The organism is uncultured Pseudosulfitobacter sp. (genome assembly GCF_963976325.1).
GTDB lineage: Bacteria > Pseudomonadota > Alphaproteobacteria > Rhodobacterales > Rhodobacteraceae > Pseudosulfitobacter.
This window is the reverse complement of sequence record NZ_CAXBJW010000012.1, coordinates 1-57671: the sequence shown is the minus strand read 5'-3', so window position 1 is coordinate 57671 and position 57671 is coordinate 1. Positions and strand designations below refer to the sequence as shown.

The window sequence follows — 57671 nt, the reverse complement described above, 5'->3', positions numbered from 1 at the left end:
TCGGACATGGACCGCGACACATTCGTGCAGGCGTTCGGCGGCATCTTTGAACACAGCCCCTGGATCGCCGAAGGCGCCCATGCGCTGGAACTGGGCCGCACCCACGACACCGCGCAGGGCATCCATCAGGCGCTGGCGCGGGTGTTCCGCACCGCATCGGACGAACAACGTCTGGCCGTGCTGACCGCCCACCCCGATTTGGCCGGCAAGCTGGCGACGGCGAAACGTCTGACCGCCGAGTCGACGGCCGAGCAAGCCTCGGTCGGTCTGGACGCGCTGACCGACGACGAACGCGCGAAATTCACCGAACTGAACGACGCCTATACCGCCAAGTTCGGCTTTCCCTTCATCATCGCCGTGCGCGACAACACCAAGGCGTCGATCATGGACGCCTTCGCCCGCCGCATCGACAACGACCGCGACACCGAATTTGCCGAGGCCTGCGCACAGGTTGAGCGCATCGCGGAACTGCGCCTGATCGAGAAGTTCGGCCAATGACCCAGACGCTGACACTCAGCACCCTGACGGCGCAGGCGTTTGCCCCCTTTGGCGATGTTCTGGATGTTTCGGGCACGCCGGACAAGATCATCAACCAGGGCCTGTGCGGCCGCCACCACGACCGCGCCACGCTGGACTTTTCGGACGGGCGCGCGGGCATCAGCCTGTTCAACGCCGAACCGCGCCAGTTTCCGATCACGCTGGACATGGTCGAACGTCATCCCGAGGGCTCTCAGGCCTTTATCCCGATGAGCCTGCACCCTTTCGTCGTGGTGGTCGCCCCCGACGAGAACGGCAAACCCGGCACCCCCCGCGCCTTCGTGACGACGGCGGGACAAGCGATCAACCTGCACCGCGGCACATGGCACGGCGTCCTGACCCCGATCCACGCGCCCGGCCTGTTCGCCGTGGTCGACCGCATCGGCGAGGGCGTGAACCTTGAGGAACATTGGTTCGAGACGGCTTACGAGATTGTGGAGGGGTAAGGGGCAAATCATATCTCCCGCCCGTCCATATATATACTAAAGTATGTTATTGACATTAATAAGTAGGTATACTTTTCTGTTGCGGCTCTCACCTGATCGAGGCCTCGATGCGAAAATCAGCCGCCACACCCCATGCGTTGAAGATGGCCAAAGGTCGGAAACTCCGCCAGCAAAAGGCTTTTCTGGACGCCGCCGCGGCCTATGACGACGCCAGCAAAATGCTGCCCCGATCAAGGGCAGGTCTGTTCGTTGCCTTATGCCTGCGGGATGCGGAACGGTTCGATCAGGCAGAAGCTGCCTTTCGGGCCTATCTCGAGGTCAACGCCGAAGACTTTGAGGGATGGACCAGCTACGGCACCTTCCTGAAAAACACCGGTCGCCTTGAAGATTCAATCGCACCGCTCAGAACGGCGCTGACCATTCGGGATGACGCCGAAGTGCGAAACGCCCTGATCGGCGTTCTGTGGCGCGCCGGACAGGTGCAAGAAGCAAAGCAGGAAGGCCATCACAACATCCGCCTGAAAGACAGGAATGCGCTGGCGGGGTTCAAGGCGTCCGTACATCGCAAGCAACGGTTGCGCGACGGCGGCGGCACCTTTGATCCGTCGCAACGCACGCGCAATATCATTGCCTTTTCACTGTGGGGTGATCGACCGGAGTACATTACAGGCGCCATCGTCAACGCACAGATCGCGCAGCACATTTATGTGTGTTGGACACCACGTTTCTATTGCGACAACAGCGTGCCCGCCGACGCGATTCACGCCTTACGGGCCTACGGCGCGCAAGTTGTATTGATGGACCGGCCCGAACATCAACGCTATCGGCCCATGTGGCGCTTTCTGGTCTCGGATGATCCAGACGTAAACGTCTTTATCTGCCGTGACGCGGATTCAAGATTGAATGCCAAAGAGTTGCTGGCGGTGAATGCGTGGCTTGAATCAGGAAAACGGTTTCACATCATGCGCGATCACATCTATCACCACGAGCTTATTCTGGCAGGCATGTGGGGCGGCACCGCCGGTGTATTGCCGAATATCGCGGGATTGCTGGGGGATGACACCCGGTATTTTGACAACAAGTTCGGTGATCAGGCGTTTCTGGCAGATTTCGTCTGGCCCCTGATCCGGGAGGATGTGTTGATCCACGACACCCACTTCAGATACCCCAAGGCCAGGAAGTTCCCCACAGGCTACGACCTGCCCGGATCAATTCACGTCGGCGGGGGCGTCAAGACAATGCCCCACTGGTCGCAATACGTTCAGTTGCCGGGGCAACCGGTCAAGCGTCGCACTGGATCTGTCGGCTAGATCAAATCTGGATGCTGATTGTCACGCACCGACGTGCCGGTTCCCGCCGACGCACGGGTGCCCGTCCCTACCCCCGCCCCAGCATGTTCACCGCCTGCATCAGCGACGGGCGCATGGCGCGGACGAAATCGTCTTCGGGCCAGTCCGACAGCATCGCCGTGATCGTGACGGCCCCGATCGGCACGCCTTGGGCGTTCACAATCGCCGCGCCGATGGCGATCTCGCCCGGCATCAACTGTTCCAGCGCCACTGCGTAGCCCTGCTGTTTCACCTGCCGCGTCTTTTCCAAAATCGCATCGGGGTCGGTCAGCGTATGTTCGGTGAACTTCATCCGGTCGGACCGCGCCAGAACATCGCGCGCGGCGTCCTCGTCCATCTGCGACAGCACGGACCAGCCGGTTGACGTGCAATACATCGGCACGCTGTGCCCCAGCATCATCGCGTGCAGCGTGTCCCGCTTGGGCTGGAACCGCGTCGCATAGATCAGCCGCACGTCGTCGATCAACGACAGGTCCACCCGTTCGCCCACCGTGTCGCGCAGTTGCAACAGCACCGGAATGGCGCGCTGGATCAGGCCGTTCAGGCGCATGGTGTCAAAGATATGGTCGTACAGACGAATGCCCGGCAAATAGCCCGTGTCGCGGTCGTCGCGCTGGATATATCCCAGCTTGCGCAGGGTGTGGATGATCCGCTGCGTGGTGCTGCGGTCCAGCCCTGCGGCCTTGGACATATCGGTCAGGCTCAGCGGCCCCTGCGCCCCGTGAAAGGCCGACAGCACCTGCATGGTGCGCGCCGCCGCGCGGACGAACAACGCGTCGCTGCCCTCCGTTTCGGTGTCGTTGACAGCCGCCGGATAGGAACCATTCCAGGCGTGGATCGTCTCGTTCGTCATTCTCACCCTCTCTTGCGTGGCATCCGGCCGCTATATCACGTCGGTCGCAACGCCCGCCCGACATTTCTGCCCCGATGCGCCCCTGCGGGTGGCATGTGTGGCACCAGATCACGCAAACCGCCGCATTTTGCCTGAAATGTCCTGAATAGGCTTGTCGGGTTGATATGCCTATGTCAACAATTGATACAGTTGCATCGAAAATAGCCCACGGCACCCGCCCGGCCCATCGGCAAAAACAAGGACCCCCACGGAATGACCCCCACGTCACTGCACGAACTGACCGCGACCCAACTGATTGCGCTGTACAAATCCGGCAAAGCCACCCCCGTCGATGCCACCCGCGACGTGATCGCCCAGATCGCCCGCCGCGAGCCCGAGCTGCAAGCGACCTATGCCTATGACCCCGAAGGCGCGTTGAAGACCGCCGAGGACTCGGCCGCCCGCTGGAAAAACGGCACCCCGATCACCGAAGGTGGCGTGACCATCGACGGCATCCCGACCACCATCAAGGAAAACATCGCGACCAAGGGCACGCCCGTCCCCTTTGGCACCGCCGCCACGCCGCTGGTCCCCGCCGAACAGGACGCGCCGCCCTCGGCCCGCCTGCGCGAAGCGGGGGCTGTCATTCTGGGCAAGACCACGATGCCCGAGTTCGGCGCGATGTCGTCGGGCCTGTCCAGCATCCACCCGCTGACGCGCAACCCGTGGAACCTGAAAATGAACCCCGGCGGCTCCAGCGCAGGGGCCGGTGCGGCGGGGGCCGCAGGGTACGGCCCGCTGCATGTGGGCACCGACATCGGCGGCTCGGTCCGCTTTCCGGCGGGCTGGAACGGGCTGGTCGGTCTGAAACCCAGCCTTGGCCGCGTGCCGATTGATCCGCCCTTCATGGGCCGCTGTGCCGGTCCGATGACCCGCACCGTGGACGATGCCGCGCTGATGATGGCCGTGATGGCCCGCCCCGATCCGGATCAGCGCGACTGGATGAACCTGCCGCCCGCCGACATCAACTGGACCGATCTGGACATGGACCTGACCGGCGTCAAAATCGGTCTGCAACTGGACGCCGGTTGCGGCATCGCCATCGACCCGCAGGTGATCCCGCCGGTGCTGGCAGCCGCCAAGGCGTTCGAAGCCGCAGGCGCGATCATCGAAGAGGTCGCCCCGTGGATGACCGACGAGATCCTGCAAGGGCTGAACCGCTTCTGGAGCATCCGCGCCGCCAAGGACATTGCCGACCTGCCGCCGGGCCACCGCGAAAAGATCTTGCCGATTTTCCTGGAATGGGTCGAACCGGTGCCGGGCTTTACCGCCCTTGAAGGTTACCGCGCGTTTCAGGCCACGGTCGACATCCGCAAGCTGACCGTCGCCGCAACCAAACCCTACGACTTCATGTTGTCGCCGCTGTCGGCGCACATCAGCTTTCCGGCGGAATGGGGCTATGCCAACAACGACGTGACCCGCGCCCACGACCAGATCGGCTTTACCGTGCCCTATAACATGAGCGAACAGCCCGCCGTGTCGCTGTGCTGTGGCTACGACACCAACGGCGTGCCGATGGGGCTGCAAATCGCGGGGCACCGGTTTGACGATCTGGGCGTGCTGCGGATGGCGAAAGCCTATGAACAGATGCGCCCCGAAATGCGCCCCTGGCCGATGTAAGACGGCAAAAGACCCAAGGCCCGGCATCACCGCCGGGCCTTGGTCACGGTCACGCCGCCGCGGGCGGCCAGCGGTCGGCCCAGGGCATCAGTTTTTCCAGCGCCGCCGCGACCGTCAGCAAGGTCGCCTCGGAATGCCACGGGCCCACGATCTGCATCCCGATGGGAATGCCCTTGCTGCTCATTCCCACGGGCACCGACATCGCCGGATGGCCACTGGCATTCTGCGGCACGGTATAGGGATACCACGCTTCGCGCAGCGGGCCGTAATCCACCCCGTCCACGACCAGCGGTGCATCCTGCACCTGATCAATCGGCAGCGACGGCGTGGCGATGGTGGGCGTGACGTAAACATCGGTGCCGTCCAGCAGATGCTCCATATTGTGGAAAATATCCGTCCGCGCGCGCAGCGCCATGGCCAGCGCGTCATAGGAATGATGCGGGTTCGAGGTCAGCGACATTTTCGCCGTGCGGTCCATCCGGTCACCGAATTCCTCGACCAGATGGCCAAAGCGGGCGTATTGATAGGCGCGCATATGGGTCAGCGCGCTGGAAATGTCATGCACCGGATCGTCGATCATGCCGACATCCTGCGCCCCTGCCCCGGTCAGCGCCGACACCGCGTTCAGCACCGCCGCCTCGACCTCGGGATCGACCCAGTCGTTGACGGTGCGCATCATCACCCGCACGCGCATCCCCTTCATCGCCTTGACCGGATCGGCCGGCAGCGTGATCGGCGCGGCGGGGCTGCCAAAGGACCACGGGTCGCGGCGGTCCATGCCCTTCATCCCGTTCAGGCCCAGGGCAAGGTCGGCAATCGACCGCCCCATCACCCCGATCACGGTGAACGAACCGAACACATCCGTGGTGGATTCGTGCGGGATCAGCCCCCATGTCGGCTTGATGCCCGCAACACCGCAGGCCGACGCCGGAATGCGCCCGGACCCCGCCCCGTCTGACGACAGGTGCAGCGGACCGAACCCCATGGCGGTGGCCACGCCGGTGCCGCCCGACGACCCGCCGCAACTGCGCGACAAATCCCACGGGTTGCGGGTGATCCCGTTGGTGGGGCAGTCGGTGATCACCTTGTGCCCGAATTCCGGCGTCGCGGTCTTGGCAAAGGGGATGGCCCCCTTGCGGCGCAACCGCGCGACGGCTTCGACATCGGCGTCGGGCATCAGCCCCTTGTGCGCAAAAGACCCGCTTTCCGTCGGCAACCCTTTGACGTTCAGCAAATCCTTGGCGGTGACCGGAATGCCCTGAAACGCGCCCGGCGCTTCGCCGCGGGCCAGTGCCGCATCGCGGGCCTCGGCGTCGGCCATCGCGGCCTCGGGGTCCATGTTGGCGATGCCGTTGGTGTCCTTGTCCAACCGCTCGATCCGGTCCAGCACGGCACGCATCAGCCGCGCCGCCTTGACCTTGCCGGATTGCGTCAGCGGCAAAAGCTCGGTTGCCGTCATCCGGCACAGATCGTCATCGGTCATCTTCGGTCTCCCTTTGGTCCTGTCCGCCGGATTAGGGATGTCCCCAAAGGCGAACGCAACGGTTAAAGCTGTAGGAACGTCCTGGCATTTCCGCCCAGCCAGCGCGCGGCAATGTCGTCTTCGATCGGCAACTGGCGCACCTCGTCCAGCACGCGGTCCATTGGCTGCATCGGCCATGCGGTGCCCACGATCATCCGGTCCTTCAGCACCGTGCGCCCGTATTGCATCAGCGGGCCGTACCCCGAGTGTTCTACCGCCATCAGCCGGGGCCGCATCGCCACCAGCCCGATCCACAGGTTCGGCTGCCGCCACGCCACCGCCAGCAGTTCCTGCACCCACGGCCAGCCCGGCGGCGACGCGATGGCGCGCAGTTCGGGAAAATCGCACAGCACCCGGTCCAGCATCTCGGGCCGTCCGAAATCAGGCGAGGATTTCAGCGAAAAGTTGATGCCGACATGGATGTTCACCGGAATGTCCAGCTCCACGCATTTGGCATAGAGCGGGTACATCCGCCGGTCGTCGATGGCCAACTGGTTCTCGAAACATTGCAGGTTCAGCCCCTTCAGGCCCAGCTCGCGCACCGCGTATTCCAGTTCACGCACCGCCGTCATGCCCTTGTTGGGGTCCACGCCGGCAAAGCCCAGAAACCGCCCCGGATGCGCCGCGACCACCTCGGCCACCGCCTCGTTGGTGACCCGCCCGCCAAAGGTGGTTTCGACATCGCGCGCCTTGATCACCGTCAGGTCGATCCCGGCCGCATCCACATTCGCAAACCACTGGTCCAGCGTCGTCTGCCCCCGCGCCGATGCCTTTTCGCTGGACGCATAGACGCGCCGGTAATTGGCCAGATGGCTGCCGTCGCCCAGCGACAGGGTTTCGATGGGTGGCGTTGCGCCAAAGTCGATGATCATTGCTGTTCTCCTAGCGCCACAGGTGTTCCACCCGGTCAAATGCCCCGATCCGGTGATCGTCGCGTATCTTGGCCAGTTCGGTCTTGGCCACTTTGAACGACGTCGTGCGGGGCATGGTTTCGATAAATTCGAAGTACCGCGGCACCTTGAACGACGCGAGCCTGCCGCCCGCATATTCCACGATCTGCCCGATCAGGTCGGCATCACCGGTGGCCCCCTGCTGAAGCGAGATGAACGCCTTGACCTCTTCGCCGCGCAAGTCGTCCGGCACCGCGATCAGCGCCACCTCTTCGATGGCCTCCATGTCGCGCAACACGCCCTCGACCTCGCGGCAGGCGATGTTTTCGCCCGACCGCCGGATCATATCCTTTTTGCGGCCCACGATGTAATGATAACCCTGCGCGTCCTTGCGGAACAGATCACCGGTGTGCAGCCAGCCGTCGGACAACAGTTCGGCGGACGCCTTGGGGTTGTCATAATACCCCGCCGCCATGCCCGGACCGCGCACCAGCAATTCCCCGACCGCGCCCGTCGGCACCTCGCGGCCCGCATCATCGACGATCTTGGTCTCCCGGAACGGCGAAGCGATGCCGCAACTGCCCGACCCGATCATGTCGTCGGATTCCAGCGGCATGTACATGCCAGACCCGATTTCCGTCATGCCAAAGGCTTCGCGCGCGACCAATCCGTAACGCTGCTCAATCTCGCGGTGCGCCGTGGCGCGCACGCCGTAGATGTTGGCGCGCACCACGGGGTTGTCGGCATCATGGGCGGCGGCGGGCTGTTTCAGCGCCGCCTCGGGGAACAGGCAGAAATTGATCCGGTGCACCGACAGCCAATGCGCAAACTTCGACGCGCTTTGCTTGCGGCCCACCACCAGCGTGCCGCGCTGATAGATCGCCATCAGCAGCAGCCACTGCGGGTCCATATAGCTGAACGGTGTTGTCGCCAGAACCCGCCCGAACCGCTGCCCGTCGCGCCATGCGTTCACCATGCCGATGGTCAGCCAATAGCGATGCGACAGCAGGCACCCCTTGGGCAACCCCGTGGTCCCCGAGGTGTATTGAATGTTCAGCAGATCATCGCAGCCCACCGTCACCTGCGGGCAATCCTGCGCATCCGCGCGCGCCCAGCGGTCGGCCCAATCGTCCGAGCCGACGACAACCACCGTCGGGGTCACGGTCGCAGCGTCCAGCATATCGGCCAGTTCCTGATGGATCACCAGAAACGCAGCCCCCGAATTGGTCACCGCATAGTCCAGTTCGCGCGGGGAATAGCGGGTGTTCACCGGCACCATCACCGCCCCCAACCGACCCAGCGCCAGCCACAGCAGCGGCATTTCACACACGTTGGGCAGCATCACCGCCACCTTGTCGCCCTGGGTCACCCCCAGATCGGCCAGCAACGCGGCCATCTTGCGGCTGTCATGCTGCCCTTGGGCATAGGTCGTCTGCGTGCCGTCATCAAAGAAATCCCACAGCGTCTGGTCGGGGCAATCCTGCGCCGCCTCGTCCAGCAATGCAGGCACCGACTGCGGCAGCGTGGCGGCCTCGATTGTGGCGCGGCGTTGGTCTGGCGTCTGGTCGGGCCGGGTCAGGGGTACGGGTGTCATCCGGGCATATGTCCTGCGGTTTTTTGCGTGGCTCAGACGGACAAGCTGTCCCTCTTCCCCTTCACCTAGACAGCCATTCTGCCGACGCGCAAATGCCAAATGGTTCACTAAACATTACCCCAGATTATGAGTGGTATACCGGCGAAAACGACGGTCTTTTAGCGCCCTGCATGGATGGCTCTGACGCCCTGACCGCACCCGCCACGCGCGAAATCACATCAAACATTCCTAAATCGAATGATATTGAAAAAACTTGCTATTTGACTTGAACGGGGGCCGCGGTGCGATCATCGGGCATGATCCAGACCCCTCATATCCCCAATGCATCCCCCCATGCATCCATCGTGGAGACACTGAATTTGGCCCGTGACAACGCCCCTGCCGAACCGATCCTGTCCATAGATCACGTCACCAAACGCTTTGACGGAACCGAGGCGGTCAGCAGCGTGTCGATCGAGGTCCTGCAAGGCGAATTTGTCACCCTTCTGGGGCCGTCGGGCTGCGGCAAGTCCACCTTGCTGCGGATGATCGCAGGGTTTGAAACCCCCACCCGCGGCCGCATCCTGATGCGCGGCGAGGACATGTCCCACCGCCCCGCCTATGACCGCGAGATTGGGCTGGTGTTTCAGAACCTTGCGCTGTTTCCGCACATGAACGTCTTTGACAACGTGGCCTTCGGGCTGCGGGCACGGGGCCGCACCGACGGGCTGCAAGCCAAGGTGCAGGACATGCTGGCGCTGGTCGGGCTTGACGGGTTCGACGACCGCCGCACCGGCCAGATTTCCGGCGGGCAACGGCAGCGTGTGGCGCTGGCGCGGTCGCTGGTCACCCAGCCCGACGTGCTGCTGCTGGACGAGCCGCTGTCGGCGCTGGACCTGAAACTGCGCCGCCAGTTGCAGACCGAACTGAAACGCATCCAGCAGGAAACCGGCATCACATTTGTCTTTGTCACCCACGATCAGGAAGAAGCCCTGTCGATGTCCGACCGCATCGCCGTGATGAACGCCGGTCGGGTTGAACAGTTCAGCTCGGCGGTCGACACCTATCACCGCCCCGCAACCGAATTCGTGGCCCGTTTCGTGGGTGAAACCAACCTGCTGCGCGGACAGGTCCAGGCGGCCAGCGGCGGCCGGATGACCCTGAAACTCGACGGGGTTGATGCCGTGGTGACTGTCCCTGCGGGCGACAGATTGCTGGGGCTGGGCACCGATGTGGCCATCTCGATCCGGCCCGAACACATGACCCTTGGCACAGGCACCGACCAGCCGATTGCAGCAACGGTCCTGTCCCACAGTTTTTCCGGCGCCACGATCACCTATGCGCTGGACAGCGCGGCAGGCCGCCTTTTGGCGCAGGTGCCGTTCCAACCGGGCGGCGGCCACCCGCTGCCGGCCAAAGCACCGGTGTCTGTCGGATGGACCGACACCGCAGTGACACTGATCCCGGGCAAACCGGGACGTTCATAACCTGACATGGAGAACTGACATGACACTGACACGACGCCAGACCATCGCGGGCGCGCTTGGCACAGCCGCCGCCCTCAGCCTTCCGGGCCGCCTTTCCGCCCAGACCGACCAGTTGCTGCACGCCTCTTGGGGCGGCGGCACGGGGGACACCTGGACCCATTCCTTTGCCACCCCCTATCAGGAACAATCCGGCACCGCCGTGCGCGTGGTCGAGGTCCCCAACCCCGAGGCCCAGTTTCGCGCGCAGGCCGGCGCACCGCAGTATCACAGCGGCATCGGCACCTTTGTGCAGGGCGTGAACCTGATGCGCGACGACATGCTGGAAACCTTCAGCATCGACGAACTGCCCGCGATGAAGGACATTGACGAAAAATACTGGCTGAAAACCCCCGATGGCCGTCTGGCCGGTGTCACGCCCTATTTCGCCTATTACGGCATTGCCGTGAACACCAACGAAGCTTCGGTTGACGACTTCCAGTCCTGGAAAGATCTGGCGAACGAAAAATGGCGTGGCCGTCTGGGCATGACCCGCCCGATCTATCTGTCGACCTATGACCTGACCATGTTCTCAATCGCCGCCGGCGGCGACGAGATGAACACCGCGGGCGGCATGGAGCTGTTGACCGGCATGGCGCGCAACGTGTTGATCGTGTCGAATTCGCTGGCCCAGCAAAACACCATGCTGGAACGCGGTGAAGTGGCGGCGATGCCGTTCTATTCCACCCGCGTCTGGGCGCTGAACGAAGCGGGCATTGATTACGTCAAGATGGTGATCCCCACCGAAGGCAGCCTGTTGCTGCCCTATGCCGTCTTTGCCCCCAAAGGCGTCAAGGACCGCGAACAGGTGGCCGAATGGCTGAACTATTGCGCCAGCGCCGCACCGCAAGAAAGCGGCATGGCCTTTTCCGGCTATATCCCCGCCAACTCAAACGCGGTGGCCACCGATGACATCAAGGCCAAGCTGGGCATGGACTATACCGACCTGCGCGCCAAGCTGTACCAGCCCGACTGGGGCTATATCGCCGAACACCAAAAAGACACCGTCGCCGCCATCGACCAGATGATGTCGACCCTTTGATCTGACCGCAGGCCCGGCACTGTCCGGGCCTGCCACCCCTTGCTGTCGAAACGAACGGAGCCTTCCTATGGCCAAGACCCTGCGGTCTGCCCTGTTGCTTGCGCCCTCTGCCTTTCTGATCGGGGTATTCCTGATCGGGCTGGTGCGGCTGATCGCGTCGTCGGTCCTGATCGACGGGCAGATCGACCTGCACCATTACGTCGACATCATGAACCGCCCCGACTATGTCGCGATGCTGGGCCGGACCCTGCGCACGGCGGCGCTGACCACGTTTTTCTGCCTGCTGCTGGGCTATCCCACCGCCTATTATGTGGCGCGCTATCAGGGCAACCGGAACATCCTGCTGCTGCTGATCATCTTCCCGTGGCTGGTGTCCATCGTGGTGCGCAGTTATGGCTGGGTGGTGATCCTGGGGCCGCGCGGGCTGGTCAACGGGTTCCTGATGTGGACCGGCATGGCCGACCGCCCGTTCAAGCTGATGTACAACGACTTTGGCGTGGTGATGGGGCTGGTGCACGTGCTGCTGCCGTTCATGATCATCGCCATCCTGTCGGTGCTGATGCAAATCTCGCGCACTTTGGAAGAAGCGTCGATGAGCCTTGGCGGACGCCCCGTCTACAGCTTTCGCACCGTGTTGTTGCCGCTGTCCCTGCCCGGCATCCTGACCGGCGTGACGCTGGTTTACCTGATGTCCACCGGCGCGATTGTCACCCCGCTGCTGCTGGGGGGCCTGGGCGACACCATGATCGGCACGGAAATCTTCCAAGAGGTCATGCACTTCTTTGACTACCCCAAGGCCGCAGCCCTGGCGACCGTCCTGCTGGTCACCGCCATGGCCGTCGTGCTGCCGCTGCAATTTCTGGAACGCTGGCTGTCCAAACGCCTGACCGATGGAGCCCCCTCATGATCGCCCGTTACACCGGCATCGCCGTCCTGTTGTTCCTGCCCATGCCCATCCTTATCGTGGTGCTGTCGTCCTTTACCGCGGCGGGCTACCTGTCCTTCCCGATCAAGGGGCTGTCGCTGCGCTGGTATGCGGAATTCCTCGGCTCGGCCGACTGGCTGCGGGTCCTGGGCACCTCGGCGCTGCTGGCGCTGATTGGCGCCTTGGTCAGCACCGGTGCCTGCTTTGCCGCCGCATGGGCCGTGGTCCGCCACAAGGTCCGCTTTGGCGCCACCTATGAAACCATCCTGCTGGCGCCGCTGATCTTTCCCCATGCCGCGATTGGCGTGATCATGATCGTCACCCTGTCCAGCCTGGGCTGGCTTGGCACCTTCTCGGGCCTCATACTGGTGCATTGCATCCTGACCATTCCCTACGCCTATCGCCCCGTCGCCGCCGCCCTGCGCAAATCCGACGCCGCCCTGGAAGAGGCCGCCGCCAGCCTGGGCGCACGCCCCTGGCGCACCTTCTGGATGGTGACCCTGCCTGCGGTGCGCCCCGGTCTGGTCACGTCGCTTTTGTTCACCTTCATCATCTCGTTCGACGAGGTGACGGTGACCCTGTTCCTGGTCGGTCCCTTCGTCATGACCCTGCCCGTTCAGGTGTTTTCCGAAGTTCTGGAAAGCGCCAGCCCCATCATCGCAGCGGTGTCTGCGGCACTGGTGCTGTTCACTTCGGCCATGGTGTTCATTCTGGACCGCGTCATCGGCATCCAGTTCTTCGTGGAACGCGACTGATGCAAAACCTGATCAGCACCCCCTATTGGTGGGAGGAAGCACCCCCACGCCGTTTGGGCAACACGCCGCCCGCGAAAACCGATGTGGTGATCGTCGGCGGCGGCTTTACCGGCCTGAACGCGGCCATCACCCTGCGCCGCGCCGGCGTGTCGGTGGTGGTGCTCGAAGCGGACGCTTTCGGCTTTGGCGCCAGCGGGCGCAACGCGGGCCATGTGTCCAGCGGTGTGAACCTTGGCAAATCCGCCGCGTCCTCCAACGTCCGCTCGCCGCTTGAGGGGCGCTTGCCGCCCGGCGTCTATGACGCCCTGAAGGCCGAGGCCGCCGCGTCCTTTGACCATATCGAGGCGCTGATGCCACAGTTGCCGCGCGATGCGGAATACCGCCGCTCGGGCCGCGTCGTCTGCGCCGCCCTGCCCGCACATTACACCGCGATGCAGGCCAAAAGCGGCAAGATGACCCGCGACGGCACGCAGCTCTATCCCAAGGACCAACAGCGTCTGGTGATCGGAACCGATCTCTATCACGGCGTCATGACCATCGACCGCGCGGGCCAGTTGCATCCGGGCAAATACGTGCAGGGTCTGGTGGACCTTGCGGTCAGTACCGGCGCGGTCCTGTGCGACAATCACCGCGTTAGCGGCATCACCCGCACCGGCACCGGCTGGCGGGTCGCGGCCGGCAATGCGCGGGTGGATTGCGAAAAAGTGTTCATCGCCACCAACGGCTATTCCGACGCCCTGCGCCCGTGGATGCGCCGCCGCGTGATCCCTGCGGCCAGTTACATCGTTGTCACGGACGAACTGCCCGACGGGCTGATCGACGACCTGCTGCCCCAAGGCCGCACCGCCGTCGACAGCAAACGCCTGCTCAGCTACTACCGCCCGACGCCGGATCGCAAACGCATCCTGTTCGGGGGCCGCGCCAGCCTGCAAGAACGCGACGCAAAACAGGTCGCCGACGAACTGGCCGCGCGCCTCTATGCCGTGTTTCCGCAAATCACCGGCCTGCCGATCCGCTACGCATGGTCGGGCAAGATCGCCTTTACCTTCGACCTGCTGCCGCACATGGGCGAACACGAAGGCATCGTTCACGCCCTTGGCTGCAACGGCTCGGGCGTGGCCATGCAAAGCTATCTGGGCCACATGGCGGGTCAGGCGATGTCGGGCGGGCCAAAATCCGCCTTCTGGAATCTGGATTTCCCCACCGTGCCCTTTTACCGCGAAACCCCGTGGTTCCTGCCCGCCGTCACCGGCTGGTATCGCTTCCGCGATGCGGTGGAACGGATGACAGGGCACTGACCTGCAAGCAAAAGGGCCTTTGACGCGCGGCTACAGGACCGGATCGTGCCCGCCATGCAGGAACACCTGTCGATCATCGCAGCGCTTCAGGCCGGCGACACGCAAAAGACCATCGCCGCCATCGACCTGCATCTGGTGCAGACCCTGCGGTGGTGGGGGCTGTAAGCTCAGCCTTTGACCGCCGCCCACTCTGACGCATCCGGTGCCGTCACGCGCGGCATCAGCGACAGCAACTCCGTGGTATAGGGATGCTTGGGCGCCTCGAAAATATCTTCCGCTGCGGCCAGCTCTACCAGCTTGCCCGACTTCATCACGCCCACGCGGTCGCACATCTGGCGGATCACCGGCAGGTCGTGGCTGATGAACAACAGCGTCAGCCCCAGCTCGGCTTGCAGGTCTTTCAGCAGGTTCAGGATCTGCGCCTGGATCGACACATCCAAGGCCGAGGTCGGCTCGTCACAGATCAGGAACTGAGGCCGCGTCGCCAGCGCCCGCGCAATGGAAATCCGCTGCCGCTGTCCGCCGGAAAACGCATGGGGATACTTGTGCGCGGCATCGGCCCCCAGCCCCACGTGGTCCAGCAGGTCCGCCACCACGCTCTGCGCTTCGCTGCGGCTGCCGGCCAGACCATGGTGCAGGATCGGCTCGGCCACGATGTCCCCCACCCGCATCCGCCGGTTCAGCGATGAAAACGGGTCCTGAAAGATCATCTGGATCTGCTGCCGCACCTTGGCCGTGATCGGCTGCGCATTGGTGCCGCCGATCACCTGCCCGTCATAGACCACCTGCCCGACGCTGGGCGTGTACAGCCCCGCGATCATCCGCGCCACGGTGGACTTGCCCGATCCGCTTTCACCCACCAGCCCGAACGTCTCGCCGCGCTTGATGTCAAAGCTCAGGTCGTCCACAGCCGTAAAATCGCGCCGCCAGGCCGGAATGATCGACCGGTGGCTGACAAAGCGCATGGTCAGGTTGCGTGCGTCCAACAGGGTCTGGTCGCCACCCTGCACCGCCTTGCCCCGCCGTCCCAGCCAGTGGGTCGACAGATCAATCACCTGCCGCTCTTCGGGCGGCGCGCCGTCTTCGCGGTAATCCAGTTGCGGAAACCGCTCCAGCCGCGCATCGGCACGCGGCACGGCCGACAACAGGCTTTGGCTATAGGCATGACGCGGGTGCGCCAGAACGGTCTGCGTGTCGCCGGTTTCCACGATCAACCCGTGGTGCATCACCGCCACGCGGTCGGTGACTTCGGAAATCACGCCCATGTCATGGGTGATGAAAATCGCGCCCACGTTCCGCTCGCGGCACAACCGCCGCAACAGCGACAGGATCTGCGCCTGCACCGATACATCCAGCGCCGTCGTCGGTTCGTCACAGATCACCAGATCGGGGTTGGCGCACAGCGCCAGCGTGATCACCACCCGTTGCCGCATCCCGCCCGAAAACTGGTGGGGGTATTCGTTCATCCGCTGCTCGGGGTTCGGAATGCCCACCTCGGCCAGCAAGGCCACCGCCTGCCGCAACGCCTCGGCGCGGCTGGTGTCGCTGTGCTGACAGATGGTTTCGGCAATCTGGTCGCCGATGGTCAGCAGCGGGTTCAGGCTGGTCATCGGGTCCTGAAAGATCATCCCGATCCGCCGCCCGCGAATGCGCCGCAACTCGGTCTCGGAACAGGTGTCGATGCGCTTGCCATCAAACCACACCTCGCCGCCCGCGATCCGCCCGGGCGGTTCCAACAGGCCGATCACCGCGTTGCCGATGGTCGACTTGCCCGCACCGGATTCACCCACGATGCCCACGATTTCACCGCGTGCAATGCTCAGGTCGATGCCGCGCACCGCCTCGACAGTACCCCGACGGGTGTCAAAATCTATCTTCAGATTGCGCAGATCCAAAAGGCTCATGTTATCATCCCAACGTCGGGTTAAGGGCGTCGCGCAGCCAGTCACCGACCAGATTGACGGTCAGCACCAACAGCGCCAGCGCGGCACCGGGGAAAATGGTGATCCACCACGATCCCGAAAACAGGTAATCGGTGCCGCCGTTGATCAGCGTGCCCAGAGACGGCTGGGTCGGCGGCACACCAACCCCCAGAAAGGACAGCGTCGCCTCGGTCAGGATCGCACCCGACAGGTTCAGCGTGGCAATCACCATGATCGGCCCCATGACATTGGGCAGGATGTGGCGGAACATGATCGTCAACTGCCCGATCCCGATCAGCCGCGCCGCCAGCACATATTCCTGACTGCGCTCGACCATGGTCGACGCGCGCACCGCCCGCGCAAACTGCACCCAGTTCGACAGGCCAATCGACAGGATCAGCACCAGAATGGCCACCTTGTCCATGGTCGACGGCGGCGCGATGGCCCGCAAAATGCCGCTGATCAACAGCGCGACAAGGATCGTCGGCAGCGCCAGTTGCACCTCGGCGATCCGCATGATGACCGCATCCATGAACCCGCCGCGATAGCCCGCGATCAGCCCCGCAGTCACCCCGATCACCAGCGACAGCGCCACGCTGGTCACCCCGATGAAAATCGACATACGGCTGCCGTACAGAATGGTCGAAAAGATCCCCCGCCCCACCGCATCGGTGCCCAGCGGATAGCGTCCATCGCCGCCTTCAACCCATGCCGGCGGCAGGTTGGAATCGAAAATGTCGATCGACGCCATGTCGTAGGGATCATGCAACGCAATGACCCCCGCCCCCAGCGCGGCCAAGATCATCACCAACGCCCCCAACGCCGCAATCACGGTCACGGGCGATTCAAGAAAGCTGAGCATCAGGTCGCTTTGGCGGATACGCTGCCAACGCGTGACAGGTGGTGCATAGACAGAATTACGCATGTGCGTTCCCCTTCAGCGCCCCGGACCGCAGACGCGGGTCGATGGCATAATAGGTCAGGTCGGTGATCAGGTTGATCACCACGAAAAAGAACGCGATCATGATCAGATAGGCGGACATCACAGGAATATCGACCTGCTGGATCGCCTGCAAAAACAGCCGCCCCATGCCCGGCCACTGAAAAACGCTTTCGGTGATGATGGCAAAGGCGATGACCGCCCCCAATTGCAGCCCGATCACCGTCACCACGGGCATCAGCGTGTTTTTCAGCGCATGGCGAAAGTGCACCACCCGGTCACGCAAGCCCCGCGCGCGGGCGAACTTGATGTAGTCGGTGCGCATCACGTCCAGCATCTCGGCGCGCACCAGCCGCATCACCATCGTGGTCTGGAACAGCGCCAGCGTGATCGACGGCAGGATCAGCGCCCGCAACCCCGAGGTGGTCAGAAAACCGGTGGTCCACGCGCCGCCAAACACCTCGGTCGTCTCGCCACGCCCAAAGGACGGCAACCAGCCCAGCACGACCGAGAACAGATAGATCAGCATGATCCCGATCAGGAAGGTCGGGATCGAGATTCCCACCAGCGACACCGCCATCAGCCCCCGCGCGATCCGCCCGTTGCGGTGCAGACCAGTGTAGACGCCCAAGGGTATCCCCAGCAGGATCGACAACAAGACCGATGTGCCCGCCAGCTCGAAGGTGGCGGGCATACGTTCCTGCAACAGCACGCCCACGGGGCGCTTGTGGAAATAGGACACGCCGAAATCGCCCTGCACCGCGCCGCTGACATAGCGCCAGAACTGCACCGCCACGGAATCGTTCAGCCCCATCATCTCGCGCAGCCGTTCGATCTCGGCCTGCGAGGCATCCTCGGTGACCATCTGGCGCACCGGGTCACCGACGAAATCAAACAGCGCAAAAGCCACGGCTGCGACAACGAACATGACGATAAACGACTGGGCCAGACGGCCCGAGATATAGCGGATCATAGCGTACCTTCCGACAGAAAAACCGGGGACCAGATCAGCCTGGTCCCCGGAAGTCAGCGGCCCGCAACCGGGCCGCCGGGGAGTGGCTTAGCGGGTCATCTTCGCATCGGCGTAGTTGAAACCGTCATCGGCCCGCTGTTTGACCTCGACACCGTCCCGCACACCCCAGACCACGGTCTGTTGGTGCAGCGGCAGGTAATAAACCTCGTCGTGCACGATCTGGTAAGCTTCGGCGATCAGGGCATCACGCTTGGCCGTGTCGGTTTCGCTTTCCACCAATGCGACGATCTCGTCGATACGCGGGTTGGAAAAGTCGCCGTTGTTGATCCGGCCACGGCCCGACGCCTCGTCCCAGCTTCCCATCAGGTTGAACAGCACCGAATAGCTGTCCAAACCGCCGGGCGTCCAACCCATCATGTAAATGGCGAACTCTTGCACGGGACGGCCCACGACCTTCCAGTACTGGCTGACGTTCATGGTGCGCAGGTCCACCTGAATGCCCACACGCGCCAGCATCGACGCCACGGCCTGACAGATCTTTTCGTCGTTCACATAACGGTTGTTGGGGCACACCAGCGCAGTCCTGAACCCGTCGGGATAGCCCGCTTCGGCCAGCAGCTTGCGCGACGCTTCGGGGTCAAAGGGATACCGCTCCATCTCGCCCGCGGGGGCGAACAGCAGCGGCGAAATCAGCGTCGCCGCAGGCTCGGACAATCCGTTCATCAGCTTGGACTGGATGCCGTCAATATCAATCGCCTGATACAGCGCCAGCCGCACGCGCCGGTCCTTGAACGGATTGGTCGGCGTGTCCGTCAACAGCGCCACATCGCGGTTCTGGTCCATGCCCAGCATCATGGTGCGCAGTTCCGGCTGGATCAGCACCTGCGTGCCCTCGTTGGCATTCACCCGGTCGATGTCTTGCAGCGGTACGGGGAACATCATGTCGATCTCGCCCGACAACAGCGCCGCCACGCGGGTGCCGTCCTGGGTGATCGGCGTATAAATCACACGGTCCAGATTGTCCGTCCGCTCGCCCCACCAGCCGTCGAACGGCTCGAACACGGTCCTGGTCTCGGGCTGGCGTTCGGTCACCATGAACGGGCCGGTGCCGTTCGAATGCAAACCCGCATAGCTTTCGATGTTTTCCACCGTGTTCGACGGCACGGTCGCGCTGTTTTCCTCGGACCATTCCTTGTCCATCATATAGATGCTGGTCCACATGTTCGGCAGGATCGGGTTCGGCTCGGCGGTGTGAAAGTCGATGGTGTAATCGTCCACCTTGGTCATTTCGGTGACCATGGTCACACGGTCGCGCAGGAACGAATATTCGTTGCCCACCCGCCCCATGGAAAAGATCACGTCGTCGGCGTTGAAATCGTTGCCGTTCTGAAACTTGACCCCTTCCCGCAGATGGAACCGCCAGGTGGTCGGGTTGATCACCTCCCAGCTTGTGGCCAACCCCGGCGCCAGCGACATATCCGACGCGCGCATCACCAGCGGCTCATAGACGTTGCCCAGAATGGTCAGCGGCAGCGCGCCGGTTGTGCCATGCGGGTCCAGGTTGGCAATATCCGCCTGCGAGGCCCACTTCAGCACGTTTTCCTGCGCCATGGCCCCCTGCCCCGTCGCAAGCACAACCGCCGTGGACATGGCCAGCGCGGACATAAGTTTCGAATGTTTCATGTTTCTCTCTCCCTGAAAGATGTCAGCGTTTCGCTGACAATTGATCCTCGACCAGGGCGGCAAAATATGACGCGCCAATGGGCAGGATCTCGTCGTTGAAGTCATATGCTGGATGATGCAGCTGGGGATCGTCCGCCCCCTTGGCTGAACCGACATGGATATAGGCACCGGGCAGAACCGCCAGCATCTCGGCAAAATCCTCTCCGCCCGCCACCGGCTTTTGATCGCGCACAATAGCGTCGGACCCCAGTATAGACGAAATCGCCCGGTCTGCGGATGTCGCCTCGGCGGGGGTGTTGATCGTGGGCGGACAGCCCATGCGATATTCCAGATCCAGCGTGACGCCGTAGGCCACCTCGATGCCCTTGCAAATCTCTTGCACCCGCCGCCGCACGGTTTCGCGCACGCCGGGATCGAATGTGCGGATCGTCGCGTGCAGCTCGGCGCTTGGCGGGACCACGTTGACGGCTGTGCCCGCGATAAAGCGGGTCACGTTCACCACGGCCACCTCGATGGGGTCGATGTTCTTGGTGCACAGATGCTGAAACGCCGTGTGCAATTGCAGGCCCACCGCGATGGGATCGTTACCGTTGTGCGGGCGTGCCGCGTGGCTGCCCTTGCCGTGGATCACGATCTTCATCGTGTCGACCGCCGCCATCACCGCCCCGGCCCGCACCGATGCGGTGCCGACAGGCCGGTTGGGCGCGTTGTGCAAGGCCCAGACGCTGTCGCACGGGAACTGGTCAAACAGCCCCTCGGCAATCATGCGCTTGGCCCCTGCCCCGGCTTCTTCGGCGGGCTGGAAAATGAAATGCACCGTGCCCGAAAAATTGCGCGTCTCGGCCAGATACTTGGCGGCCCCCAGCAACATCGTGGTGTGCCCGTCATGACCACAGGCGTGCATCACGCCGCTGTTGGTCGACCGGTACGGCAGGTTGGTCTGTTCCTCCATCGGCAGCGCGTCCATATCGGCCCGCAACCCGATCGACCCGTCCCCGTCACCGCCGCGCAGCACCCCGATCACGCCGGTCTGGCCCAGACCGCGATGCACCTCGATCCCCCAGCTTTCCAGCCGCTCCGCCACCAGGTCGGATGTCCGTTGTTCCTGATAGTTCAACTCGGGATGCGCATGAAAATCGCGCCGCCATTCGGTCATCTCGTCGTGCATTGCAGCGATCTGTGGAAGTGTCGGCATCCGAGAAAGGCCCCCCCTTTAAGGTTTCCGTTCCTCGCAGCCTAGCCAGTCGCCATTTTCATTGAAAATACCGATTGGCCGCCAAGATATAACTTTGGGTAATGTTACATACCAAAAACCAATGCATTTTTGGCAAAGCCCTGCGCGCCGCCAGATCGAAACCGGCAGCGTCCAGATGCAGGCCCGCCCGAGGCGTGCAAAAATTCAAACGGTGTGCGCCCGTCAGCGCCGCGCCTTACCGGCCCGTTTTGGCGCGCCAGGCGTCAAACTTCTTCTGGTTTTCTTCCAGGGTGCAGGGATACAGCCCGATGATCGGCGCGCCTGCCAAAACTTCTTCCAGCACGAAATCCTCGAACGCTTCCATGCCTGCACAGACCTCGGCAATTTCGTCGGCCAGATGCGCGGGGATCACCATGACCCCGTCGCCGTCCCCCACGATCACGTCACCGGGAAACACCGCAACCCCGCCGCAGCCGATGGGCACGTTGATGTCCAGCGCCTCGTGTTTGGTCAGGTTGGTCGGGGCCGAAGCCCGCGCGTGAAACGCAGGCATGTCCAGCGCGCCAATCCCCGCCGCATCGCGCAGACCGCCGTCGGTGACCACACCGGCACAGCCGCGCACCGCCATCCGTGTGATCAGGATCGACCCGGCGGTTGCCGCAGTGGAATCCTGTCGCGCGTCCATCACCAGCACATGCCCCTCGGGACAGGTTTCCACCGCCACCCGCTGCGGATGGTCGGCGTTGCGGAACACGTCCAGTTGGTTGCGATCCTCGCGCGCGGGAATGTAGCGCAGGGTAAACGCCTGCCCCACCATCCGCTCGGCCTTGGCCGACACCGGCACGACGCCTTGGATGAACTGGTTGCGCAGACCGCGCTTGTACAACTGCGTCGCAATCGACGCGGTGCCGGTGCGCTTGAGTTGCGCCTTGGTGGCGTCGGACAGGATGTAATCGCTCATGGGGAAATCCTTGGTACAGATGCAGGCTGTGGGTTGGCTTTCTAACTAATATATTAGTTTGCACACCGCAAGGATTATGCGGCAAAGCACCTGCGTGCGGCTGTGCCACCTTGCATCCAGCCCTGTATTTCTGGCAGGGCCTTAGACTAAGTAATTGTTTTTGTTTTATAATTGCGAGGGTAACCCATGGGTTACCACCCCTGCCCCGCCATCAAGGTAACCCGTGGGTTACCCTCAGCACCTGGCCGCCGGGGTAACCCATGGGTTACCGCCTGTCACAGCGGTTTGACCGACGGCCCGCCGCGCAGCTCTTCCTCGAATGCCTTGATCGCACGCTCAAGCTGGGACTTGGGGATCGCTGCGAAGTCGTCCTTGCTGACGATCCGGCACTCGCCCCGCCGCGCTGTCACCTTCAGGCTGCCCACGTGAAACTCGAACTTTTCCCGTGGCTCCAGCTTTTTCTTCGGCGTCTGCGGGGTTGATTTCGCCGCGTCGACAAAGGCCGCCAGCGCCTTGTTCTGCTCTTCGGCGGTCCGGCACGTGGCCAGCTTTTCGCGCAAGGCTTCAGCCGCACCTTGGGTCTTGAACGCCCGCGACACATCCACACCCAGGTTGCGCGACACCGCCTTGGGGAACGGCAGCACATCGCCCAGCTGCGACAGCAGGAAGACAAAGCTGCGGATGTAGGATTTTTTCATCTTGTGCAGCGAGCCGTACAGCCGCGCCACCAGCGCATCGGGGTCCGGTTCGCCCACCGCGTCGTCCTGCGCGGCGGTGATGACAACCTGCGCCATCTCGGCAAAGGTCAGATCCTCGCGCACCACGTTTTCCTCGACCATGTCGATGTACCGCGCCAGCCGCCCGTCATCGCCCCGCTCGATCCGCGCGATGATGGTACCGAACCGCGCATCGCCGGTTTCGGCCAAAAGCTGCGACAGCGCGGTGAACCGGCGCCAGCCTTTCTTAAGCTGATAGCTGCCATCAGGTCCGGGATAAATCTCGATCGGCTCTTTCTGACCGCGTTCCCGAATGGATGCCTTCAGCTCTTCCATCTCGTCCGAGGCCGCGACCGCCTCAAGGTCCATCCGGTCGCGCGGCAGATCATCCGTCGCAATCTGCGACAGCTCCAGCGACATCAGAACCCGCCCCTCGTCCTGGGCGGCGCGAAACGCTTCGGCATCCACGGCGTTCTGCCGGCGCTTTTCAACCTTGGCCTCGGTGGCATCCGTCAGGCTTTCTGCCGCCTCGCGCACCGCGGCCCCCATGGGGCCAACAGACCGTTCCCGCCGCTGCGGTGGTTCGGTTTCCAAAGGGGCGAACCCGAATTTGTTGCTCTTGGCCATCTCATGTCTCTCCCTTGTCTGCGGTGCGATCCCAGGCCGTCAGCATGGTCGCCCTGAATTCCTCATACGCCCGGTCGAAACTTTGCCGTGCCCGTTTCCAGGTTTCGCGGGTCATCTGCCGATAGTCCTGTTCGTAAACCGACATCTGGAACCGGCCCGATTGTTCGACCGCACGGGTCATTTCAATCGGGTTCTGGCAAACGTCCGCGCCGAACACATTGCGAAAGGCGTCCATCATCGCAGAATGCAGCGGGTTGTTGGTTTCGAACCGGGTCATGAGAATACGAATGTCCATAAACTGTTTAGGAAGCGTTATCCCCGCGTCCGCCGCCAGCTTGCCGAACCCGTCGGAAATATCCTCCATCGCGTCGCCCAATTGACCCAGATAGCTGGTGGTGGAATCGTATTCCCAATAGCCGGGACCCGAGGGGATATAGAGAATGTCCGCCGCAAATGCCGCGTTCAGGGATTGATAGCCGATGGCCGGCGGGCAGTCGAAAATGATAACGTCATATTGGTCGTCAGGCAGTTCATCCAGGTAACGGGCGACGCAGCCAAAGAACGACCACGCCTTGTGCAGCGCGCGGTATTGCGCGCTGGCGAATTCGACAAAGGCCGCGTTGGCGCAGCTTGGGATGATGTCGATGGTGGGCCAGCATGTCGGCTGGATAAAGTCCTGCGTTCGCTGCGCGCCGATGCTTTGCACGTCTTCGGGCAATTCATCGGCGGCGGGGTAGGGGCATTCCTCGGGCAGGTCATAGCTGTTCATGATCCGGTCGGCCTCGCGGCACAGATCGCGGCACATGATGCCCCAGACGGTGTTGCCTTCCTTGACCTCGACCAGCCCCATCGAATGGGTCAGCGTCGCCTGCGGGTCAAAGTCGATGCACAGCACGCGGTAGCCATCCAAGGCGGCGGCATTCGCCAGGTGCTGCGCCACGACGGTCTTGCCGACGCCCCCCTTGAAGTTGGACACAGCCACGCGGATCGCGCGCCCATCGGGCCTGCGGGGCAGCAACGTCTTGCCGCGGAACCGCAGGCGGCGGCGCAGTTCGTTGATCTCTTTCAGCGAAAACCAGCGCTGGCGGCCGTCGTCCTGGGTTTCCCCTTGCGGCAAGGTCGGGTCTTCGGCCAGTTTCTTGCGCAGGGTGTCGGGGGGAATGTCGAACATGAACTGGCTGATTTCCCAGATCGAAAACGGCCGCAGCGCCTTGACCACGCCGGGGTCGAATGTCGCGCGGCGCACAGAGGCCTGTTGTGCCAGGCTGCGCGCGTTCATGTCCTGTAGGTCTGAATGATCTCTCATGATACTGCTCTTGTTATTTGGATATTTTTCTTCAATAACGGGATATGGCTGAATTGGCAAAACCAAACTTTTCCAATTCCGCTCCTGTTAATCCGCCGGGTTCTTTGGATCACACGAAAAAGAACATATATTTAGTGACACAACGGTGCGGTTCAGTCTCTATTTGGTGACATGAGGACCGCGATACAGTGACATAGAGGTGTCACCCTATACCATGTATACCTGATTCATTTATTCTTTTGGGTAATTCGTGTATTTTGAGAGGCGTTGACAGAAAACGGGATTTTATGCACTTATCAACCTCAATGAGAATCGGCCCGCAGATGGCCGCCATTGAGAGGCGAGACAGTGAGACCAACATGGAACCCAAGCGACTGACAGGACCCGGTGCGGGGTCTATGAAGTATGATGTGCTGACCGCGCTGGTCGTGTCGGGTCTGCACGGATCGCCCGCCCAGCAAATTTCGATGACGCGGCTCTGTGCCCTGATCACGGCCCGGTACAACTGGAAGCTGGATCATTTCTGCGTGGGCCAGCCCGAAATGGCGCGGATGTGGCATGTGACCGAACGCACCGTGAAACGCGAGATCAAACGTTGGGTCGATGACCGTCTGCTGATCTGCGTACGCAAAGGCGTGCGGGGCAGGGTGGGGGCGTACCGGCTGAACATGCTGCGGGTGTTCGAGATGTCGCGGGACGTCTGGACCGCCGTGGGGACGGACTATGCCGAGCGCATGGCGGAACTGGACCCGGCGCAACGGTCGTCGGTGGTGAAGGTTGATTTTACCAAACCGGTGCAAGAGGCGGCAGCGCCTGATGATGGCACGTCGTGGTATGCGGTGTCGGAACGGCTGCGCGCGCTGTATCCCGAAAAGCACCGCAACTGGTTTGCGCCGCTGCGGTTCGTGTCGGACGAAGGTGGCGTTTACACGCTGGCCGCGCGCAGCGGGTTCGTTGTGCGGTATCTGGAGACACATTTCAGCACGGTCATGGCCGAGGCCGTGATGGCCGAAGTGGGCCTGGGCAGGCGCATTGTTTTTGTTGTGGAGGGGTGAGCAGGTGGCGTTTTGCGGCACCTGACCCTGGAATTATCGGACATAACAAGGCCCGACACTTTGAGGCGGTTTAGGCGTAATTATCTGGATAAAAGCGCCGCCGCAAACTAGGCTTGCTTTATGAAACCTGCACCGGTCACACCTGTCGTCGCCACCGACACGATACCCCATATGCCTGTCTGGGTCACCTCTGTGCGTGGGCAAACCCCCGAAGATGTGGCGTTTTTGTCGGGTGCGGCGCTGGCGCATCTGCATCTTGTGGTGCACGCCGACGCGGTCCCCCAGCCCTTGTTTCGGGACCGTCTTGCCTTGGGCGCTGCCGAGGCCTGTGTGGTGTTCACAGGACGACCCGAACGGGCGGCTGCGTTGCGCGATGCGGTGCACCTGATGCGGCCCGGTGACTTGCCCGGCCCTGCGGGAGAAACCTTGGTAAGCTGGCAGCGTGCGGTCGCGCGGCCGGTGTCTGTCGGAATGCTGGCCCGTGCGCTGCCCGGAATGGATGCCACGCAGATCGCGGGGTGGCTGGACGCGCAAGAGGGCGGGCCGGTGACCCGCGCGGCGATGGTGTTGCAGGCGGTTCTGGCCGATGCCCCGCGCGCAGAAACCGCCGCGCTGATCCTGGCGGATGCGGCGCTGGCGCGGGCCCTGGGGTGGACACATATGGTGCCGCTGCTGGCTGCCGGTTTGAAACGGGCCGATCTGGGTAAGGGGGATGCGGATCTGGAAATGGCGTGCCACCGGGCGGTGACGGCGTCGGTGTCACATGCTGCGCGCATCGCGGGCGACCTTGCGCGGCGGGCGGCGCATTTGCAGGCCGTCGCACCCAAGTTGCGGGCCAAGGCGGCGGGTGCCGCGGTGCAGATGTTCCTGACGCGCGATGCGGTCGCCCCTGCGGGTTTGCCATTGCCGGACAGGGCGGCGCGGCGGCTGTGTGACCGGCTGGTGTCCCTGGGTGCGGTGCGCGAATTGACGGGGCGTGACACGTTCCGGCTGTACGGGGTGTGAGTGTGAAACAGAACCCGCCCGAACTGGACCGCGAACTGGCTGAGCTGCCTGCGGACCTGCGCTGGCACGAATGGATGCGCCGGATCGAGGCGGTGCTGTTCGCCGCGTCCAGCCCGGTGCCGCGCGAAAAGCTGGCGCGCGTGGTGGGGCAGGGGGCGGCGGTGGATCTGCTGGTCGAGGATCTGGCCGCCGATCTGGAAGGGCGGTCGTTCGAGGTGGCCAAGGTTGGCGACGGCTGGATATTGCGCACGCGGGTCGCTTACGGGCCTGCGATCCGGTCCGCCGCCGAGGCGGGCGCGCAGGTTCTGGACCTGAGCGAATTCGACATCGCGGTTCTGGCGGCCATCGCCTATCACCAGCCGGTCACCCGTGACGGGTTAAAGGACATTTTTGGCAAAGAGATCGCCCGCGACCTGATTGGTCGTCTGGACGCCCAAGGGCTGATCGGAACCGGCCCACGGTCGCCCCGACGCGGCGCGCCCTATACCTTTGTGACCACCGACCGGTTTCTGGTGGCCTTCGGGCTGGAAAGCCTGCGCGACCTTCCCGACCCTGAGCAGTTGGAAGATGCCGGGCTGCGTCAGGCGTAGGGCCATCAGAAGAGAGACTGTACAGGGAAACAGACGGGCGGTTTTCTGTAAAACGGCCCGTCTTTGGTGTTTTGCAAATGATGGCTACAGCACGAAGTCATCCACGCTCAGCGCGCCCACGTCCGTCAGCCAGATGCGCATATCGGCGCTGCCGTTGGCGTCGGTGTCGACCTGGATATAGGTCCGCCCGTTGCCCGCGATGTCATAGCGGACCTCGTTTGCGGTGCCCGAAAACGCTGCCGTTCCGACAAACGTCAAACCCGATGCCACGCCGGTTAGGTCGATCACGTCAATGCCAACCTCAAAGTCCTGGATCACATCGGACGCACCGGTGCTGCTGTCTTGTTTGATGTCATAGACAAAGGTGTCGGCGCCCGCGCCGCCGCGCAGGACATCGGCCAGACGGCCGCCTTTGATTTCGTCCTCGCCGTCGCCGCCACGGATGGTGTCCTTGTCGCGGCCCCCGTTCAGGGTGTCGTCGCCTTCGCCTCCGAACATCTTGTCGGCCCCGTCGTCGCCGATCAACTGGTCGTCGCCCATGCCACCGGACACATAGTCGCTGCCCAGGCCCCCGCGCAGGTCGTCGTCACCGCCGCGCCCGTACAAGCGGTCGTTGTCGTCGCCACCGTCAAGAAAGTCCGCGCCGGCGCCGCCGGTCAGGGTGTCGTTGCCTGCGTCACCATAGACGGTGCCGCCCAGGTTGCCCAAGGTGGCGGTGTCGTCGCCAGACCCAAGGGCCAGCCCGCCGGTGATGATCCCGTTGCCGATGCCGGTATAGATGTCGTCGCCGCTTCCGAATTCGACATCGCCAAAGATCGTGCCGGTGTTGGACAATGTGGTGGTGTTGCGCAGAACGAGATTTCCATTGATTTCGCCCGAGTTGTTCAGAAGGTTCAGGCTTGCGCTGCTATAAAGTGCATCTGCGCCAATGCCTTCGATCAGGCCCGAATTGTTCAGACGGAATTCGGCACCGCCGGCATTGAGGATCGTCGCGTATATAACCGAGCTTGTGATTTGTGGTGCGCCGCTGATGATACCAGTGTTGACCACCTCGCGAATATCGTCGCCGTCGGCTGTGGCATTGAAGATGATCGCACCCTGACCGGACTCGCCGAACGAGCTGATGCTGCCGTGATTGATGACGGTGGCCTCGCCGCCCTGAAAATATATGCCCGCTTGCTGCGCTGAAATCTCGCCGTAGTTGACGACCACATTGTCGTCCCCCTGCCGGATCGTGATGCCGTCCTGGGTGCCGTGAACGTGCGCGCCTTTGGCCAGATAAATATATGTATCGTTGTTTTGGGTGGAATTGGACCACAGGTTGATGCCTGTCGTGCCGTACAGGCCGCCACGCACAGTGACGGTGATGCCGTTATTGACCCCTGCCACGTCTGTGAAAATGGCGTTTGTTGTCGATGTGATGTTCACGCCGTCCATGACGAACACGTCGTCAGATGTTTGAACGTCATAAGCGGTGGAGGTGCTGGTCAGAATGTATTCGATGGCCATGAATTGCCCTTTCCAAAAAAATTGCGCGGTAATTGCACAAAGTTTGTTGCAAAATTCGCCTGTCTCATAGGGGAAAAGTCGATTTTGGCCGTCACCCACGCAAAAGGGCCGCGCCTGTTCTGGCGCAGCCCTTGCGTGAAAGTTTTGTGAAAAGCGGCAGGCGCAGACAGCGCCCGACGGCAGTTCAGCCCATGCGGTCGCTGCTGTAGGCGCCGGGCGACGGCGGGAACACCACGGTTTTGTTGCCGTTCAGGAACACGCGGCGGTTGGCGTGGGCGTGGATGGCGCGGGCCAGCACCTGGGCCTCGACATCGCGGCCCAGTGACACGTAATCGCTGCCGTTCTGGGCGTGGGTGACGCGCACGGTGTCCTGTTCGATGATCGGACCTTCGTCCAGGTCGGCGGTGACATAGTGGGCGGTGGCCCCGATCAGTTTCACGCCGCGATCAAACGCCTGCTTGTAGGGGTTGGCCCCCTTGAACGACGGCAGGAACGAATGGTGGATGTTGATGATGCGCCCCGACATTTTCTTGCACATGCTGTCCGACAGGATCTGCATGTAGCGCGCCAGCACCACCAGATCGGCGTCCACGTCTTCGACCACTTCCATGATCCGCGCTTCGGCCTGCGGTTTGTTTTCCGGCGTCACCTTGATGTGGTGGAACGGGATGTCGTGGTTGACCACGACCTTCTGGTAATCGGTGTGGTTGGAAATGACCGCCACGATGTCGATGGGCAGCGCGCCGATGCGCCAGCGGTACAGCAGGTCATTCAGGCAGTGGCCAAACCGCGACACCATGATCACGGCTTTCATCTTGGTGGTTTCGTCGTGGAACGACCAGTCCAGGTCCAGCGGCTCGGCCACGGCGCCAAAGTCGGCGGTCAGCGTTTCCAGCGTGGCGTCCAGTTCCGAGGCAAAGCCCACGCGCATAAAGAACTTGCCGGTGTGCGTGTCGTCGAACTGTGCACTGTCCAGAATGTTGCACCCGTGGTCGGCCAGAAAGGCCGAGATGGCAGATACGATGCCACGGCGCGAGGCGCAGCTAACGTTCAGGCAATATTTGGTCATCGTCAGAAATCCTAATCTTTGGGCGCGGTGGATCGAATGCGGCCCCCGTGCCGACACCTATGCGCCAGCGGACGCGATGGGCAAGGATGCACAACGGCGCGGTGCGATGGAAAAACGACACGCGTTGCAAATTTTGCGCGTGCGTCGGGAATTTGGGCATGGGGCAGGGTGGCGAAATGGAATGCGGTGCTTGAAAAAGTAAGGAATCAGGGGCGCGCGTTGCGGCGCGCCAAAGGGGGATCGGGCTGAGGTGCCCGCCGTGTCCTGGCAATGCCACTGAAACAAATAGTTCAAGAAACCATCACATGGGTGTCGCACAGCAGACCGATAAGGCGCCGAAACGTGCCCTGATCCGCGGGGCCGTCATCTGCAAAGGTTTGCCTCATGCTTATTCACCGCCGCCACGCTCTTGGACTTTTGGGGGCCGCTGCCGGCTCTTTGGCTATGCCGGGGCTGTCGTTCGCACAATCCCAGCGCCGCACAGTCACCGTTGCCGTTCAAAAGATCACCAACAACAACACGATGGATGTCTGGAACGAACAGTCCAACGTCGGGGAACGCGTGTTTTTCCCCAACCTGTGGGAAGGTCTGATCAACCGCAACTGGATGGGCGATCAGGGCGGCGTGCCCGGTCTGGCGACAAGCTGGAAGCGTCTGGATGACAAGACCATCGAGCTGAAGCTGCGCGAAGGCGTGAAATTCCACAACGGCGACGAAATGACCGCCGACGACGTGGTGTTTTCGTTCTCGGACGAACGTGTGTTTGCAGGCACCCAGCCCGATGGCGGCGAAACGCTGTATGCGGACAATTTCAAGCCCAAGACAGACAAGGAACTGCCCGCCGGTGTGCCCGGTGTGGGCCGTCGTCTGTGGCCGGCGCTGCGCGGTGTCGAAGCGGTGGACAAGTACACCGTGCGGTTCCACAACGCATCGCCCGATGTGACGCTGGAAGGGCGCCTGATCGCCTTTGGCTCGCAAATCGCCAGCCGCCGCGCGTGGGACGAAGCCGCGACATATGCCGACTGGGCCAACGCGCCCGTGACCACCGGCGCCTATAAGGTGCAGGAATACCGCCCCGACGTGTCGCTGACACTGGTGGCACACGATGACTATTGGGGTGGCCGCCCGCCGCTGGCGGAAATCCGGTTCCTGGAAGTGCCCGAAGTGGCCAGCCGCGTGAACGGTCTGCTGTCCGGCGAATACGATTTTGCCTGCGACCTGCCGCCCGACCAACTGGATGCCGTGCGCAACACCGCCGGGCTTGAGGTGCAGGGTTCGACCATTCTGAACCACCGCATTCAGGTCTTTGACAAGGTGCACCCGGTCCTGTCCGACCCGCTGATCCGCCGCGCCATGACCCATTCGATCGACCGCCAATTGATCGTGAACGCCTTGTGGGACGGCCAGACCAAGGTGCCCGCAGGTCTGCAATTTGAATTCTACGATGATATGTTCATCAAGGGCTGGACCGCCCCCGAGTTCAACCTGGAAATGGCACGCGATCTGGTGAAACAGTCCGGCTATCAGGGCGATGCAATCCCGTTCCGCGTGCTGAACAACTATTACATCAATCAGGTTTCGAACGCGCAGATCATGGTCGAGATGTGGAAGCAGGCGGGTCTGAACGTCGAAATCCAGATGGTCGAAAACTGGGGTCAGGTGCTGGAAGACAACGACACACGCGGCATCCGCGACTGGTCGAACTCGGCCACGTTCAACGATCCGGTGTCGTCGATTGTGGCGCAGCACGGGCCGAACGGATTGCAGCAGCAGCGCAACGAATGGTCCAACGTCGAAATGAACGAGCTGTCGAACTTCATGCAGAAATCGACGGATCGCGGCGCGCGCAAAAAAGCGTTCGCGCGGATGCTGGAAATCACCGAACGTGAAGATCCCGCATTCCAGGTCCTGCACCAGAACTGCGTGTTCACCGGCATGAAATCGGACCTGAACTGGAAGGCCGCACCGGCCTTTGCGATGGATTTCCGCGCCGACAACTGGAACGCCTCCTGATCCAGAACGCGATCACGTGGCGCGGCAATCCTGCGGCGCCACGTGGCATTTGAAAGCCTGATATGTCCTATGTTTCGATACGTGATCTGAAAGTTGCCTTTGACGGTGTTCAGGTCCTGCACGGCATCAACCTTGACGTCGCCAAGGGCGAGGCACTGGGGCTGGTGGGTGAATCCGGCTGCGGCAAGTCGGTGACGTGGCTGGCCGCCCTGGGCCTGTTGCCGGGCAAGGCGTCGGTCAGCGGATCGGTGACCGTCGAAGGCCAGCAGTTGATCGGCACCGGACGCGCCGCCGTCGAGGGGGTGCGCGGTGGCCGGATCGCGATGATCTTTCAGGACCCGTCGTCGTCGCTGAACCCGGTGCGCACCGTCGGTCACCAGATTGGCGAAAGCCTGCGGTTGCATCGCGGCATGGACCGCCGCGCAGGCCGGATTGAGGCGGTGCGGCTGCTGGATATGGTCGGCATTCCGGGCGCTGCGAAACGGGTCGATCTGTACCCGCACGAGTTTTCCGGCGGCCAATGCCAACGTGTGATGATCGCCATGGCGCTGGCAGGCGCGCCGGATCTTTTGATCGCGGATGAACCTACCACGGCGCTGGATGCCACGATTCAGGCGCAAATCCTTGACCTTCTGGCGACACTGCGCCGCGAAACGGGCATGGGCATGGTGTTCATCAGCCACGATCTGGGCGCGGTTGGTGCGATCTGTGACCGTGTGCATGTGATGTACGCAGGCCGGATTGTCGAAAGCGGTGCCATCGGCCCGATGTTCGACGCACCGCGCCATCCTTATACCCGTGGCCTGTTCGACGCGATCCCGCGACTGGACGGCACGCGCGACCGGCTGATCCCGATCCACGGCACCGTGCCAGACCCGCGCCATATGCCCCAGGGCTGTGCCTTTGCCCCGCGCTGTGCCAAGGCGCAGGCGTTCTGCAACAGCGACGTGCCCGCGTTGAAACCACAACAGGATGGCCGGCAGTTGGCCTGTTTCTATCCGGTGACGGCGCCCGCGACCGGCACTGCTACCACCGACGAAAGGCTGCCCGCATGACCGCATTGCTGCAAGCGCGCGGGCTGGTCCGCTGTTACGAGGGCCAGAAATCGCTGTTTCACAAGGCCGCGTCGGTGCGGGCGGTCGACGGTGTCGATCTGACGCTGAAGGCTGGTGAGACGCTGGGCATCGTCGGGGAAAGCGGGTCGGGCAAGTCGACGCTGGGCCGGATGCTGCTGGGCATTGATGCCCCGACCGAGGGGCAGGTGCTGTTTGACGGCCAGCCGATGCCGCCCTTGCACACTGCCCCGTGGCGGGCGTTGCGCGCACAGATGCAGTTTGTCTATCAGGACCCGTTGGCCGCACTGGACCGGCGGTTGACCATCGCCCGCCAGATCGGCGAGCCGCTGGAAATTCACGGGCTTGCCACCGGCGTCGAGCTGACCGAACGCGTGGCCGAGCTGATGGCGCAGGTGGGTCTGCGGCAGGATCAGGGCGCGCGCTATCCGCACGAGTTGTCGGGCGGTCAGCGCCAGCGGGTGATCATCGCCCGCGCATTGGCCACGTCGCCCCGTCTGCTGGTCTGTGACGAGCCGGTGTCGGCGCTGGATGTGTCCATTCAGGCGCAGGTGGTCAACCTGCTGCGCGACCTTCAGGAACGCCACGGGATCGCCATGGTGTTCATCAGCCACGACCTGAAAGTCGTGCGCAACATCTGTGACCGTGTCGCGGTGATGTACCTTGGCCGGATCGTGGAAGAGGCCAGCTCGGACCAGATTTTCGCGCAGCCCGAACACCCCTATACCCAAGCGTTGGTGTCGTCGGTGCCGGTGCCGGGCAAACGGCTGCAAGGCCGCATCTTGCTGAAGGGCGAGCCGCCAAACCCCGCGCAGCGCCCCGCGGGGTGTGCGTTCCATCCGCGTTGTGCGGCGGCTGTCCCAAGCTGTGCACAGGCGGTTCCGTCCCTGCAAACCATCGCCCCCGCGCGCCGCGCCGCCTGTCACCTGCTGGACGCGCCCCGCGCCGGGCGGGCCGCCTGATGGTACGCTGCATGACCCCGAAAGCCATGATATGCTAAGCTATTTTGTTACCCGTCTGTTTCGTGCGGCCCTGACGATCCTGTTGGTGATGACCTTTGCCTTTGTCGTGCTGCGCCTGTCGGGCGATCCCGCGTCGATCCTGCTGGGGCCGGATGCGCCCACCGACAGCATTGAGGCGTTCCGCGCGCAATGGGGTTTGGACGATCCGATCTGGAAGCAGTATCTGGCCTATCTCAAATCCCTTGCCCAACTTGATTTCGGCGTGTCCATGCGCGACCGCTCTCCGGCGATTGATCTGGTGCTGGAACGGGTGCCCGCCACGCTGGCCCTGACCGTGCCGACGCTGTTGATCCAGCTTGGCGTTGGTATCCCTGCCGGTGTCTACGCGGCGCTGCACCGTGAATCGGTCGCGGATCGGGGGGTTATCATGCTGTCGATCTTCGGCTTTACCATTCCGTCGTTCGTGATGGGGCTGGTGCTGGTGCTGGTCTTTGCCGTGACGCTGGGGTGGCTGCCGTCGGGCGGGCAGGACAGTTGGCAACACGCGATCCTGCCGATTGCCACCATGTCGGTTGGCGGCATCGGCATCCTTGCGCGGTTCTCGCGGTCGGCGATGATCGAGGTGATGGGCCAGCCCTATATCCGCACCGCCATGGCCAAGGGGCTAAGCTGGCGCGACGTGGTGTGGAAACACGCGTTGCCCAATGCCTCGGTGCCGATCGTCACCATCGTCGGCTTTATGGTCGGGTCGCTGATCGCGGGGGCCGTGGTGGTCGAAAGCATTTTCTCATGGCCCGGCATCGGCAGGCTGCTGATCGTGTCGGTGTCGAACCGTGATCTGGCGGTGGTGCAATGCCTGCTGCTGGTGATCGCGTCGGCCATGGTCATCGCCAACCTGTGTGTCGATTTCGCCTATGGCCTGCTGGACCCGCGTCTGCGGGCCAAAGCCGCCGCACATTAAAGGACAGTGATATGACCGCTCAGGCAACAAACATAACCGCGGCCCCGACGCTGGTCCGGCGCTTGCGGTTCAGGGTGCCGCTGCTGGTGGCCTTCGGGCTGGGTTGGCTGGGGCTGATGGTGTTTACGGCCGTCTTTGCCGATGTCATCCGCCCCTATGACGTGACGCAGATGGACCTGTCGGCGCGTCTGGTCGGCCCGCTGAGCCCCGGCCATTTGCTGGGCACGGACGAGCTGGGCCGCGATGTGCTGTCGCGGCTGATCCAGTCCATTCGCGTGTCGCTGGTGATCGCCTTTGGCGCGACGTTGCTGTCGGCGTTTTTCGGCACCACGCTGGGCTTTCTCGCGGCGCAGTTTCGCGGCACGGTCGAACACCTGATCCTTGTGCTGGCGGATTTTCAGGCGGCGCTGCCGTTCCTGATCCTGTCGCTGGCGGTGCTGGCGTTCTTCGGGTCGTCGATGACGCTGCTGGTGGGGCTGATGGGGTTCTATGGCTGGGAACGGTACGCCCGCATCTCGCGCGGGCTGGCGATTTCGGCGGGCGCACAGGGCTATGCGTCGGCGGTGGTGCAACTGGGCGCGAACCCGTCGCGGGTGTACCTGCGGCACATCCTGCCCAACGTCGCCTCCACCCTGATCGTGTCGATGACCCTGACCTTCCCCGAGATCATCCTGATGGAAAGCGGCCTGTCGTTCCTGGGCCTGGGCGTGCAGCCCCCCGAAAGCTCGCTGGGCAATATGGTCGGCTTTGGCCGCGAATATCTGACCCGCGCGCCGTGGATCATGCTGGGGCCTGCCTTTGTGATCATGATGACGACGCTGTCGATCTCTTTGGTCGGGGACTGGCTGCGCGACAAGCTTGACCCGACCATTCGCTGACAAAGGACACCTGACGTGACCCAAATTATCGCCCATCGCGGCGCACGCAATCTGTGGGCGGAAAATTCTCTTTCGGGGTTCCGCAATGTGGTGGAACTGGGCGTGGGGGCGGTGGAATTCGACCTGCATCTGGGCGCAAGCGGCGAGGTTCTGGTGATCCATGACGCCACGCTGGACCGCACGACAACCGGCACAGGGCCGGTGCGCGCGCTGACCGACGACACCCGCCACAACCTGCGCCTGATCGGCCCCGACGGCGAGATTGCCGAAGGCGTGCCGACCCTGACCGAAGTGCTGGACATCCTTGCCCCCGTGCCGGGCCTGCGGCTGTTCCCGGAGATCAAGGCAGACGAGAACGGGGTCTACGACCCCGCGCTGATCGCCGCCACGGTTCAGACACTGCGCGCCTATGATGTGGTATCACGCACGGTTCTGCACAGTTTCGACACCGGCGTGCTGCGCATGATCCGCGACACGGCACCGGAATGCGCGCGCAAGGTTTCGGTCAACCGCGATTGGGTCGACCGGCAGGGTGGCGTCCGGGCGTTCTTTGGGGGCTTGGGTGATCTTGCCGGTTTGGTGGCCGTGCATCATGAACTGTTCGAGGCTGAATTCGACCTGATCACCAACTTGTTTCCGTTGGAGCAGATGGGCGTCTGGACGTTGAACGACCCCGACCTGATTGCACGTTGGTTGGGCCGCGGTGTCGGTTTTCTAACCACCGATGACCCGCGACTGGCGCACAGGATCATGGCGCAGGAGATGGCGATATGACTGCCATAGAGCTGGTCATTTTCGACTGTGACGGTGTGCTGATTGACAGCGAAGCGATGGGGGCCACTGCCTTGGCCGGCGCCATTTCCGATGCGGGCGTGCCGATGACGACGCAAACCGCCGAGCGGACGTTTTCCGGCGCAGGACGGGATGAAACCCACGCATTGATCGCCGGGCTGGGGCTGGATGCAACGCACGTCCTGACCGACGCGGGCGCCCGGCTTGAGGCCTTGTTCGCCCAAGGCGTTCCGCCCGTGCCCGGGATGCACCGCCTTCTGGCCGCGCTGGATGTGCCGGTTTGTGTCGCGTCCAACAGCGGCGTCGACCGTTTGCGCGCAAGCCTTGGCCGCACCCCGCTGGCTGCCTTTTTCGGCCCGCATATCTATAGCGCTGAACACGTGCAGCACAGCAAGCCGGCGCCGGATCTGGCACTGCACTGTCTGGCGCAGATGAACACTGCCGCAGATCGCGCGGTGTTCATAGATGACAACATTCACGGCATCCGCTGCGCCCGCACCGCCGGTGTTCTGGCCATCGGTTTTGTCGGGCCGACCGATCATCGCCCGAACCATGCCGACACGCTGCGCGCGGCCGGGGCCGACCATGTGGTGCATGGTGCCGAACAGCTTGGCGCTTTGCTGGCCCGTCTGACCTAACGCCGCGTTGCCGTCACCCTCTGAGCTTTCCCTTCACTTAACACGCAAGGACCACACCATGACCGATCTTCCGCTGCTGGGCGCTGCTATGCCGACGGCCACGCTTGAAACGCTTCAGGATTTCATCCTGTCCGAAAACCGCGATCTGGAAATTCAGGATTTCTGCGACGGCGACCTGCTGAATGGCGACTGGAAAACAGTGGCCGACCACACCCGTAACCTGTTGACCGGATACACCGGACGGCTGGGCATTCACGGGCCGTTCTGGGGCCTGAACATCGCCAGCCCCGACACCGAAATGCGCGCGCTGAACAAGCGCAAGCATTTGCAGGGCATCGAGGTTTGCGAATATCTGGGGGCCACCCAGATGGTCATTCACAGCCCCTACACCACGTGGAGCTTCAACAACCTGGACAACGCGCCCGACCGCAAGGAATACGACCGGCTGCTGGAAAACTGCCATGACACGATGGACGCGGTCGTGAAACGCGCCGAAGATTGCGGTGTGACCATGGTGATCGAAAACATCGAGGACATCGACCCCGACATCCGCTGCGCGCTGGCCGACAGCTTCAATTCGCCCGCCATGGCCGTGTCGATCGACACCGGCCACGCCCATTACGCACATGGCACCAATGGCGCGGCGCCGGTCGATTACTATGTGCGCCGTGCCGGTGACCGGTTGCAGCACATCCATCTGCAAGACGCGGACGGTTACGCCGACCGGCACTGGGCCATCGGGCAGGGCACGATCCGGTGGGAGGCCGTGTTCCGCGCACTTGGCGAATTGGGCAGCAACCCGCGCCTGATACTGGAATTGCGGGACAAGGACGGCATTTTGCCATCGGTGGCCTATCTGCAATCGCTTGGCATTGCCCGCTAGGCACAGTCAGTCTGTGGTCCGGGCCTTTGGTCCGGGCCTGTCGCTTCACGCGAACGCGGCAGGCCCGCAGCTAGATGATCTTGGCCAGCAACCGCAGCAGCGTTTCTTTCTCGCGCTCGCGCAGGGGGGCAAGGGTTTCTTCGGTCACACGGATCGCGGCATCGACGGCCTCGTCGATCAGCTTGACCCCACGGGGCGTCAGCGAAACAAGATGGCGGCGGCGGTCGGCGGGGTCACGGCGGGTGGCCAGCAGATCGCGTGCAATCAGGCGGTCCACCACGCCCTTGGTCGTAGCACCGTCCATGGCAACGGAACGGCCCAGCAGGTTTTGCGACATCGGCCCGTCCTCGGCCAGCCGGTGCATGATTGAAAACTGGGTCGTGGTCAGTTTGCCCGGCACTTGTTCCAGAAAGATCGTCGAATTGCGCTGATAGGCTTTGCGCAGCAAAAAGCCGATTTGCGCGTCCAGCACATACCCATGCTCGTCGCTGGTGCGCGGCTGTGTGATCTCGCTCAACGGGCTCTCCTTGGGTTGCTGTCACCGGACCTAAAGCGTGCCGCGCGCGGTGGCAATACAGCGACGGGATCAGACCGACAGATAGGCATCGCGGATTTCGGGGTGGGCCTCCAGCTCGGCAAAGCTGCCGTCGAACTTCTTTTCGCCGCTTTCGATGATGATGGCACGGTCGGCCACGGCGCGGGCAAAGTGCAGGTTTTGCTCGGAAATCACCACTGTCAGCCCTTGGGCCTTGAGCTTGAGGATGGTGTTGGCCATCTCTTCGACGATCACCGGCGCGATGCCTTCGGACGGCTCGTCCAGCAGCAAAAGCAACGGGTTGCCCATAAGCGTGCGCGCGATGGTCAGCATCTGCTGTTCGCCGCCCGACATATGTTTGCCGCGGTTGCTGCGGCGTTCGGCCAGGTTCGGGAAGATGTCGAAAAGCTGTTCGACCGTCCATGTCGGCGCACCGTCGCGCGGCGGCTGGCGGCCGACTTCAAGGTTTTCCATCACGGTCAGGTCGGTGAAAATGCGGCGGTCTTCGGGGACGTATCCGATGCCGGATTTGGCGACGCGAAAAGCGGGGGCGCCGACCAGATCGGTGTTCTGAAACATCACGCGGCCGGTGCGGGGGCGCACCAGTTGCATGACCGATTTCATCGTTGTGGATTTGCCCGCACCATTGCGGCCCAGCAACGCCACGACCTCGCCCCGCCCGATCTGAAAGGACAACCCGTTCAGGATGTGGGCCTTGTCGTAATAGCTGTGAATGCCTTCGATATTAAGCATCCTGTGCCTCCTTGAACAACGTGCCACCGCCCAGGTACACCTCTTGGACTTGCGGGTTTTCACGCACCTCTGCGGCGCTGCCATCTGCGATCAGCTCGCCCCGGTTCAGCACCATGATGTGATGCGCATGGGCAAAGACGACATCCATGTCGTGTTCGGTAAAAAGGACTGAAACGCCCTGATCCTGTACAATATCCGCGACCAGTTGCATCAGCGCGATCCGCGCCGAAGGGGCCATGCCGGCGGTGGGTTCATCCATCAGCAGCAGACGCGGACGGTGGGTCAGCGCAATCGCCAGTTCCAGCCGTTTCAGATCGCCATACGCCAGAACCGAACAGGGCCGGTCGGCCTGATCGGCCATCGACACGGTTTCCAGAAACTCGAACGCTTCGTCGCGGTACAGTTTCCACGCGCGGGGCAGCATCGAGAACAGTTTGCGGTGGTGGCTGATCAGCGCCATCTGCACGTTCTCGATCACGCTCATCGACTGGTAGGTGCCGGTGATCTGGAACGTGCGGCCAACCCCCTTGCGCCAGATGTCGCGGGGGCGCTGGCCGGTGACGTTTTCGCCGTCCAGAAACACTTGGCCGCCGGTGGGTTTCAACTGCCCCATCAGCATGTTGAAACAGGTGGATTTGCCCGCCCCGTTGGGGCCGATCAGCGCCTTCAGCTCGCCCTGTTGCACGGCAAAGGACACGCCGTTGACGGCTAGAAATCCGTCATAGCTTTTCTTCAGGTTCTCGACGCGCAGGATTTCGGTCATTTGACGGCCTCTTCGTTGGTGCCGCGGAATTTGGCCCACGTGCTGCGCAGGGTGCCGACGATGCCTTCGGGCGCGATGATGACCACGGCGATGATCACCAGACCCAGCACCAGCCGCCAGTATTCAAGGCGGGTCAGCCAGTCTTCGACGACGGTCATAAAGCCCGCGCCGACGACGCCACCGGCAAGAGTTTTGACACCGCCCAGGAACACGACGATCAGCGCGTCGAACGAGGCGGCGATTTCCAGTTCGGTGGGGAACACCGACCCTTTGGAAAAGACAAAGATACCGCCCGCCAGACCCGCCATCACACCGGCAAGGCCAAAGGCCACATGCTGCACGCGTTTGACGTTGATCCCCATCGCCTCGGCCTGACGCGGGCTGTCGCGGCCGGCGCGCAGGGCGTAGCCGAATGGCGAATGGATGATGTGGCGCAGCACAAGGATGCCGCCGACGCCAAAGGCCAGCGTGAAGTAATAGAACGGGATGGTGTCGCTGAGCCATGCCGAGGGCCAGATGTTGACCAGCCCGTCATCGCCCCGCGTCAGGTCGCGCCATTGATAGGCCATCGACCAGACCAGTTGCGAAAACGCCAGCGTGAGCATGGCAAAATAGACCCCGCTGAGGCGGATACAGAACCAGCCGATCCCCAGCGCCAGCAGACCGGCCGCAAGGGGGGCAAACAGGAATGCGACCTCCATGGGCGTATCAAGGTGAAAGACCAGCAGCGCCGCGGCATAGGCCCCGCCGCCAAAGAACGCCGCGTGGCCAAAGCTGACCAGCCCGCCAGAGCCCAGGATAAAGTGCAGCGATGCGGCAAACAGGGCAAAGACCACCATGTCGATCAGCAGGATCAGCATGAAGCGGTCGGCAAACAGGGGCAGGGCGGCCAGTGCCAGAAGCAAGGCGGCGACCAGCATCTGACCTGTGGTGCCATAGGGACGGATCGGGGTTTCGGGCGCGCCGACCTGTCCGTGTTCGCCCGCGACTTCCTCGCGGCCCAGCAGGCCGTAGGGGCGGATGATCAGCACAACGGCCATGACGACAAACATCAGCACCAGCGTGGATTGCGGCAGGTAGGTGACGCCAAAGACGTTCAGCACCGAGATCAGCACAGCGGCGATAAACGCGCCGGGCAGTGACCCCATGCCGCCGATGACCACCACGACAAAGACCGCGCCGATGATGTTAAAGTCCATCAACAGGTCCGCCCCGCCCTTGGGCAGTTGCAACGCACCGCCCCAGCCGGCCAGCGCCGAGCCAAGGGCAAAGACGCCGGTGAACAGCCACGCCTGATTGACGCCAAGCGCGCCGACCATCTCGCGGTCCTGGGTCGCGGCGCGGACCAGCACGCCGACCCGTGTCTTGGTGATCAGATACCACAGGGCGAACAGGATGAACGGGGTGATGGCAATGATCACCAGATCGTATTTGGGCACCGGTTCGCCAAAGATGCGCCAGACGCCGCGCAGGCCGGGGGCGCGGGGGCCCATGCGGTCCTCGGCGCCCCAGATCATCAGGGCAAGGTCCTGAATGACAAGGATCACGCCAAAGGTGGCGACCAGTTGGAACAGCTCCGGCGCGCGGTAGATCGGGCGCAGCACCACCATTTCGACAAAGGCGCCGATGGCCCCCACCACAAGGCCGGTGATCAGGATCGCGCCCCAGAAGCCGACCGTGCCGGGCAGCACGTTCATCAGGGTAACGCCGACAAAAGCCCCCAGCATATAGAACGACCCGTGGGCAAAGTTCACGATGCGGGTGACGCCAAAGATCAGCGACAGGCCCGACGCCACGAGGAACAAAGACGAGGCATTGGCGAGGCCGGTCAGAAGCTGTGCAAAGAAAAAGGCCATGCGGAAGATAATCCTTGGGTGGTCACCGCCAAGCGGTGTGTCATGTCAGGAAGGGGCGTGGCAGGCGGGCGTTCTTGCCCACCTGCCTGTTGCGGCTGGCTTATTCGGCCGGGCGCATCGCTGTGACTTCTTCGTCGGAGGGCATGTAGCCGTCGGGCGATTTGTAGGTCCAGTCGACCATCACGCCCTTGCCGTCTTCCAACGCGAGGGTGCCGACATAGGCGCCCATGTTCGACTGGTTGTCGATTTCGCGGTAGCTGAGCGTGCCGATGGGCGTGTCGGGGATTTCCAGACCCTCAAAGGCGGCGATCAGCGACGCGGTGTCGGTGGCGCCGGCCTTTTCGATGGCGGCGGCGATGGACAGCACGTCAAGATAGCCAACCAACGAGCCGATCTTGGGCGTTTCACCGGTTTCCGCGATATAGGCGTCTACGAACGCTTTTTCCGGGGTGCCGTTGTCAAAGGCGTACCAGGGATAGCCGGTCACGAACCAGCCTTCGGGGGCCTCGTCGCCCAGCGGTTCCAGATATTCGGGCTCGCCGGACAGCAGACCATAGACGGGGCGGCCATCGAACAGGCCACGGTCGCCGCCTTCGCGCACGAATTTGGCAAGGTCGGTGCCAAAGGTCACGTTATAGATCGCGTCGGGCTTGGCACGTTCGATCGCCTGCACCTCGGCGCCGGCGTCGATCTTGAACAGGGCGGGCCATTGTTCGGCGACGAATTCAACCTCGGGCTTCAGCCGTTTCAGGTTTTCCTTGAACGCTGCGACGGCATCCTGACCATAGGCATAGTTGGGCGCGATGGTGGCGTATTTGATCGCGTCGGTTTTGGCGGCCTCTTCGGCCAGCATCGCGGCCTGAATCCACGTCGAGGCGCGCAGCCGGAAGGTGTTGGGGTTGCCTGACTGCCACACAAGGCTGTCGGCCAGCGGTTCGGCGGCCAGGTAGAGATACCCCTTTTCGGCGGCAAAGGACGACAGCGCCAGACCGACGTGCGACAGGATCGAACCGGTCAGCATGACGGCCCCGTCGCGGGTCATCAGCTCTTCTGCGATCTTGACCGCTTCGGCGGGGTCGCCCTGATCGTCGCGGTAGATGAATTCAAGCGGTTTGCCCAGCACACCGCCCGCGTCGTTGATCTCTTTCAGCGCCAGTTCGATGCCCATCTTATAGGGCTCGGCAAAGGCGGCCATGCGTTTGTAATGGTTGATCTCGCCGATCTTGATGGTGTCTTGGGCCAGTGCGGCCCCAGACATAAAGCCGGGCGCCATCACAAGGGCGGTGGCAGCGGCGATCAGGGTGCGTCGCGTCAGGGTCATCGGGGTCTCTCCTATTGGTGGCAGCAGTGCTGCGGGGGTCGTGATCCGGTCTTACGCCGGTTAGTCGTGATAAACAAAGGCAGGCGACGGATCGCTTGCGAGATCTTCGGTCCGTTCCAGTTCGATCAGGTCGTTGATCCGCTTGCGGTAGACAAGCGGGCCCTTGTCGATGGCGATGCGGATCGGACGCCGTTTGGCGGGGCGGTTTTCTTCCTCTTGCACGGCTTCAAGGATCTCTTTGTCCTCTTGAAAAGCCACGCGGAACATCTTGTCCATGGTCGCTTCTGCGTCGGGATCGTCAAGCGCGGTGTTGCGGATGTGCATCCAGCGGTCGATGGAATAGGTTTCGGTCACCGGTGTGATGAAATGCAGGGCAAAGATGCGCACGCCCTTGTTGCGTTCGTCCTCGGCAATGGCGTCCTCGGCGGGGGCCGAGCCAAAGTCGATGACGGCGGTGCAGGGGGTGTAAAGGTAGTAGTAATGCCAGCGGTCCACGTTGCCGGTGAATCCGCCGAACCCTTTGAAAAACCCAATCGGTTCCGCGTCGCGTATCCAGCGCCAGGCCAGGATCGCCTCGCCTTCGGTCTGCACGTGTACGGGGACGTTTTCGGATGCGGCGTTGCCCAGCGTGGTGGGGTGGACAAAGCTGACGTGCGCCGGATCAACCAGGTTTTCGGCCACGTTCAGATAGTTCGATTTCAGATGCAGCGCGTCGCCGTGGTGGACCTTCCAGGCGGGGTCGGTGAATTCGGGCATGTCGAACACTTTGGACGTGTCGGCGCGGGCCGGGTCGCCCATCCAGATCCAGACGATGCCGTGGCGTTCCTCGATGGGAAACGCCTCGACATAGGCGGATTTGGGCAGGTTGGTCTGGCCCGGCACCCGCACGCAGGCGCCCGAACAGTCGAAGGTCAGCCCGTGATAGCCGCATTGCACGTTGTCGCCCACGCGCTTGCCCTTGGACAGCGGCAACAGGCGGTGCGGGCAGCGATCCTCAAGTGCGACAACGCCGCCGTCGGATTTGCGGTACATGACGACGTGGTCACCAAGGATGGTAAAGCGGCGCAGGTCGTCGTCGATCTCGGTCGACCACGCGGCCACGTACCAGGCATTTCGAACGAATTTCGTCATGTTGACCTCCTTGGTGGTGTCTCTAGCGCAGCCCGTCCGCGCCGGTGACTTCGCTGTGTTTCAGCCCGCCGACGCGCGGATTGGGTCGCCCGGCCAGTTGCAGGGCCACGGCCACCACGATTTCCCCGCGCCGCGGGGCATCGGGCAGTTGCAGGCGCATCCCGTCAAAGTGGCTGCGCACGTAAGCGGCGTTCTTGTGGCCCAGCGGCACGTCGATCACGCTGCCCGGTCCGCCCATCGCCTTGGACGAGGGCACCAGCGCCTTGCCGCCGCCCAGCACGTCGCGCAGGGGCGCGCCCAGCGTCGGGTGCAGCAGGGCGGCGGCGTGTTCCAGCTCGCCGTCTTCGCCCACGAGGGCTGCTTTGCCGTAGCCTTGAACATCGCCCGCCGCACAGCCCAAAGCGGTCAGCGCCTCGATGCCCAGAAGCGCGCCAAGCTGTGCGCCGGTGTCGAACAGCTCGGCCAGATCGTCCACATAACGCCCCGCATAGGGGTTCACGATCACCGCCGCCGCCAGTGCGCGCCGTGCGGGGGGCGAAACGGGTTGGCCCATTTCGGTGCGTGTCTCTTCGACCAGCGTTATGATCCGGCGCAGGTTCACCGCAAGCCGTCCTCGCCCTTGACGTCCTCGGCGGCCAGACCACCGACGCGGGCGTGAATGCGGGGGCCGGTGCTCATCACCAGCACCAGCAGGATTTCGTCGGCCTTGGGTCCGTCGGACAGGCCGACCTCCATCGCGTCGAAATGGCTGCGCACATAGGACGCGTTGGTGTGGGTGATCGGCACGTCCAGACGGGTGCCCGGTCCGCCGATCTTTTTCGTCGAGGGCACGATGGCCATGCTGTCGGCAATGGTGTCGCGCATGGCATAGCCGCCGGGCACATGCCACAGCGCGCCGTGTTCCAGTTCGCCGTTGGTGCCGACGATGGCGCCTTTGCCGTAGCCCTGAATGGCGGACGCGTCACCGCCAAGAGCGGCGATCAGATCCTGTGCCATCTGCGCGCCCAGCGGTTTCAGATCTTCCATAAAGCCCTGAATATCCTCGACATAACGCCCTGCGAAGGGGTTCGCGATGACGGTCATGCAAGCGGCGCGGCGCAGGGGTGTTTCGGGGGCGGGGCCGCCCTCGTGATAGATGGTTTCGGTCAGGATTGCCGTTTTGCGGATGACGGGTTCAGGCATGGATAAGGTCCTTGGGCTGGCCCTGCGTGGTGCGGGCGGTCTTGGTTGTGCCGATCATGCGTCTTTGGCCCTGACAGGCAAGACATGCGCCGACAATCAGTCCGCGTGCGGCAAAATTTGTGGCGATGGCGGCCCCGTGATCCAGTGCGGCGGTCACATCCGTACCGGGCAGGGGGGCAACATCGGTGGTGACCCGCCGCGCGCCCAGATCGCTGTCGGGCGACAGGCTGTTGGCGGGGGCGCGGGTGATGGCGGGGTGGTCGGGCAGGTCGATGGCGTTGGCGATCAGCGTGGCGGCGGCGTCGGCCTGCGCCGCAGTGGCGGCCAGCACGGTCACCGCGTCGGCAATGCCCAGCGAATGCGACCGGCCCCGCCAGCCCGATGTGGCCACGCCGCCGATGCCGTCATGGGGCCCGATGTCGGCTTGCGCGCCTGCGCTGGCGGTGGTCGGGTCCTCGCAGATCGCAAGGCGCAGGGGCTGGTGCGCGGTCCACAGGGCAATGTCGCCGCCGTTGTTCACATGGGCGCGGGTCAGACGATGGCTCGGGGCCAGCATCGCGGTCAGGATGTGGTCGGCCACGGCACCGGCGACGGCGGCCATCGGGGTGACAAAGGTGGGGGCAAAGGGGGCGACGGCTTGCTGCATCTTCCGTGCGATCACGCCGGTGGGCGCAGGCCCGTCGCATTTGCGCAAACGCGGCAGCTCGGCCACCAGATCGCCCAGCACCGGCGCAAAGGCATCCCGCGCGCGCAGATAGGCAGCGCGCACCGCCTGTGCCGACCCTTCGGCCACCACGATCAGGTCAATCGGGCCATGGACCAGCCGCAGATGACCGTCAGGCGACAGGTGCGCCGTTGGGGTTTCCTGCCAGCTCATTTCGGCCCCCGTGTGTCCGACGATATAGGCCACGGCGCGCCGGTCTTGCGGTTTTCCGAGCGTTGGCCGGACAGGCGGTGATCGTTCTGCCGCCCCTTAAGGCCGCGCAGGGCGTCTTCCAGCGGCATGACGTAATCTATATGCCCGCCAAGCGCGGCGTAATCCGCCGCAGTCATGGTAAATTCAATGGGCGCTACCAGCGCGGGCGTGGGCACATAGCCAAAGGCATTTTTCGGCATTTGCGTGACGTCTGCCATAAAGGTGATGCCGCCACCCGGCCAGATGAACACCGGCGCGCCGCCCGATGTCACACGGGTCAGCCGCGATTGCACCGAACGGGTCAGCGACACGGGGTTTTCCGTGACGCCAGACCGCAACGACCCGCCCGCACCGGCCATGAACAGCACCGAGGTCAGCGAAGGTTCGCAGTTTTCCTCGATCCGTTGGACCGAGGGCAGCAGCCGCGCGGGCATGTCCTTTTGCACCGGCACCAGATCGTCGTTCAGCTCGTAGTAGGCGGCGTTTTCGCCGGTGGTCGACACCATCAGCAGCGACAGGCCGGCACGCGCCTGATCGGGTTTCCACGTGTCCAGAATGTCCAGCGGATCGGTCAGATCGGTGCCGCCCCAGCCGGTGCCGGGTTCGGCCACTTGAAAGTAACGTCCCGGGGTCGAGCGGCGGCCCTTGATCTTGATGCCCGAGGGGGCCCAGCCGATGACCTTGCCCGCCTGATGTTCGGACATGACGCCGGTGATGTGGTCATCGACGACGACAACCTCGTCCACCAGCCCCTGCCACTGTGCCGCGAACATGCCCACCGTGGCCGACCCGCAGCCGACGCGCATGCGTTGCTCGGGCGTGCCGTTGACGATGGGGGCCTGTCCGGCAGCAATCTCAAGGTCGGCACCGTTGTCGATGGTCAGCGCAACCTGTTCGCCGTTGCACAGCGCCAGCAGGGCCGAACAGGTCGCGCGCCCCTCTTTCTTCGATCCGCCTGTCAGGTGATTGACCCCGCCCAGCGACAGCATTTGCGATCCGTATTCGGACGTCGAGACGTGGCCGATCACCTCGCCATCGGCACGGACAGGCGCGCATTCGCTGCCAAGGTGGCGGTCGGTGTCGATTTTCACCTTGGCCCCGCAATAGGAAAAGATGCCCTCGGTCACGACGGTGATCATGTCGACGCCCGCGGATTTCGAGGCGACGATGAAGGGCGCGGGTTTATAGTCGGGATAGGTGGTGCCCGACCCGACGGCGGTGATGAACGTCTGGTCGCCGGTGACCAGATCGCCATCCCATTCGCGGTCAAGGAAGGGCACCAGCGGCGTGTCCTCGCGGTTTTCCAGAATGGTCAGCGGGTCCAGACGCACCAGCTCGCCGCCCTCGTTTGCGTATCGGTCGCAGGCGCCCGAACGGCCGTCGGCGATGTAGCACATGACCGGGCAGGCGTCGCAGCGGATTTTCTCCGGCTTGGCGGTCTGGGGGCGTTTGCTGGCGGTCTCGGTCACGGTGCGGGCTCCGGTGTCTTGGCAATCGGGCGGATCATGTCGGATGTGCAATTCGTTTGTATACGAACGCACGACACCCGTTTGTGTGTCAACAGTTTTGCGCGGGTTGTGGTCATGGATCAGTCCACAAACGCCTTTTCGACTACGAATTCAGCGGGGCGGTTGTTGGCCCCTTCTTCCAGCCCCAGATCAAGACAGATCGCGCGGCAATCGGCCAGCATCTCCATCGACCCGCAGATCATCACGCGGTCGTCTGCGGCGGTGATCGGGGGCACGCCCAGGGCCGTATATATAGTGCCGGTGCGAATCATGTCGGTGATGCGCCCCTGCACTTTGTACGCCTCGCGGGTGGCGGTGTTGAACAGGCGCAGGCGGCCTTGGGCCAGTTCGCCAACCAGCGGATCGTTCAGCGTGGCCGTGGTGATTTCGTCGCCATAGGTCAGCTCGGCCACCTCGCGGCAGCAGTGGCACAGGATCACCTCGTCAAAGCGGTCATAGGTTTCGGGATCGCGAATCAGCGAGGCAAAAGGCGCGATACCGGTGCCGGTGGACAGCATCCACAGCCGCTTGCCCGGGGTCAGCGCGTCCAGCACCAGCGTGCCGGTGGGTTTCTTGCGCATCAGGACCGTGTCGCCCACCTGAATGTTCTGCAAATGCTCGGTCAGCGGGCCGTCGGGGACCTTGATCGAATAGAATTCCAGCGTGTCGTCCCATGCGGGCGATGCGATGGAATAGGCGCGCATGACGGGGCGGTCGGCATTGGGCAGGCCGATCATCACGAACTCGCCCGACCGGAAGCGGAAGGTGGCGGGGCGGGTCACCCGAAAGCGGAACAACCGGTCGGTGTAATGCTGCACCTCGGTCACCGTCAGGCCAAAGCAGGCGGCGGGAATTTCGAATCCGGCGGGTTGCCCCCGCAGGATGGGATCAAGGACAAGATCGGTCATCGCAATGCTCCGTTGTGCATAATTTCAGGGCAGATGCTGCGTCAAAATTCATTCGTACACAAACGAAAAAAGTTTTTTGCCCGATAAAGCCCCGAAAGCGATCAGGACGATTGACAACTTTTCGTGCAAGTTTCTACGGTGTGCCTGTATCGTTTGCACACAAATGAAGCCCCGCACGCTTTCGGGGTGTGAGAGAGGCCCATCATGACGCTTCATCGGCCCGAGACACTGGACGCAGCCCTGGCCCTGCTGGCCGAAGGGGGTGGCGTTGTTCTGGCGGGGGGCACGGATGTGTATCCCGGCCTGCGCGATGCACCTGCGCCTGCGCGCATGATCGACGTGTCGGCGGTGTCGGGGCTGCGCGGGATCACGCGCGACGGCGACCACTGGCGGATCGGGGCGGCGACGACGTGGACGGATGTGGTGCGCGCCGACCTGCCGGCGCTGTTCGACGGTCTGAAGCTGGCCGCGCGCGAGGTCGGGTCGGTGCAGATCCAGAACACCGGCACCGTCGCGGGCAACCTGTGCAACGCCTCGCCCGCCGCAGATGGCGTGCCCGCGCTGCTGGCGCTGGACGCCGAGGTTGAGCTGACGGGGCCGGATGGCGCGCGGCGGGTGCCGCTGGGCGCTTTTATCCAAGGTATCCGCAAGGTCGATCTGGGGCCGGCTGAGTTGATGACGGCGATCTATGTGCCCGATGCGCCCGGATGCGGCGCATTCCGCAAGCTGGGGGCGCGGCGGTATCTGGTGATTTCCATCGCGATGGTCGGGGCCGTGGTGCACGCCGAAGGCGGGCGGATCGTGCGTGCCCATATCGCTGTCGGGTCTTGTTCGCCGGTGGCGCGCCGGCTGGTCGCGCTGGAAACGGCGCTGGTCGGTGCCGCGCTGGGGGACGTGGGCGGCATTGTCGGTCAGGCGCGGCTGGACGAGCTGACGCCGATTGATGATGTGCGCGCAAGTGCCGCCTATCGCATGGATGCGGTGCGCACGCTGGTGCGGCGCACGGTGCTGGATGCAGTGGAGAAAACAGATGTCGCTTGATGAACCCAAAGGCCAGATTGCCCTGACCCTGACCCTGAACGGGGACGCGATCACCGTACCGGCGCAGGCCACCGCGCGGCTGTCCGAGGTGCTGCGCAACAGCGCGGGCGCGCTGGACGTCAAGGTGGGGTGCAACGCGGGCGATTGCGGGGCCTGCACGGTGCTGCTGGACGGTGCGCCGGTGTGCGCGTGCATCACCGCTGCCGGTCAGGCGCAGGGCCGGACGGTCGAGACGCAATCGGGGCTGGTGGCGGGCGACCCCGACGCCGCGCGGCTGGCGGATGCGTTCCAGCGCCATCAGGCGGCGCAATGCGGGATCTGCACACCGGGCATGATGGTGTCGGCGGTGGCGCTGCTGCGCTCGGGCGCAGTGTTGACCGAGGACCGGGTGGCCGATGCCTTGGGCGGCGTGCTGTGCCGGTGCACCGGCTATCGCAAGATCATCGCGGCGGTTCTGGACGCAAGCGCGACCACCAAGACATTGACCGAAGGCGGCATCGGCGCGCGGGTGGCGCGGCTGGACGGCTGGCCCAAGGTGTCGGGGGGCGAACGCTTTGGCGATGACGTGGCCCCGGCAGATGCGCTGACGGTGCGGGTGATCCGGTCACCGTTTCACCGCGCCGGGTTCCGGTTTGGTGATCTTGAGGCGTTTCGGGCTGAAAACGGGCTGGACCTGATCCTGACCGCCAGTGACGTGCCGGGGGCGAACCTGTTTGGCGTCATTCCGGGGTTCATCGACCAGCCGGTCTTTGCCGAATCCGAGGCGCGGTTCAAGGGCGAAGCGGTTGCCGCCGTGGTGGGCCGTGCGGATGTGCTGGATGCGATGGGTGCCTTTCCGGTGGACTGGGACGAACGCACGGCGCAGCTGACGCCCACGGGGGCCGACGCGGCGGCGCTGCTGCATCCCGACCGCGCGGACAACGTGATGTGTCGCGGGTTTGTTGCGCGCGGCGATGCCGATGCGGCGCTGGCGCAGGCGGCGCATGTGGTCACGGGCGATTTCTCCACGGGGTTCATCGAACACGGCTATATCGAACCCGAAGCGGCCAGCGCCCGCAGGGTGGGCGACCGGATCGAGGTGCAATGCTGCACGCAGGCGCCCTATATGAACCGCGATGCGCTGGCGGGTATTCTGGGGCTGGACCCTGCGGCGGTGCGCATTCTGCCCACGGCGGTCGGCGGCGGGTTCGGATCGAAACTGGACCTGACCGCGCAGCCCTATGTTGCGCTGGCGGCGTGGAAATTGGGACAACCGGTGCGCATGGCCTATACCCGCGCCGAAAGCATCGCCAGTTCGACCAAACGGCACCCGTCCGAGATTACCATGAAGATCGGCGCAGACGCAGGCGGCCGGATCGTGGGCGCGCGGTTTGACGGGGTGTTCAATACGGGCGCGTATGCAAGCTGGGGGCCGACGGTGGCGAACCGTGTGCCGATCCATGCCTCGGGCCCGTACCGCGTGCCGGATTACGAAGCCAACAGCGTTGGCATCCACACCAACACCGCCCCTGCGGGCGCATTCCGCGGCTTTGGCGTGCCGCAATCCGCCGTCGCGCAAGAGCAGTTGTTCGACCTGCTGGCCGATAGGCTGGGCATGGACCGGCTGGCCTTCCGCCGCGCAAACTGCCTGCAAAACGGCGATCCGACGGTCACGGGGCAGGTGTTTGACACCGGCATGGGCATCGACGCCTGCTTTGACGCGCTGAAACCCGAATGGGACCGCGCGCTGGCCGAGGCGGCTGCCTTCAACGCCGGCCATGCCCAGATCAAGCGCGGCGTGGGTGTCGCGGGCGGCTGGTACGGCTGTGGCAACACGTCGATGTCGAACCCCTCGACGATCCGCGCGGGGGTGACGTCGGATGGCGTGCTGATGCTGCATCAGGGGGCGGTGGATATCGGCCAGGGGTCGAACACCGTCATCACCCAGATTTTTGCGCAGGCGATGGGGGTGCCGTTGTCGGCGGTCACGCTGGTGGGGCCGGACACGGACATAACGCCGGACGCGGGCAAAACCTCGGCCAGCCGTCAGACGTTCATCACCGGCAACGCCGCGCGGCTGGCGGGCGCGGCGCTGCGCGCGCAGATCTTGCGCATGGGCAATGTGGGCGAAGGGGCCGTCATTTCGTTTGCAGATGGCGCGATTGAGCTGTCCGAGGGCGAGGTGCGCCGCCGGATCGACCTGCCCGCCGCCGACGGCTATGCGCTGGAAGTTGAAGAAAGCTATGACCCGCCCACCTTGCCGCTGGACGAAAAAGGGCAGGGATCGCCCTATGCCGTGTTCGGCACGGCGGCGCAGATGGTTGAGCTTGAGGTCGACATGGCCCTGGGCACGGTCAAACTGCTGCGGTTTCTGGCCGCGCATGACGTGGGCCGCGCGATCAACCCGCTGCTGGTCGAGGGCCAGATCGAAGGCGGCATTGCGCAGGGCATCGGTCTGGCGCTGATGGAGGAATTCCTGCCCGGTCGGACAGAGAACCTGCACGACTACCTGATCCCGACCATCGGCGACGTGCCGGGCATCACCTCGGTCATCATCGAATCCGGCGATGCGCACGGTCCTTACGGGGCCAAGGGGCTGGGCGAGCATTGCCTGATCCCCACGGCGCCCGCCATTCTGAACGCCATCGCCCACGCCAGTGGCGCGCGCATCCATCATTTGCCCGCCACGCCCGACCGCGTGCGCGCCGCCATTCTGGCGCAAAACAACAAGGCCACGACATGACAGACGCAACCGAACTCAGCGGCAGCTTTGCCGGGATCGACGTCGGCGGCACGTTCACCGATCTGGTGCATTACGACAGCCGCGCGGGCCGCGTGAAACTGGCCAAGGTGCCGACAACGCTGGACAATCAGGCGCATGGCGTGCTGGCGGCGCTGGATGCCGCGGGCGTGGATGCCGCGATGCTGGACCTGATCGTGCATGGCACCACGACCACCACCAACGCGGTGCTGGAGCGGCGTCTGTGCAAGACGGGGCTGATCACCACGATGGGCTTTCGGGACGTGCTGGAGCTGGGGCGGCGCACCCGTCCGCAGGCCTATGGCATGTCGGGCCAGTTCCGCCCGCTGATCCCGCGCGACTTGCGGCTTGAGGTGCCCGAACGCACGCTGGCAGACGGGTCTGAGTACCTGCCGCTGGACGAGGACGCCCTGCGCGTGGCGCTGCGCCAACTGGTGGCCGAGGATTGCGAGGCGCTGGTGATCCATTTCCTGCACGCCTATGCCAACCCCGCCCATGAAATCCGCGCGGGCGAGATTGCGCGCGAGGAATGGCCCAACGGCAACATCACGCTGGGCAGCGCGCTGCTGTCGGAAAGCCGCGAGTTTGAACGCGGGGTCACGGCGGCGGTGAATGCCTCGGTGCAGCCCTTGTTGCGGCGCTATGTGGAACGGCTGGCCGACCGGCTGGCCGAACGCGGCTATACCCGCGACCTGCTGGTGATGAACGGCAACGGCGGCATGGTGTCGGCGCGCACCGTGGCCGACGAGGCGGCCAAGACGGTGATGTCGGGGCCCGCCTCGGGCGTGATGGCGGCGGCCTATACGGGGCGGCGCGCGGGCATTCCTGACCTGCTGACCTATGACATGGGTGGCACCAGCACCGATGTGGCGATGATCCGGGGCGCTGACCCTGCCGTCAGCCACGAGATCGAGATTGAATACGCGATGCCGATCCACGTGCCCATGGTCGATGTGCGCACCGTGGGGGCCGGTGGTGGTTCCATCGCGCGGGTCAACGCGGCGGGGCTGTTGCAGGTGGGACCGGACAGCGCCGGATCGACCCCCGGTCCGATCTGTTATGGCAAGGGCGGAACCGACCCGACGATTTCGGATGCGAACATGCTGCTCGGGCGGATGGACCCGGCCAAGCTGAACACGATTTCCGGCGATGTGTCGATTGACATGATCCGCGATGTGTTTGCCGCCAAGCTGGGCGATCCGCTGGGGCTGGACGCGGTGCAGGCGGCGTCGGCGGTGCTGCGCATTGCCACGGCCAAGATGGCCGATGCGGTGCGGATGGTGTCGATTTCGCTGGGCGAAGACCCGCGCGATTTTGCGCTGTTCGCCTTTGGCGGGGCAGGGCCGCTGCACGCCTGTGCGATTGCCCGCGAGCTGGGCGTGCCGCGCGTGTTGGTGCCTGCGCGTCCCGGGATCACCAACGCCCTGGGCTGCATCGTGGCCGACCTGCGCCACGACTTTGTGCAGACGGTGAACACGCCGCTGGACCAGTGCGACATTGACGAGGTGCACGCCGCCTTTGAACGCCAGATCGAGGACGGCACAGCCGCCATAGGGCGTGAACGGGTCCAGATTGCGGACCTGCGGGTGATGCATTCGGTGGACATGCAGTTCATCGGCCAGACGCACCTGTTGCGCGTGCCGCTGCCCGATGCCACGCCGACCCGCGACGCTCTGCAAGCGCTGTTTGAAGAGGCGTATTTCCGGCGCTTTCAGGTCAGCCTGCCCGAAATCCGCCCCGCACTGGTGAACGTGAACACGTCCGTCATCGGTCGCCGTCCCGAGGTGGACCTGTCGCTGTTGATCGACACCGCCCAACGCCGCGCGACGCTTGACCAGGCACAGACCGGCACGCGGCCCGTGTGGTTCGACGGTTGGGTCGATACGCCGGTGTACTGGCGCGACCACCTGCCCGCAGACGCAACGCTGACGGGGCCGGTGATCGTGGAACAGATGGATTGCACGCTGGTGATGGAGCCGGGCGACACTGCCATACAGGACGCCGACGGCAACCTGATCGTAACCCTGGGAGAGCAGCCATGACCATTGATCCGATTACGCTGACGGTGATCCAGTCGGGCCTGCAACAGGTCTGTGACGAAATGGACCTGTCGTTTTCCCGCGCCGCCTTTTCGCCGGTGATCGCCGAGGCGAATGACCGCTCGGACGGGATTTATTCGGCTGTCGATGGCAGCCTGATCGCCCAAGGCTCGCAAGGTCTGCCGGTGTTTGTCGGCACCATGCAGTTTTCAACTGCGACGCTGATCCAGATGATCCGCGACGGCAAAGCGGCCAAGCCCAAGCCGGGCGACATCTATATCGTGAACGATCCCTATCTGGGTGGCACGCACCTGATGGACGTGCGTTTTGCCATGCCCGTCTGGCGGAACGGCGAGATTTTCTGCTGGCTGTCGAACACCGGCCACTGGCCCGATACGGGCGGCGCGGTGCCGGGCGGCTTTTCCGCCTCGGCCACGTCGGTCGAACAGGAAGGGCTGCGGTTGCCGCCCGTGCGTCTGTTCAAAGAGGGCGAGCTGGACGCCGAGATTTACGCGATCATCTGCTCGAACATCCGCGTGTCGGAACAACGCATCGGGGATGTGAAGGCGCAGGCGGCGGCGCTGTATGTGGGGCAGTCGCGGCTGACCCGGATGCTGGACCGCTACGGCGATGACACGGTGCGCGCGGCCATCGGCGAATTGCGCACGCGGGCGGCGCAGCAGATGCGCGCGAACATCGCGGCGATTCCGGTGGGGGTTTATCAGTCCACCGCTTACGTGGACAGCGACGGTGTGGTGGATGAACCGCTGGAAATCCGGCTGGCGATCACGGCGGACGGTGACACGCTAAGCTTTGATTTCACCGGCTCGTCCGCGCCCTGTGCGGGGCCGATGAATTCGGTTCTGGCAACCACGCATTCGTCGGTTTACCTGGCGATGCGTCATATTTTCCCCGACGTGCCCATCAGCGCCGGCGCGTTTGAGCCGTTGGAAATCATCCGCCCCGTCAACACCTTCCTTGATGCGCAATACCCGCGCCCCGTGTCGGGCTGTGCCGCCGAGGTCAGCCAGCGCATCGCCGAGGCGGTCTTTGCCGCGTTGGTGGTGCCGCTGCCGGACCTGGTGACCGCCGCCCCTGCGGGATCGTCCGGCAACTTTGCGCTGGGGGGCGATATTGCGGAAGAGGGGCGCAGCTATGTGATGTACCAGATTTCGGGTGGCGGCTACGGCGGCTATGCGGGGGGCGACGGCATTTCAAACGGCTGTTCGACCATCGGCATTTCCAAATCCCCGCCGGTCGAGATTATGGAACAGCAGTTTCCGATCCTGTACCACCGCTATGCCCTGCACGACGGATCGGGGGGTGCGGGTGCGCATCGGGGTGGTTTCGGGCTGGATTACGAAGTCGAAATCCTGCGCGGCACGGCGCGTGCCAGTTTCGTGATGGATCACGGGCGGTTCGGCCCGCAGGGGGTTCTGGGCGGCGAGGACGGCGGCAAGAACCGCGTGGTGGTCACGCAATCCGGCAAGGAATTCGTGCCCGAACATCTGTCCAAGGCGCAGGACATCGCGCTGAGCGTCGGGGACCGGGTGCGGGTGCGCACGCCGGGGGGTGGCGGTTACGGCCCTGCCCAAGACCGCGATCCGGCGCTGGTGGCCGAGGACGTGCGGCTGGGGCGGTATACCCAAGAGGAAGCGGAGCGGCTGTTCGGGCGTTGAGGCTTTCCAGGCTGGGTGTCGTTAAAATACACTTATAATCAGCGGCTTGCGTTTCAACCCTCTGTTTCTGAGGTGCGCACCGCAGAATCCTGATTGACGTACCTCAAAATCTCTCCGATCCTTGGGCGACTGGGGAGGATTCGAAATGAGCGGGCCAACGGTACGCGACGTTGCTGAGGTGGCGCAGGTCAGCCTTGCGACCGTCGATCGTGTTTTGAACAACCGCGGCGGCGTGTCGGCCAAGGTTGTGGACCGCGTCAAAGCTGCCGTTGTGCAAACCGGATACGTCCGCAATCTGGCCGCCGCCAACCTGTCGCGCCGCCGCATCTATCGGTTCTGTTTTGTCGTCCCGTCCGGGGACACCGGCTTTGTCGCGCTGCTGCACGCAGCACTGGCGCAAGAACAGCAGCGGCTGCGCGAAGAGCAGGTGCATGTGCAAATCGTACCAACCCGGGCGTTTGATGTACAAGATCAGGTGGCCGCACTGCGCAAGCTGGACTGCGACGCGGTTGCCGTGATGGCCAGCGAAGCGCCCGAGATCAACGCGCAGATCGCCGCCCTTCAGGCCGCTGGCGTCCGGGTTGTCAGCCTGGTGGCCGACCTGCCCAGTTCCGGGCGCGATGCCTATGTCGGACCGGACAACGTGGTGGCCGGGCGCACGGCGGCCGAGTTCATGGGGCGGTTCATCAAGGACGCGGGCAACGTCCTGATGATCGCAGGGTCGCTGGCGGCGCGCGATCACAGCGAGCGCCTGCTGGGGTTCCAGATGGTCATGCAGGAACGGTTCGGCGGCTGCACATTGCTGCCCGCCGCCCAAGGGGCCGACGATGCCGCACGGGTGGAACAGATCGTGCTGGACACCGCGCGCACCCAGCCGCTGGCCGGTATCTATGCCATCGGTGCGGGCAACCGCGGGCTGGTGCGCGCGGTCGGCACGCTGGACCCGAAACCCACCACGATCGTGCACGAACTGACCCAGACATCGCGCGAGGCCTTGCGCACCGGCATTTTCGATCTGGTGATCGACCAGGACATCCGCGCAGGCGTCATCGCCGCCGTGGGTGTCATGCGCGATCTGACCGAAGCGACCACACCGCCTGCCGACGCCGGCAGGATCAAACTGAACATCTACAGCCGTGAGAACATACAGTGAGCCAATATTTCGCAGACATCGCC

General features: G+C 63.6%; 50 protein-coding genes (1 of these 50 running past the window's edge). 25 read left to right on the top strand and 25 right to left on the bottom strand.

What is annotated here, in order from left to right; genetic code table 11:
- The 3 genes from puuE to AAC077_RS17890 form a co-directional block, all read left to right on the top strand.
- Positions 1-498, top strand: the end of a protein-coding gene (gene puuE, locus AAC077_RS17900; protein ID WP_339772519.1) for an allantoinase PuuE. 915 nt of this gene lie to the left of the window's left edge; 498 of the gene's 1413 nt are visible here — the last part of the coding sequence; its start codon lies off the left edge, out of view; its stop codon occupies positions 496-498.
- Complete coding sequence (locus AAC077_RS17895; RefSeq protein WP_339772517.1) at positions 495-983, top strand: ureidoglycolate lyase; 489 nt, start codon at positions 495-497, stop codon at positions 981-983. Before puuE ends, AAC077_RS17895 begins: the two co-directional genes overlap by 4 nt.
- 107 nt (positions 984-1090) lie before the next feature.
- Entirely contained in the window at positions 1091-2293 is a 1203-nt protein-coding gene (locus AAC077_RS17890; protein WP_339772514.1) for a hypothetical protein, read from the top strand.
- A gap of 67 nt (positions 2294-2360) precedes the next feature.
- On the opposite strand, the gene AAC077_RS17885 is transcribed toward AAC077_RS17890, so the two are convergent.
- Positions 2361-3185 (bottom strand): IclR family transcriptional regulator C-terminal domain-containing protein, encoded by an 825-nt coding sequence (locus AAC077_RS17885; RefSeq protein WP_339772511.1) that lies wholly within the window; start codon positions 3183-3185, stop codon positions 2361-2363.
- A 252-nt stretch (positions 3186-3437) separates the two neighbouring features.
- On the opposite strand from AAC077_RS17885, the gene AAC077_RS17880 reads away from it, so the two are divergent.
- A complete protein-coding gene (locus AAC077_RS17880) occupies positions 3438-4844 on the top strand; it encodes an amidase (protein ID WP_339772508.1) in 1407 nt (468 codons plus the stop codon).
- A gap of 49 nt (positions 4845-4893) precedes the next feature.
- On the opposite strand, the gene AAC077_RS17875 is transcribed toward AAC077_RS17880, so the two are convergent.
- From AAC077_RS17875 to AAC077_RS17865, 3 genes are all read right to left on the bottom strand, one after another.
- A complete protein-coding gene (locus tag AAC077_RS17875; RefSeq protein WP_339772505.1) occupies positions 4894-6327 on the bottom strand; it encodes an amidase in 1434 nt (477 codons plus the stop codon).
- A 62-nt stretch (positions 6328-6389) separates the two neighbouring features.
- Entirely contained in the window at positions 6390-7238 is an 849-nt protein-coding gene (locus AAC077_RS17870) for an amidohydrolase family protein (RefSeq protein ID WP_339772503.1), read from the bottom strand.
- A gap of 10 nt (positions 7239-7248) precedes the next feature.
- Positions 7249-8850 (bottom strand): AMP-binding protein, encoded by a 1602-nt coding sequence (locus AAC077_RS17865; RefSeq protein WP_339772500.1) that lies wholly within the window; start codon positions 8848-8850, stop codon positions 7249-7251.
- 296 nt (positions 8851-9146) lie between these two features.
- Between AAC077_RS17865 and AAC077_RS17860 the strand changes: the two genes are divergently transcribed.
- The 5 genes from AAC077_RS17860 to AAC077_RS17840 all read left to right on the top strand — a co-directional run bounded on the left by AAC077_RS17860 (position 9147) and on the right by AAC077_RS17840 (position 14372).
- Entirely contained in the window at positions 9147-10316 is a 1170-nt protein-coding gene (locus tag AAC077_RS17860; RefSeq protein ID WP_339772498.1) for an ABC transporter ATP-binding protein, read from the top strand.
- Between the two features lie 19 nt (positions 10317-10335).
- Entirely contained in the window at positions 10336-11394 is a 1059-nt protein-coding gene (locus tag AAC077_RS17855; RefSeq protein WP_339772495.1) for an extracellular solute-binding protein, read from the top strand.
- A gap of 67 nt (positions 11395-11461) precedes the next feature.
- A complete protein-coding gene (locus tag AAC077_RS17850) occupies positions 11462-12301 on the top strand; it encodes an ABC transporter permease (RefSeq protein ID WP_339772492.1) in 840 nt (279 codons plus the stop codon).
- The gene (locus tag AAC077_RS17845) at positions 12298-13074 is read left to right on the top strand and encodes an ABC transporter permease (RefSeq protein ID WP_339772489.1); all 777 of its coding nucleotides are present in this window, start codon (positions 12298-12300) and stop codon (positions 13072-13074) included. Before AAC077_RS17850 ends, AAC077_RS17845 begins: the two co-directional genes overlap by 4 nt.
- The gene (locus AAC077_RS17840; protein ID WP_339772486.1) at positions 13074-14372 is read left to right on the top strand and encodes an FAD-binding oxidoreductase; all 1299 of its coding nucleotides are present in this window, start codon (positions 13074-13076) and stop codon (positions 14370-14372) included. The genes AAC077_RS17845 and AAC077_RS17840 overlap by 1 nt, the downstream gene beginning before the upstream one ends.
- 167 nt (positions 14373-14539) lie before the next feature.
- On the opposite strand, the gene AAC077_RS17835 is transcribed toward AAC077_RS17840, so the two are convergent.
- From AAC077_RS17835 to AAC077_RS17800, 8 genes are all read right to left on the bottom strand, one after another.
- A complete protein-coding gene (locus AAC077_RS17835; protein WP_339772484.1) occupies positions 14540-16276 on the bottom strand; it encodes an ABC transporter ATP-binding protein in 1737 nt (578 codons plus the stop codon).
- Positions 16277-16280: 4 nt separating this feature from the next.
- Positions 16281-17219 (bottom strand): ABC transporter permease, encoded by a 939-nt coding sequence (locus AAC077_RS17830; protein WP_339772481.1) that lies wholly within the window; start codon positions 17217-17219, stop codon positions 16281-16283.
- A complete protein-coding gene (locus tag AAC077_RS17825) occupies positions 17212-18207 on the bottom strand; it encodes an ABC transporter permease (protein WP_037929005.1) in 996 nt (331 codons plus the stop codon). The genes AAC077_RS17830 and AAC077_RS17825 overlap by 8 nt, the downstream gene beginning before the upstream one ends.
- Before the next feature lie 87 nt (positions 18208-18294).
- Positions 18295-19890, bottom strand: coding sequence for an ABC transporter substrate-binding protein (locus AAC077_RS17820; RefSeq protein ID WP_339772450.1), 1596 nt, complete (start codon positions 19888-19890; stop codon positions 18295-18297).
- Positions 19891-19912: 22 nt separating this feature from the next.
- A complete protein-coding gene (locus tag AAC077_RS17815; protein WP_339772448.1) occupies positions 19913-21085 on the bottom strand; it encodes a M20 aminoacylase family protein in 1173 nt (390 codons plus the stop codon).
- Positions 21086-21320: 235 nt separating this feature from the next.
- Positions 21321-22046: a ribonuclease activity regulator RraA gene (locus AAC077_RS17810; RefSeq protein WP_339772445.1), complete on the bottom strand. Its 726-nt coding sequence runs from the start codon at positions 22044-22046 to the stop codon at positions 21321-21323.
- 275 nt (positions 22047-22321) lie between these two features.
- Positions 22322-23389, bottom strand: a complete 1068-nt coding sequence (locus AAC077_RS17805) for a ParB N-terminal domain-containing protein (RefSeq protein WP_339772443.1) — start codon at positions 23387-23389, stop codon at positions 22322-22324.
- 1 nt (position 23390) lies between these two features.
- The gene (locus AAC077_RS17800) at positions 23391-24695 is read right to left on the bottom strand and encodes an AAA family ATPase (RefSeq protein ID WP_339772441.1); all 1305 of its coding nucleotides are present in this window, start codon (positions 24693-24695) and stop codon (positions 23391-23393) included.
- A gap of 398 nt (positions 24696-25093) precedes the next feature.
- Here AAC077_RS17800 and AAC077_RS17795 point away from each other — a divergent pair, with 398 nt between their 5' ends.
- The 3 genes from AAC077_RS17795 (at position 25094) to AAC077_RS17785 (ending at position 27345) form a co-directional block, all read left to right on the top strand.
- Complete coding sequence (locus tag AAC077_RS17795) at positions 25094-25750, top strand: DnaA N-terminal domain-containing protein (protein WP_339772439.1); 657 nt, start codon at positions 25094-25096, stop codon at positions 25748-25750.
- 120 nt (positions 25751-25870) lie between these two features.
- On the top strand, positions 25871-26755 hold the full coding sequence (locus AAC077_RS17790) for a DUF1403 family protein (RefSeq protein WP_339772437.1): 885 nt from the start codon (positions 25871-25873) through the stop codon (positions 26753-26755).
- Positions 26752-27345 carry an SMC-Scp complex subunit ScpB gene (locus AAC077_RS17785; protein ID WP_339772434.1) on the top strand — a complete coding sequence of 198 codons (594 nt, stop codon included), beginning with the start codon at positions 26752-26754 and terminating at the stop codon, positions 27343-27345. The genes AAC077_RS17790 and AAC077_RS17785 overlap by 4 nt, the downstream gene beginning before the upstream one ends.
- Before the next feature lie 84 nt (positions 27346-27429).
- On the opposite strand, the gene AAC077_RS17780 is transcribed toward AAC077_RS17785, so the two are convergent.
- Positions 27430-28854, bottom strand: coding sequence for a calcium-binding protein (locus AAC077_RS17780; RefSeq protein ID WP_339772431.1), 1425 nt, complete (start codon positions 28852-28854; stop codon positions 27430-27432).
- Between the two features lie 184 nt (positions 28855-29038).
- Positions 29039-29923: a formyltetrahydrofolate deformylase gene (purU, locus tag AAC077_RS17775; protein ID WP_339772428.1), complete on the bottom strand. Its 885-nt coding sequence runs from the start codon at positions 29921-29923 to the stop codon at positions 29039-29041.
- 384 nt (positions 29924-30307) lie between these two features.
- Between purU and AAC077_RS17770 the strand changes: the two genes are divergently transcribed.
- The 8 genes from AAC077_RS17770 to AAC077_RS17735 all read left to right on the top strand — a co-directional run bounded on the left by AAC077_RS17770 (position 30308) and on the right by AAC077_RS17735 (position 38123).
- Complete coding sequence (locus AAC077_RS17770) at positions 30308-31936, top strand: ABC transporter substrate-binding protein (RefSeq protein WP_339772426.1); 1629 nt, start codon at positions 30308-30310, stop codon at positions 31934-31936.
- Positions 31937-31998: 62 nt separating this feature from the next.
- Positions 31999-32991, top strand: coding sequence for an ABC transporter ATP-binding protein (locus AAC077_RS17765; protein ID WP_339772424.1), 993 nt, complete (start codon positions 31999-32001; stop codon positions 32989-32991).
- Positions 32988-33971: an ABC transporter ATP-binding protein gene (locus AAC077_RS17760; protein ID WP_339772421.1), complete on the top strand. Its 984-nt coding sequence runs from the start codon at positions 32988-32990 to the stop codon at positions 33969-33971. The genes AAC077_RS17765 and AAC077_RS17760 overlap by 4 nt, the downstream gene beginning before the upstream one ends.
- Before the next feature lie 31 nt (positions 33972-34002).
- Positions 34003-34932 carry an ABC transporter permease gene (locus AAC077_RS17755; RefSeq protein WP_339772418.1) on the top strand — a complete coding sequence of 310 codons (930 nt, stop codon included), beginning with the start codon at positions 34003-34005 and terminating at the stop codon, positions 34930-34932.
- An 11-nt stretch (positions 34933-34943) separates the two neighbouring features.
- A complete protein-coding gene (locus tag AAC077_RS17750) occupies positions 34944-35810 on the top strand; it encodes an ABC transporter permease (protein ID WP_339772416.1) in 867 nt (288 codons plus the stop codon).
- Positions 35811-35825: 15 nt separating this feature from the next.
- Positions 35826-36584 carry a glycerophosphodiester phosphodiesterase family protein gene (locus AAC077_RS17745; protein ID WP_339772414.1) on the top strand — a complete coding sequence of 253 codons (759 nt, stop codon included), beginning with the start codon at positions 35826-35828 and terminating at the stop codon, positions 36582-36584.
- Positions 36581-37240: an HAD-IA family hydrolase gene (locus AAC077_RS17740; protein WP_339772411.1), complete on the top strand. Its 660-nt coding sequence runs from the start codon at positions 36581-36583 to the stop codon at positions 37238-37240. Before AAC077_RS17745 ends, AAC077_RS17740 begins: the two co-directional genes overlap by 4 nt.
- Positions 37241-37298: 58 nt before the next feature.
- On the top strand, positions 37299-38123 hold the full coding sequence (locus tag AAC077_RS17735; RefSeq protein WP_339772408.1) for a sugar phosphate isomerase/epimerase family protein: 825 nt from the start codon (positions 37299-37301) through the stop codon (positions 38121-38123).
- Between the two features lie 70 nt (positions 38124-38193).
- Here AAC077_RS17735 and AAC077_RS17730 read toward each other — a convergent pair whose 3' ends face one another.
- The 11 genes from AAC077_RS17730 to AAC077_RS17680 form a co-directional block, all read right to left on the bottom strand.
- The gene (locus tag AAC077_RS17730; RefSeq protein WP_339772406.1) at positions 38194-38640 is read right to left on the bottom strand and encodes a MarR family transcriptional regulator; all 447 of its coding nucleotides are present in this window, start codon (positions 38638-38640) and stop codon (positions 38194-38196) included.
- Positions 38641-38709: 69 nt separating this feature from the next.
- Entirely contained in the window at positions 38710-39411 is a 702-nt protein-coding gene (locus AAC077_RS17725; protein ID WP_339772404.1) for an ABC transporter ATP-binding protein, read from the bottom strand.
- On the bottom strand, positions 39404-40174 hold the full coding sequence (locus AAC077_RS17720) for an ABC transporter ATP-binding protein (protein ID WP_339772401.1): 771 nt from the start codon (positions 40172-40174) through the stop codon (positions 39404-39406). The genes AAC077_RS17725 and AAC077_RS17720 overlap by 8 nt, the downstream gene beginning before the upstream one ends.
- Positions 40171-42030 carry an ABC transporter permease gene (locus AAC077_RS17715; protein ID WP_339772397.1) on the bottom strand — a complete coding sequence of 620 codons (1860 nt, stop codon included), beginning with the start codon at positions 42028-42030 and terminating at the stop codon, positions 40171-40173. Before AAC077_RS17715 ends, AAC077_RS17720 begins: the two co-directional genes overlap by 4 nt.
- A gap of 100 nt (positions 42031-42130) precedes the next feature.
- The gene (locus tag AAC077_RS17710) at positions 42131-43351 is read right to left on the bottom strand and encodes an ABC transporter substrate-binding protein (RefSeq protein ID WP_339772394.1); all 1221 of its coding nucleotides are present in this window, start codon (positions 43349-43351) and stop codon (positions 42131-42133) included.
- Between the two features lie 60 nt (positions 43352-43411).
- Positions 43412-44482, bottom strand: coding sequence for an aromatic ring-hydroxylating dioxygenase subunit alpha (locus tag AAC077_RS17705; protein WP_339772392.1), 1071 nt, complete (start codon positions 44480-44482; stop codon positions 43412-43414).
- 22 nt (positions 44483-44504) lie between these two features.
- Positions 44505-45083 carry an amino acid synthesis family protein gene (locus AAC077_RS17700; protein WP_339772389.1) on the bottom strand — a complete coding sequence of 193 codons (579 nt, stop codon included), beginning with the start codon at positions 45081-45083 and terminating at the stop codon, positions 44505-44507.
- A complete protein-coding gene (locus tag AAC077_RS17695; RefSeq protein WP_339772386.1) occupies positions 45080-45664 on the bottom strand; it encodes an amino acid synthesis family protein in 585 nt (194 codons plus the stop codon). The genes AAC077_RS17700 and AAC077_RS17695 overlap by 4 nt, the downstream gene beginning before the upstream one ends.
- Positions 45657-46541: a UPF0280 family protein gene (locus tag AAC077_RS17690; protein WP_339772382.1), complete on the bottom strand. Its 885-nt coding sequence runs from the start codon at positions 46539-46541 to the stop codon at positions 45657-45659. Before AAC077_RS17690 ends, AAC077_RS17695 begins: the two co-directional genes overlap by 8 nt.
- Positions 46538-47977 (bottom strand): 6-hydroxynicotinate reductase, encoded by a 1440-nt coding sequence (locus AAC077_RS17685; RefSeq protein WP_339772551.1) that lies wholly within the window; start codon positions 47975-47977, stop codon positions 46538-46540. Before AAC077_RS17685 ends, AAC077_RS17690 begins: the two co-directional genes overlap by 4 nt.
- Before the next feature lie 191 nt (positions 47978-48168).
- Positions 48169-48996 (bottom strand): ferredoxin--NADP reductase, encoded by an 828-nt coding sequence (locus tag AAC077_RS17680; protein ID WP_339772379.1) that lies wholly within the window; start codon positions 48994-48996, stop codon positions 48169-48171.
- A gap of 204 nt (positions 48997-49200) precedes the next feature.
- Here AAC077_RS17680 and AAC077_RS17675 point away from each other — a divergent pair, with 204 nt between their 5' ends.
- The 5 genes from AAC077_RS17675 (at position 49201) to AAC077_RS17655 (ending at position 57648) form a co-directional block, all read left to right on the top strand.
- Positions 49201-50037 carry an FAD binding domain-containing protein gene (locus AAC077_RS17675; RefSeq protein ID WP_339772377.1) on the top strand — a complete coding sequence of 279 codons (837 nt, stop codon included), beginning with the start codon at positions 49201-49203 and terminating at the stop codon, positions 50035-50037.
- Positions 50027-52759 (top strand): molybdopterin cofactor-binding domain-containing protein, encoded by a 2733-nt coding sequence (locus AAC077_RS17670; RefSeq protein WP_339772374.1) that lies wholly within the window; start codon positions 50027-50029, stop codon positions 52757-52759. The genes AAC077_RS17675 and AAC077_RS17670 overlap by 11 nt, the downstream gene beginning before the upstream one ends.
- Entirely contained in the window at positions 52756-54819 is a 2064-nt protein-coding gene (locus AAC077_RS17665) for a hydantoinase/oxoprolinase family protein (protein WP_339772372.1), read from the top strand. Before AAC077_RS17670 ends, AAC077_RS17665 begins: the two co-directional genes overlap by 4 nt.
- Entirely contained in the window at positions 54816-56495 is a 1680-nt protein-coding gene (locus AAC077_RS17660; RefSeq protein ID WP_339772369.1) for a hydantoinase B/oxoprolinase family protein, read from the top strand. The genes AAC077_RS17665 and AAC077_RS17660 overlap by 4 nt, the downstream gene beginning before the upstream one ends.
- A 145-nt stretch (positions 56496-56640) precedes the next feature.
- Positions 56641-57648 (top strand): LacI family DNA-binding transcriptional regulator, encoded by a 1008-nt coding sequence (locus tag AAC077_RS17655; protein WP_339772367.1) that lies wholly within the window; start codon positions 56641-56643, stop codon positions 57646-57648.
- Positions 57649-57671: the final 23 nt, after the last annotated feature.

Coding starts and splice junctions, on each gene's coding strand:
- AAC077_RS17870 (WP_339772503.1), bottom strand. CDS start 7,238: ATGATCATCGACTTTGGCGCAACGCCACCCATCGAAACCCTGTCGCTG.
- AAC077_RS17895 (WP_339772517.1), top strand. CDS start 495: ATGACCCAGACGCTGACACTCAGCACCCTGACGGCGCAGGCGTTTGCC.
- AAC077_RS17850 (WP_339772492.1), top strand. CDS start 11,462: ATGGCCAAGACCCTGCGGTCTGCCCTGTTGCTTGCGCCCTCTGCCTTT.
- AAC077_RS17790 (WP_339772437.1), top strand. CDS start 25,871: ATGAAACCTGCACCGGTCACACCTGTCGTCGCCACCGACACGATACCC.
- AAC077_RS17685 (WP_339772551.1), bottom strand. CDS start 47,977: ATGTGCTACATCGCCGACGGCCGTTCGGGCGCCTGCGACCGATACGCA.
- AAC077_RS17670 (WP_339772374.1), top strand. CDS start 50,027: ATGTCGCTTGATGAACCCAAAGGCCAGATTGCCCTGACCCTGACCCTG.
- AAC077_RS17760 (WP_339772421.1), top strand. CDS start 32,988: ATGACCGCATTGCTGCAAGCGCGCGGGCTGGTCCGCTGTTACGAGGGC.
- AAC077_RS17820 (WP_339772450.1), bottom strand. CDS start 19,890: ATGAAACATTCGAAACTTATGTCCGCGCTGGCCATGTCCACGGCGGTT.
- AAC077_RS17675 (WP_339772377.1), top strand. CDS start 49,201: ATGACGCTTCATCGGCCCGAGACACTGGACGCAGCCCTGGCCCTGCTG.
- AAC077_RS17705 (WP_339772392.1), bottom strand. CDS start 44,482: ATGACGAAATTCGTTCGAAATGCCTGGTACGTGGCCGCGTGGTCGACC.
- AAC077_RS17810 (WP_339772445.1), bottom strand. CDS start 22,046: ATGAGCGATTACATCCTGTCCGACGCCACCAAGGCGCAACTCAAGCGC.
- AAC077_RS17750 (WP_339772416.1), top strand. CDS start 34,944: ATGACCGCTCAGGCAACAAACATAACCGCGGCCCCGACGCTGGTCCGG.
- AAC077_RS17855 (WP_339772495.1), top strand. CDS start 10,336: ATGACACTGACACGACGCCAGACCATCGCGGGCGCGCTTGGCACAGCC.
- AAC077_RS17655 (WP_339772367.1), top strand. CDS start 56,641: ATGAGCGGGCCAACGGTACGCGACGTTGCTGAGGTGGCGCAGGTCAGC.
- AAC077_RS17680 (WP_339772379.1), bottom strand. CDS start 48,996: ATGACCGATCTTGTCCTTGATCCCATCCTGCGGGGGCAACCCGCCGGA.
- AAC077_RS17885 (WP_339772511.1), bottom strand. CDS start 3,185: ATGACGAACGAGACGATCCACGCCTGGAATGGTTCCTATCCGGCGGCT.
- AAC077_RS17825 (WP_037929005.1), bottom strand. CDS start 18,207: ATGATCCGCTATATCTCGGGCCGTCTGGCCCAGTCGTTTATCGTCATG.
- AAC077_RS17740 (WP_339772411.1), top strand. CDS start 36,581: ATGACTGCCATAGAGCTGGTCATTTTCGACTGTGACGGTGTGCTGATT.
- AAC077_RS17765 (WP_339772424.1), top strand. CDS start 31,999: ATGTCCTATGTTTCGATACGTGATCTGAAAGTTGCCTTTGACGGTGTT.
- AAC077_RS17725 (WP_339772404.1), bottom strand. CDS start 39,411: ATGCTTAATATCGAAGGCATTCACAGCTATTACGACAAGGCCCACATC.
- AAC077_RS17660 (WP_339772369.1), top strand. CDS start 54,816: ATGACCATTGATCCGATTACGCTGACGGTGATCCAGTCGGGCCTGCAA.
- AAC077_RS17780 (WP_339772431.1), bottom strand. CDS start 28,854: ATGGCCATCGAATACATTCTGACCAGCACCTCCACCGCTTATGACGTT.
- AAC077_RS17880 (WP_339772508.1), top strand. CDS start 3,438: ATGACCCCCACGTCACTGCACGAACTGACCGCGACCCAACTGATTGCG.
- purU (WP_339772428.1), bottom strand. CDS start 29,923: ATGACCAAATATTGCCTGAACGTTAGCTGCGCCTCGCGCCGTGGCATC.
- AAC077_RS17795 (WP_339772439.1), top strand. CDS start 25,094: ATGAAGTATGATGTGCTGACCGCGCTGGTCGTGTCGGGTCTGCACGGA.
- AAC077_RS17720 (WP_339772401.1), bottom strand. CDS start 40,174: ATGACCGAAATCCTGCGCGTCGAGAACCTGAAGAAAAGCTATGACGGA.
- AAC077_RS17690 (WP_339772382.1), bottom strand. CDS start 46,541: ATGAGCTGGCAGGAAACCCCAACGGCGCACCTGTCGCCTGACGGTCAT.
- AAC077_RS17715 (WP_339772397.1), bottom strand. CDS start 42,030: ATGGCCTTTTTCTTTGCACAGCTTCTGACCGGCCTCGCCAATGCCTCG.
- AAC077_RS17800 (WP_339772441.1), bottom strand. CDS start 24,695: ATGAGAGATCATTCAGACCTACAGGACATGAACGCGCGCAGCCTGGCA.
- AAC077_RS17665 (WP_339772372.1), top strand. CDS start 52,756: ATGACAGACGCAACCGAACTCAGCGGCAGCTTTGCCGGGATCGACGTC.
- AAC077_RS17770 (WP_339772426.1), top strand. CDS start 30,308: ATGCTTATTCACCGCCGCCACGCTCTTGGACTTTTGGGGGCCGCTGCC.
- AAC077_RS17875 (WP_339772505.1), bottom strand. CDS start 6,327: ATGACCGATGACGATCTGTGCCGGATGACGGCAACCGAGCTTTTGCCG.
- AAC077_RS17890 (WP_339772514.1), top strand. CDS start 1,091: ATGCGAAAATCAGCCGCCACACCCCATGCGTTGAAGATGGCCAAAGGT.
- AAC077_RS17830 (WP_339772481.1), bottom strand. CDS start 17,219: ATGCGTAATTCTGTCTATGCACCACCTGTCACGCGTTGGCAGCGTATC.
- AAC077_RS17840 (WP_339772486.1), top strand. CDS start 13,074: ATGCAAAACCTGATCAGCACCCCCTATTGGTGGGAGGAAGCACCCCCA.
- AAC077_RS17845 (WP_339772489.1), top strand. CDS start 12,298: ATGATCGCCCGTTACACCGGCATCGCCGTCCTGTTGTTCCTGCCCATG.
- AAC077_RS17805 (WP_339772443.1), bottom strand. CDS start 23,389: ATGGCCAAGAGCAACAAATTCGGGTTCGCCCCTTTGGAAACCGAACCA.
- AAC077_RS17695 (WP_339772386.1), bottom strand. CDS start 45,664: ATGCCTGAACCCGTCATCCGCAAAACGGCAATCCTGACCGAAACCATC.
- AAC077_RS17860 (WP_339772498.1), top strand. CDS start 9,147: ATGATCCAGACCCCTCATATCCCCAATGCATCCCCCCATGCATCCATC.
- AAC077_RS17735 (WP_339772408.1), top strand. CDS start 37,299: ATGACCGATCTTCCGCTGCTGGGCGCTGCTATGCCGACGGCCACGCTT.
- AAC077_RS17835 (WP_339772484.1), bottom strand. CDS start 16,276: ATGAGCCTTTTGGATCTGCGCAATCTGAAGATAGATTTTGACACCCGT.
- AAC077_RS17710 (WP_339772394.1), bottom strand. CDS start 43,351: ATGACCCTGACGCGACGCACCCTGATCGCCGCTGCCACCGCCCTTGTG.
- AAC077_RS17755 (WP_339772418.1), top strand. CDS start 34,003: ATGCTAAGCTATTTTGTTACCCGTCTGTTTCGTGCGGCCCTGACGATC.
- AAC077_RS17865 (WP_339772500.1), bottom strand. CDS start 8,850: ATGACACCCGTACCCCTGACCCGGCCCGACCAGACGCCAGACCAACGC.
- AAC077_RS17815 (WP_339772448.1), bottom strand. CDS start 21,085: ATGCCGACACTTCCACAGATCGCTGCAATGCACGACGAGATGACCGAA.